The 56,638-nt window shown below is 59.8% G+C and carries 57 protein-coding genes and 1 other RNA gene (2 of these 58 only partly in view); 17 read left to right on the forward strand and 41 right to left on the reverse strand.

Going from position 1 to position 56,638, the window contains the following annotated elements:
* Both N1078_RS06985 and N1078_RS06990 read left to right on the forward strand, forming a co-directional pair.
* Window positions 1-325 carry the 3' end of an AmpG family muropeptide MFS transporter gene (locus N1078_RS06985; protein WP_274087484.1) on the forward strand. Its footprint begins 1,220 nt before the window's first position, so the window shows 325 of its 1,545 coding nt (coding positions 1,221-1,545); the start codon falls outside the window, past its left edge; it ends in the stop codon at window positions 323-325.
* A 78-nt stretch (window positions 326-403) separates the two neighbouring features.
* Window positions 404-1,129 (forward strand): lipopolysaccharide kinase InaA family protein, encoded by a 726-nt coding sequence (locus N1078_RS06990; RefSeq protein WP_274087485.1) that lies wholly within the window; start codon window positions 404-406, stop codon window positions 1,127-1,129.
* A 23-nt stretch (window positions 1,130-1,152) separates the two neighbouring features.
* Here N1078_RS06990 and N1078_RS06995 read toward each other — a convergent pair whose 3' ends face one another.
* Window positions 1,153-1,983, reverse strand: coding sequence for a mechanosensitive ion channel family protein (locus N1078_RS06995; protein WP_274087486.1), 831 nt, complete (start codon window positions 1,981-1,983; stop codon window positions 1,153-1,155).
* 112 nt (window positions 1,984-2,095) lie between these two features.
* Window positions 2,096-2,575, reverse strand: a complete 480-nt coding sequence (locus N1078_RS07000; protein WP_274087487.1) for a YajQ family cyclic di-GMP-binding protein — start codon at window positions 2,573-2,575, stop codon at window positions 2,096-2,098.
* Window positions 2,576-2,726: 151 nt separating this feature from the next.
* Here N1078_RS07000 and N1078_RS07005 point away from each other — a divergent pair, with 151 nt between their 5' ends.
* The 4 genes from N1078_RS07005 to N1078_RS07020 are packed head-to-tail and all read left to right on the forward strand — an operon-like array spanning window position 2,727 to window position 7,256.
* A complete protein-coding gene (locus N1078_RS07005) occupies window positions 2,727-3,692 on the forward strand; it encodes a GGDEF domain-containing response regulator (protein WP_274087488.1) in 966 nt (321 codons plus the stop codon).
* A gap of 12 nt (window positions 3,693-3,704) precedes the next feature.
* A complete protein-coding gene (locus N1078_RS07010; protein WP_274087489.1) occupies window positions 3,705-4,613 on the forward strand; it encodes a putative 2-dehydropantoate 2-reductase in 909 nt (302 codons plus the stop codon).
* Between the two features lie 46 nt (window positions 4,614-4,659).
* The gene (locus tag N1078_RS07015; RefSeq protein ID WP_274087490.1) at window positions 4,660-6,678 is read left to right on the forward strand and encodes a sensor histidine kinase; all 2,019 of its coding nucleotides are present in this window, start codon (window positions 4,660-4,662) and stop codon (window positions 6,676-6,678) included.
* Window positions 6,679-6,680: 2 nt separating this feature from the next.
* Window positions 6,681-7,256, forward strand: a complete 576-nt coding sequence (locus N1078_RS07020) for a cob(I)yrinic acid a,c-diamide adenosyltransferase (protein WP_274087491.1) — start codon at window positions 6,681-6,683, stop codon at window positions 7,254-7,256.
* A 45-nt stretch (window positions 7,257-7,301) separates the two neighbouring features.
* Here the strand turns inward: N1078_RS07020 and N1078_RS07025 are convergent, their stop codons facing one another.
* The 7 genes from N1078_RS07025 to N1078_RS07055 all read right to left on the reverse strand — a co-directional run bounded on the left by N1078_RS07025 (window position 7,302) and on the right by N1078_RS07055 (window position 16,255).
* Window positions 7,302-8,195 carry an RluA family pseudouridine synthase gene (locus N1078_RS07025; protein WP_274087492.1) on the reverse strand — a complete coding sequence of 298 codons (894 nt, stop codon included), beginning with the start codon at window positions 8,193-8,195 and terminating at the stop codon, window positions 7,302-7,304.
* Between the two features lie 56 nt (window positions 8,196-8,251).
* Window positions 8,252-9,358: an HPP family protein gene (locus tag N1078_RS07030; RefSeq protein WP_274087572.1), complete on the reverse strand. Its 1,107-nt coding sequence runs from the start codon at window positions 9,356-9,358 to the stop codon at window positions 8,252-8,254.
* A gap of 69 nt (window positions 9,359-9,427) precedes the next feature.
* Window positions 9,428-10,369, reverse strand: coding sequence for a Nudix family hydrolase (locus tag N1078_RS07035; protein ID WP_274087493.1), 942 nt, complete (start codon window positions 10,367-10,369; stop codon window positions 9,428-9,430).
* Window positions 10,366-10,998, reverse strand: a complete 633-nt coding sequence (locus N1078_RS07040) for a glutathione S-transferase family protein (RefSeq protein WP_274087494.1) — start codon at window positions 10,996-10,998, stop codon at window positions 10,366-10,368. The genes N1078_RS07035 and N1078_RS07040 overlap by 4 nt, the downstream gene beginning before the upstream one ends.
* Window positions 10,999-11,124: 126 nt before the next feature.
* Complete coding sequence (gene argJ, locus N1078_RS07045; RefSeq protein WP_274087495.1) at window positions 11,125-12,342, reverse strand: bifunctional glutamate N-acetyltransferase/amino-acid acetyltransferase ArgJ; 1,218 nt, start codon at window positions 12,340-12,342, stop codon at window positions 11,125-11,127.
* A 136-nt stretch (window positions 12,343-12,478) separates the two neighbouring features.
* Complete coding sequence (gene secA, locus N1078_RS07050; protein ID WP_274087496.1) at window positions 12,479-15,211, reverse strand: preprotein translocase subunit SecA; 2,733 nt, start codon at window positions 15,209-15,211, stop codon at window positions 12,479-12,481.
* A 117-nt stretch (window positions 15,212-15,328) separates the two neighbouring features.
* Window positions 15,329-16,255: a M23 family metallopeptidase gene (locus N1078_RS07055; protein WP_274087497.1), complete on the reverse strand. Its 927-nt coding sequence runs from the start codon at window positions 16,253-16,255 to the stop codon at window positions 15,329-15,331.
* Between the two features lie 81 nt (window positions 16,256-16,336).
* On the opposite strand from N1078_RS07055, the gene N1078_RS07060 reads away from it, so the two are divergent.
* Window positions 16,337-16,801 (forward strand): DUF721 domain-containing protein, encoded by a 465-nt coding sequence (locus N1078_RS07060; protein WP_274087498.1) that lies wholly within the window; start codon window positions 16,337-16,339, stop codon window positions 16,799-16,801.
* Between the two features lie 137 nt (window positions 16,802-16,938).
* On the opposite strand, the gene lpxC is transcribed toward N1078_RS07060, so the two are convergent.
* From lpxC to rsmI, 18 genes are all read right to left on the reverse strand, one after another.
* The gene (gene lpxC / locus N1078_RS07065; RefSeq protein WP_274087499.1) at window positions 16,939-17,850 is read right to left on the reverse strand and encodes a UDP-3-O-acyl-N-acetylglucosamine deacetylase; all 912 of its coding nucleotides are present in this window, start codon (window positions 17,848-17,850) and stop codon (window positions 16,939-16,941) included.
* Window positions 17,851-17,962: 112 nt separating this feature from the next.
* Window positions 17,963-19,150: a cell division protein FtsZ gene (gene ftsZ, locus N1078_RS07070; protein ID WP_274087500.1), complete on the reverse strand. Its 1,188-nt coding sequence runs from the start codon at window positions 19,148-19,150 to the stop codon at window positions 17,963-17,965.
* Window positions 19,151-19,193: 43 nt separating this feature from the next.
* Window positions 19,194-20,441: a cell division protein FtsA gene (gene ftsA, locus N1078_RS07075; protein ID WP_274087501.1), complete on the reverse strand. Its 1,248-nt coding sequence runs from the start codon at window positions 20,439-20,441 to the stop codon at window positions 19,194-19,196.
* A 20-nt stretch (window positions 20,442-20,461) separates the two neighbouring features.
* Window positions 20,462-21,337 (reverse strand): cell division protein FtsQ/DivIB, encoded by an 876-nt coding sequence (locus N1078_RS07080; RefSeq protein WP_274087502.1) that lies wholly within the window; start codon window positions 21,335-21,337, stop codon window positions 20,462-20,464.
* Window positions 21,338-21,340: 3 nt separating this feature from the next.
* Window positions 21,341-22,291 (reverse strand): D-alanine--D-alanine ligase, encoded by a 951-nt coding sequence (locus tag N1078_RS07085; RefSeq protein WP_274087503.1) that lies wholly within the window; start codon window positions 22,289-22,291, stop codon window positions 21,341-21,343.
* Entirely contained in the window at window positions 22,288-23,697 is a 1,410-nt protein-coding gene (gene murC / locus N1078_RS07090; RefSeq protein ID WP_274087573.1) for a UDP-N-acetylmuramate--L-alanine ligase, read from the reverse strand. The genes N1078_RS07085 and murC overlap by 4 nt, the downstream gene beginning before the upstream one ends.
* 34 nt (window positions 23,698-23,731) lie before the next feature.
* Window positions 23,732-24,802 carry an undecaprenyldiphospho-muramoylpentapeptide beta-N-acetylglucosaminyltransferase gene (gene murG / locus N1078_RS07095; RefSeq protein WP_274087504.1) on the reverse strand — a complete coding sequence of 357 codons (1,071 nt, stop codon included), beginning with the start codon at window positions 24,800-24,802 and terminating at the stop codon, window positions 23,732-23,734.
* Window positions 24,792-26,018, reverse strand: coding sequence for a putative lipid II flippase FtsW (gene ftsW / locus N1078_RS07100; RefSeq protein WP_274087505.1), 1,227 nt, complete (start codon window positions 26,016-26,018; stop codon window positions 24,792-24,794). Before ftsW ends, murG begins: the two co-directional genes overlap by 11 nt.
* Window positions 26,018-27,364: a UDP-N-acetylmuramoyl-L-alanine--D-glutamate ligase gene (gene murD / locus N1078_RS07105; RefSeq protein ID WP_274087506.1), complete on the reverse strand. Its 1,347-nt coding sequence runs from the start codon at window positions 27,362-27,364 to the stop codon at window positions 26,018-26,020. The genes ftsW and murD overlap by 1 nt, the downstream gene beginning before the upstream one ends.
* Window positions 27,365-27,371: 7 nt before the next feature.
* Window positions 27,372-28,454, reverse strand: a complete 1,083-nt coding sequence (mraY, locus tag N1078_RS07110; protein WP_274087507.1) for a phospho-N-acetylmuramoyl-pentapeptide-transferase — start codon at window positions 28,452-28,454, stop codon at window positions 27,372-27,374.
* A complete protein-coding gene (locus tag N1078_RS07115) occupies window positions 28,454-29,824 on the reverse strand; it encodes a UDP-N-acetylmuramoyl-tripeptide--D-alanyl-D-alanine ligase (RefSeq protein ID WP_274087508.1) in 1,371 nt (456 codons plus the stop codon). Before N1078_RS07115 ends, mraY begins: the two co-directional genes overlap by 1 nt.
* A complete protein-coding gene (locus tag N1078_RS07120; protein ID WP_274087509.1) occupies window positions 29,817-31,295 on the reverse strand; it encodes a UDP-N-acetylmuramoyl-L-alanyl-D-glutamate--2,6-diaminopimelate ligase in 1,479 nt (492 codons plus the stop codon). The genes N1078_RS07115 and N1078_RS07120 overlap by 8 nt, the downstream gene beginning before the upstream one ends.
* Complete coding sequence (locus N1078_RS07125) at window positions 31,295-33,019, reverse strand: peptidoglycan D,D-transpeptidase FtsI family protein (protein WP_274087510.1); 1,725 nt, start codon at window positions 33,017-33,019, stop codon at window positions 31,295-31,297. Before N1078_RS07125 ends, N1078_RS07120 begins: the two co-directional genes overlap by 1 nt.
* Entirely contained in the window at window positions 33,016-33,309 is a 294-nt protein-coding gene (gene ftsL / locus N1078_RS07130; protein WP_274087511.1) for a cell division protein FtsL, read from the reverse strand. Before ftsL ends, N1078_RS07125 begins: the two co-directional genes overlap by 4 nt.
* Complete coding sequence (rsmH, locus tag N1078_RS07135) at window positions 33,306-34,247, reverse strand: 16S rRNA (cytosine(1402)-N(4))-methyltransferase RsmH (RefSeq protein ID WP_274087512.1); 942 nt, start codon at window positions 34,245-34,247, stop codon at window positions 33,306-33,308. Before rsmH ends, ftsL begins: the two co-directional genes overlap by 4 nt.
* 2 nt (window positions 34,248-34,249) lie before the next feature.
* A complete protein-coding gene (gene mraZ, locus N1078_RS07140; protein WP_274087513.1) occupies window positions 34,250-34,705 on the reverse strand; it encodes a division/cell wall cluster transcriptional repressor MraZ in 456 nt (151 codons plus the stop codon).
* 308 nt (window positions 34,706-35,013) lie between these two features.
* Window positions 35,014-35,372: RNase P RNA component class A (rnpB, locus tag N1078_RS07145), an RNA gene on the reverse strand.
* Window positions 35,373-35,413: 41 nt separating this feature from the next.
* Complete coding sequence (gene rsmI, locus N1078_RS07150; protein WP_274087574.1) at window positions 35,414-36,256, reverse strand: 16S rRNA (cytidine(1402)-2'-O)-methyltransferase; 843 nt, start codon at window positions 36,254-36,256, stop codon at window positions 35,414-35,416.
* 155 nt (window positions 36,257-36,411) lie between these two features.
* Here rsmI and N1078_RS07155 point away from each other — a divergent pair, with 155 nt between their 5' ends.
* From N1078_RS07155 to N1078_RS07170, 4 genes are read left to right on the forward strand one after another with little or no spacing between them, the layout of a single operon-like run.
* Window positions 36,412-38,223 (forward strand): penicillin-binding protein activator, encoded by a 1,812-nt coding sequence (locus tag N1078_RS07155; RefSeq protein ID WP_274087514.1) that lies wholly within the window; start codon window positions 36,412-36,414, stop codon window positions 38,221-38,223.
* Entirely contained in the window at window positions 38,220-38,594 is a 375-nt protein-coding gene (locus tag N1078_RS07160; RefSeq protein WP_274087515.1) for a YraN family protein, read from the forward strand. Before N1078_RS07155 ends, N1078_RS07160 begins: the two co-directional genes overlap by 4 nt.
* 30 nt (window positions 38,595-38,624) lie before the next feature.
* Complete coding sequence (locus N1078_RS07165) at window positions 38,625-39,218, forward strand: phosphoheptose isomerase (RefSeq protein WP_274087516.1); 594 nt, start codon at window positions 38,625-38,627, stop codon at window positions 39,216-39,218.
* A complete protein-coding gene (locus N1078_RS07170) occupies window positions 39,215-39,748 on the forward strand; it encodes a BON domain-containing protein (RefSeq protein ID WP_274087517.1) in 534 nt (177 codons plus the stop codon). Before N1078_RS07165 ends, N1078_RS07170 begins: the two co-directional genes overlap by 4 nt.
* A gap of 67 nt (window positions 39,749-39,815) precedes the next feature.
* Here N1078_RS07170 and N1078_RS07175 read toward each other — a convergent pair whose 3' ends face one another.
* The 7 genes from N1078_RS07175 to rplM all read right to left on the reverse strand — a co-directional run bounded on the left by N1078_RS07175 (window position 39,816) and on the right by rplM (window position 44,630).
* The gene (locus N1078_RS07175) at window positions 39,816-40,229 is read right to left on the reverse strand and encodes a ClpXP protease specificity-enhancing factor (RefSeq protein ID WP_274087518.1); all 414 of its coding nucleotides are present in this window, start codon (window positions 40,227-40,229) and stop codon (window positions 39,816-39,818) included.
* Between the two features lie 15 nt (window positions 40,230-40,244).
* Window positions 40,245-40,862, reverse strand: coding sequence for a glutathione S-transferase N-terminal domain-containing protein (locus tag N1078_RS07180; RefSeq protein WP_274087519.1), 618 nt, complete (start codon window positions 40,860-40,862; stop codon window positions 40,245-40,247).
* A gap of 89 nt (window positions 40,863-40,951) precedes the next feature.
* The gene (locus N1078_RS07185; protein ID WP_274087520.1) at window positions 40,952-41,734 is read right to left on the reverse strand and encodes a cytochrome c1; all 783 of its coding nucleotides are present in this window, start codon (window positions 41,732-41,734) and stop codon (window positions 40,952-40,954) included.
* Window positions 41,734-42,945, reverse strand: a complete 1,212-nt coding sequence (locus tag N1078_RS07190; RefSeq protein WP_274087521.1) for a cytochrome b — start codon at window positions 42,943-42,945, stop codon at window positions 41,734-41,736. The genes N1078_RS07185 and N1078_RS07190 overlap by 1 nt, the downstream gene beginning before the upstream one ends.
* Window positions 42,942-43,538, reverse strand: a complete 597-nt coding sequence (petA, locus tag N1078_RS07195; RefSeq protein WP_274087522.1) for a ubiquinol-cytochrome c reductase iron-sulfur subunit — start codon at window positions 43,536-43,538, stop codon at window positions 42,942-42,944. Before petA ends, N1078_RS07190 begins: the two co-directional genes overlap by 4 nt.
* Window positions 43,539-43,794: 256 nt before the next feature.
* Window positions 43,795-44,187: a 30S ribosomal protein S9 gene (gene rpsI, locus N1078_RS07200; protein WP_274087523.1), complete on the reverse strand. Its 393-nt coding sequence runs from the start codon at window positions 44,185-44,187 to the stop codon at window positions 43,795-43,797.
* A 14-nt stretch (window positions 44,188-44,201) separates the two neighbouring features.
* A complete protein-coding gene (gene rplM / locus N1078_RS07205; RefSeq protein WP_090249152.1) occupies window positions 44,202-44,630 on the reverse strand; it encodes a 50S ribosomal protein L13 in 429 nt (142 codons plus the stop codon).
* A 249-nt stretch (window positions 44,631-44,879) separates the two neighbouring features.
* Between rplM and N1078_RS07210 the strand changes: the two genes are divergently transcribed.
* Window positions 44,880-45,917, forward strand: coding sequence for an NADP(H)-dependent aldo-keto reductase (locus N1078_RS07210; RefSeq protein WP_274087524.1), 1,038 nt, complete (start codon window positions 44,880-44,882; stop codon window positions 45,915-45,917).
* Between the two features lie 59 nt (window positions 45,918-45,976).
* On the opposite strand, the gene N1078_RS07215 is transcribed toward N1078_RS07210, so the two are convergent.
* Window positions 45,977-47,113, reverse strand: coding sequence for an acyl-CoA dehydrogenase family protein (locus N1078_RS07215; RefSeq protein WP_274087525.1), 1,137 nt, complete (start codon window positions 47,111-47,113; stop codon window positions 45,977-45,979).
* Window positions 47,114-47,353: 240 nt separating this feature from the next.
* On the opposite strand from N1078_RS07215, the gene N1078_RS07220 reads away from it, so the two are divergent.
* Window positions 47,354-48,259 carry a GlxA family transcriptional regulator gene (locus tag N1078_RS07220; protein WP_274087575.1) on the forward strand — a complete coding sequence of 302 codons (906 nt, stop codon included), beginning with the start codon at window positions 47,354-47,356 and terminating at the stop codon, window positions 48,257-48,259.
* Window positions 48,260-48,339: 80 nt separating this feature from the next.
* Here N1078_RS07220 and N1078_RS07225 read toward each other — a convergent pair whose 3' ends face one another.
* The 3 genes from N1078_RS07225 to N1078_RS07235 form a co-directional block, all read right to left on the reverse strand.
* Complete coding sequence (locus tag N1078_RS07225; protein WP_274087526.1) at window positions 48,340-48,516, reverse strand: DUF6435 family protein; 177 nt, start codon at window positions 48,514-48,516, stop codon at window positions 48,340-48,342.
* 105 nt (window positions 48,517-48,621) lie between these two features.
* A complete protein-coding gene (locus tag N1078_RS07230) occupies window positions 48,622-49,248 on the reverse strand; it encodes a 3'-5' exonuclease (protein ID WP_274087527.1) in 627 nt (208 codons plus the stop codon).
* A gap of 3 nt (window positions 49,249-49,251) precedes the next feature.
* Window positions 49,252-49,731, reverse strand: coding sequence for an NYN domain-containing protein (locus tag N1078_RS07235; RefSeq protein WP_274087528.1), 480 nt, complete (start codon window positions 49,729-49,731; stop codon window positions 49,252-49,254).
* Between the two features lie 132 nt (window positions 49,732-49,863).
* Here N1078_RS07235 and N1078_RS07240 point away from each other — a divergent pair, with 132 nt between their 5' ends.
* Window positions 49,864-50,526: a hypothetical protein gene (locus N1078_RS07240; protein ID WP_274087529.1), complete on the forward strand. Its 663-nt coding sequence runs from the start codon at window positions 49,864-49,866 to the stop codon at window positions 50,524-50,526.
* A gap of 32 nt (window positions 50,527-50,558) precedes the next feature.
* Here the strand turns inward: N1078_RS07240 and N1078_RS07245 are convergent, their stop codons facing one another.
* Window positions 50,559-51,404 (reverse strand): SDR family oxidoreductase, encoded by an 846-nt coding sequence (locus N1078_RS07245; protein ID WP_274087530.1) that lies wholly within the window; start codon window positions 51,402-51,404, stop codon window positions 50,559-50,561.
* A gap of 35 nt (window positions 51,405-51,439) precedes the next feature.
* Window positions 51,440-51,679, reverse strand: coding sequence for a CDGSH iron-sulfur domain-containing protein (locus tag N1078_RS07250; protein WP_274087531.1), 240 nt, complete (start codon window positions 51,677-51,679; stop codon window positions 51,440-51,442).
* A 241-nt stretch (window positions 51,680-51,920) separates the two neighbouring features.
* On the opposite strand from N1078_RS07250, the gene N1078_RS07255 reads away from it, so the two are divergent.
* Entirely contained in the window at window positions 51,921-52,664 is a 744-nt protein-coding gene (locus tag N1078_RS07255; protein ID WP_274087532.1) for a substrate-binding periplasmic protein, read from the forward strand.
* 2 nt (window positions 52,665-52,666) lie between these two features.
* Here N1078_RS07255 and hrpB read toward each other — a convergent pair whose 3' ends face one another.
* Window positions 52,667-55,207 carry an ATP-dependent helicase HrpB gene (hrpB, locus tag N1078_RS07260; protein WP_274087533.1) on the reverse strand — a complete coding sequence of 847 codons (2,541 nt, stop codon included), beginning with the start codon at window positions 55,205-55,207 and terminating at the stop codon, window positions 52,667-52,669.
* A 167-nt stretch (window positions 55,208-55,374) separates the two neighbouring features.
* Between hrpB and N1078_RS07265 the strand changes: the two genes are divergently transcribed.
* Window positions 55,375-55,794: a polyribonucleotide nucleotidyltransferase gene (locus N1078_RS07265; RefSeq protein ID WP_274087534.1), complete on the forward strand. Its 420-nt coding sequence runs from the start codon at window positions 55,375-55,377 to the stop codon at window positions 55,792-55,794.
* Between the two features lie 102 nt (window positions 55,795-55,896).
* Window positions 55,897-56,638, forward strand: partial view of a cation diffusion facilitator family transporter gene (locus N1078_RS07270; protein ID WP_411912081.1) — the 5' portion only. The gene runs 158 nt beyond the window's last position; 742 of the gene's 900 nt are visible here — the first part of the coding sequence; its start codon is at window positions 55,897-55,899; its stop codon lies off the right edge, out of view.

A 56,638-nucleotide genomic window follows, 5' to 3' on the forward strand; every position in this document is an offset into this window, starting at 1 on the left:
TTTGCAGATGTTGATCGTGACCATTTCAGCCGACAACTTTAGCGCTGGCCTGGCGACGGCGGCATTCGTCGCCTATCTGTCGAGCCTGACCAACCTGAAATTCTCCGCCACCCAATACGCCCTACTCAGCTCAATCATGCTGTTGTTACCACGACTGATCGGTGGTTATTCAGGCGTGATGGTGGAAACATTCGGCTACGCCCAGTTCTTCCTGGTGACGGCTGCACTGGGTATCCCGACCTTGATCCTGATTATTCTGCAATGGCGACGCGAACAGTCACAGCCACAAAAGGCCAGCGGAGCTATCCCAACCGAGCACCCATAACAATAATCCGAGAGTGGCCGTATCAGGCCAACCGGCATAGGTTTTGCTGGTTGCAGACACCCACATTAAGGGCAAATTATGTCAGCGATATTGAGCACCTCAAACACGTCATCCAAGTCAGCCGGCTTCGAAAGCTGGTGGCAGACCCAAGGTGAGTGGGTCGAGGAACCCAACGATCGCCGAGGCGGTTACAGTGGTGTGCAGCGTATTTACAAAGACGCCACGCTACTCTACGCAAAACGCCAAACGAGCCATATTCACCGCAGCCTGCTCCACCCTTTTGGCCGGCCAACCGTACTGCGTGAGCAAGAAGCACTGCTCGGCGCCCGCAAGGCTGGCGTCACCGTCCCCGAAATTGTTTACTGCGCAGCCCAGCGCAGCAGTGATGGTTGGCGAGCACTGCTGATCACCAAGGCGCTGGAAGGTTTTCAGCCGATTGATCAATGGTATGCCAGCAACGGGCGCGAGCAATGTGGCGAAACACTGCATCAGCAACTGCTGGTAGAAGTCGCCCACACGCTTGCCCGCCTGCACACTGCGCGCTGGCAGCATGGCTGCATCTATATCAAGCATATTTTTGTGCGCATTAACGGCGAGGGCTCTGCAGCTGCGCCCGAGGTCGCACTGCTTGATCTAGAGAAATGCCGGCGCCGTTTGACCAGCAAGCAGGCAGCCATGCATGACATGCTGCAGCTGAGGCGCCATTCGCCCTGGGATCAAACCGACTGGAAATACCTAGTAAGCCATTATCAACACGCGATGGGCCGCGACTTCAACGAGCTGTACAACGCCACTCGCCGCTAACGCGGCGAGCGCTCAAGCAAGGCTCAACTGTTCTGTTGCACCAAATGCACCACGCGCTGCGGGAATGGAATGCCAATACCTGCCTCGTCCATGCGCTCCTTGGTCTGCTCGGTAAAGGCGAAGGTGACCGGCCAAAAGTCGGGCGTTGCCACCCACACTCGTAAAGACAGGTTGACTGCACTGTCACCCAGCCCGGTCACAAACACCACGGGAGCGGGTTCGCTGTGCACGCGCGGGTCTTTAGCGATTTCCAGCAGCACGTCACGCGCCGTTTTGATATCGCTGGAGTAATCGATACCCACATTAATGTCGACGCGACGCTTAGGCTCGCGCGAATAGTTGGTGATATGACCATTCGACAAGCTGCCGTTGGGCACGATCACCACTTTGTTATCGGCAGTTTTCAGTGTGGTATGGAAAATCTGAATGCTGTCGACACTGCCCGATACGCCCTGCGCCTCGATCCAATCGCCGGCCCGGAACGGACGAAACAGCATGATCAAGACGCCGCCCGCGAAGTTTGCCAGGCTGCCTTGCAAAGCCAGGCCAATGGCCAGACCGGCGGCACCGATGACGGCTATAAAGGAGGTGGTTTCTACCCCAACCATCGAGGCCACGCTGACCAGCAGCAGCACTTTCAGCACGATGCCGACCAGGCTGCAGATAAAACTGCCGAGCGCCCGGTCAACCTGACGCATGTCGAGTACACGGCCAATACTGCTGACGAGCTTACTGACCAACCACCAACCGATCAGCAAAGTGATCAAAGCCAGGGTCAGCTTGCCACTGTATTCCAGCACGACGGGCAACCAGGCTTCCGACATTTTCACGACTTGTTCGACGTTAAATTCCATTTGTTAATCCTTTTTAAAGCCTAAAAACAAACCGCCACGGCAAGCCGTGGCGGTTTTACTGCACTTACACCGTTGCGACGCCTGCTCGGCGCCAAGGTTCAATACTCACGCGTTAATCGCGAAAGTTGTTGAACTGCAAGGGCATACCAAAGTCCTTGGCACGCAGGGCGGCAATCGCTTCCTGCAGGTCATCACGCTTCTTGCCGGTAATACGCACCTGCTCGCCCTGGATAGCAGCTTGAACCTTGAGCTTGCTGTCCTTGATGTGCGCGACGATTTTCTTCGCCAAGTCCTTCTCGATGCCTTCACGCAGGATCACTTCCTGCTTGACGCTCTTGCCCGATGGGTAGGCGTCCTTAAATTCCAGGCACTGCACGTCAATCTTGCGTTTGACCAGGCAGAGCTTGAGAATCTCAACCATCTGCTCCAACTGGAAATCCGCATCGGCTGTCAGGTTGACAGTCAGCTCTTTCAGCTCAAAGCTACCTTTACCGCGCAGGTCATAACGACGGTCCAGCTCTTTAATGGCACTGTCGATGGCGTTGGTCACTTCATGTTTGTCCAACTCGGACACCACGTCGAACGAGGGCATGGGCTTACTCCTGATAGACGGCGCGCCCTGCATCACGAATGGGGCACACCTGGCTTGACGGTAAAAAAACCCGGCCATTATATAATGCTAGCTGCACACACTGCCCGGCGAAGTACCGGGCCCACGTGATTTCCCTTTAGCGAGCCTGTCCATGTCGAACCCCCACCTGAGTATTTTGGTCGTCGATGACGCCAAGTTCTCCAGCGCCATGATCGGGCGCGCCCTGAGCCAGGCGGGTTATCAGGACCTACGCTTCGCCAGCAGCGCCGCCGAAGCCATCAAACTGCTCGAACAGCGCCCCGCCAGCGTTTTATTGGCCGATTGGCTAATGCCGGAGATGAATGGCCTGGAATTGACCGTGCAGGTGCGTCAGTTCGACGAAATGGCTCACCACTACACCTACGTCATCCTGCTCACCGGCAAGGAAGGCGAAAACGTACTGAGCGAAGCCTTCGACAGCGGTGTTGATGATTTCATTAGCAAAGCGGCTATGAACGAGCAACTGCTGCCACGGGTCTTCGCCGCCGACCGTCTGTGCAATAGCCTGCAGCGCCTACTGCAAGAAAATCGCCTGCTCACCGAAAACATCGCCAGCCTAGAGCAACGCAACCTGATCGACCCGCTCACAGGCCTGGGTAACAACCGCTATTTGCATCAGAAGATGCTCGACAGCCTGCGCCAGATTGAGTCTCGTGGCGGCGCGCTGTGTTACCTGCTGATTGGATTACAGGACGTTCACAGACTGCACCAGCAGCATGGCGAGGCCTTTTATAACGAGCTGCTGAGCGGTGTTTCCCGACGCCTGCAGCAGTTAGTGCGGCCACTGGATGTGTTGGTGCGTCTGGATGAAAACCACTTTGGCCTCATCACCCTGCTAAGCGACCTGCACGAGTGTTCGCCCAGCAGCTTTAAACGCCTGCACGATGGCATCAACCTCAAGGCCTTCAAAACCAGCGAAGGCTTTATCAGCCTCAAAGCCGGGATAAGCCTGGTAGGCCTCGACGCCAAAGGCCTGCCCTGTACCGCGGAGCAAATCACTCAACACGCCGAGAAATTGCTGAGCGAGTCTTACAGCAGCGGCCGCGTAACGGCAGTGCGCCTGCCGTTGCCGCAGTAACCCGCGTTAAACATGTGGCATATCCTTGGGGCCGGCAGCCTGGGCACCCTGTGGGCAACCCGCCTGGCGCGGGCTGGCCTGCCGGTGCAGCTGATCCTGCGTGATACACAACGCCTTCGCAGCTATCAACACGCCGGCGGCCTGACCCTCATTGAACAGGGCCAGGCCCAGCACTTCGCCATCACAGCCCAAACAGCCGCCGATCCGCAACCGATCCAGCGCCTGCTGCTGGCCTGCAAAGCCTACGACGCAGCCACCGCGGTGAGCCAACTGGCGCCACGCTTAGTCGACGGTGCAGAAATTCTATTGCTGCAAAATGGCCTGGGCAGCCAGGACGAGGTCGCGCGCGCGGCCCCACATGCGCGCTGCATTATGGCGTCCAGCACCGAAGGCGCGTTTCGCCAGGCGGACTTCCAAGTGGTGTTTGCCGGCCACGGCCATACCTGGCTCGGCGACCCACTTGATGTGCAGCCGGCAGCCTGGCTGGCTGATTTACAACGCGCCGGTATTGCCCATGACTGGAGCCTGGATATCCTCAGTCGCTTGTGGCGCAAACTGGCGCTGAACTGCGCCATCAACCCCCTCACTGTGCTGCATGACTGCCGCAATGGCGGGTTGCGCGAACACCCGGCGCAGGTCGCCTGCCTGTGCAGTGAGCTGAGTGAGTTGCTGCAGCGCTGCGGCCACAGTGCGGCCGCCGAGAACCTGCATGACGACGTGCAGCGAGTGATCCTGGCCACCGCCGCCAACTATTCTTCCATGCACCAAGATGTCAGCCAGGGCCGACGCACAGAAATCGCCTACCTACTGGGTTATGCCTGCGACGCTGCGCAGCGCCACCAACTGCAGCTGCCGCATTTACATGCCCTGCACGACCAACTACTCACGCACCTCAACGCGCGCGGATTGCCCAGTTACTGAGCCGCGCGTTAACCTGCCGACACGTTCACCACCGACACACCTCGCCATGCCCCTGCGTCAGCGCCTTGAAAATCTCCCGGTCGGCCGCAAACTGCTGGTCGCTCTGCTGGCATTGCTGGCCACCGTACTGCTGGTCGCCAACCTGGCCTTTATCAGCGCCGCTTACTGGATTTCCCAGGAAAGCATGGCCCCCCAAGCGCTGCACACCCTCGGTCGGCTGATTGCCAGCCCACAGTTGAGCAAGCATGCACTGAGCTCTCCCGCCGCGGCCAAAGCCTTGCTCAAGCGCCTGGATGACTACGCACCGCTGCGCGCGGCGATGATTTATGACGCCGACGGCCTGAGCCTGGCGCAGCTGCAGCGCGGCAGCAAACTGCAGCTGCCGCAGCACATTGAAGAGGTCGAGTCCTGGCGGCACAGTGAGTTTCGCATCAGTCAGTTAATCGAATTGCCCCAAGACACCGGCCATTCCGGCCATTTGCTGTTGGTCGCCTCCAGCGAACTGCCGGGGGTGTTCTACACCGGCACACTGACCGCCAGCCTGGTGATTCTCGCCCTGAGCGTCTTGCTCTGGCTGATTGTCTCGCGCCAGGTACGCCGCCTGATCACCCGCCCGATCCGCCGCCTGGAAGAGCTCTCACGCCAAGTCACTCGCGAGGAGAACTACGCCTTGCGCGCACGCCGCGGCAACGCTGACGAAATCGGCGGCCTGGCTGATGCCTTCAACACCATGCTGGTGCGCATCGAAGCCCGTGAGCAACAGCTCAAGCGCGCCCGCGATGACGTCCAACAAGCCTTCGACCAGGCCCAGCACCTCGCGGAAGAAACTCGCCACTCCAACCGTAAACTGGAGCTGGAAGTACAGGTGCGCAGCAAGATCGAGAAAAAGCTCACTGGTTTTCAGAACTACCTCAACAGCATCATCGACTCCATGCCCTCGGCCCTGATCGCCCTCGACGAGCAGCTCTATGTGACGCAGTGGAACCAGGAAGCCAGCAGCCTGTCCGGCACCCGCCTGGACGAAGCACTGAATCAGCCGATTTTCCTCGCCTTCCCGCCGCTCAAACCCTTCCTGCCGCAGCTAAAACGCACTGTCGAACAGCATCAAGTGGAAAAAATCGAACGGGTCACCTGGGGCAGCAATGAACAACCTCTGCACTTCGCCCTGACCTTCTACCCGCTGACCGGCAGCAGCGGTCGTGGCGTGGTGATCCGCATCGACGACATCACCCAGCGCCTCAACCTCGAAGAAATGATGGTGCAGTCAGAGAAGATGCTCTCCGTGGGTGGCCTCGCCGCCGGCATGGCGCACGAGATCAACAACCCCCTGGGGGCCATCCTGCATAACGTGCAGAACATCCGCCGGCGCCTGTCACCGGAGCTAGAAAAAAACCGCGAACAGGCCGAACAAGCTGGCATCTGCCTGGAAGCCATCGACCGTTACCTGCAGGCCCGAGAGATCCCGCGCCTGCTCGATGGCATTCAGCAGGCCGGCAGCCGCGCCGCCAAGATTGTCAGCCACATGCTCAATTTCAGCCGCCGCAGTGATCGTCAACTCGCTCCGTGCCACTTGCCAGCGCTGATCGACCAAGCCGTGGAAATCGCCAGCAACGACTTTGACCTGACTGATAGTTTTGACTTCAAGAGCCTGAACATTCAGCGCGAGTTCGCGGCCGATCTACCCGCCGTCCCCGCCACCGCCAACGAACTGGAGCAGGTGCTGCTCAACTTGCTGAAAAACGCCGCCCAGGCGATTCATCAGCGCAGTGACAGCCAAGTACCAGGACAGATCATTCTGCGAGTACGCCTGGCCGGGGCGTGGGCCGAGATCCAGGTCGAAGATAACGGCGTCGGTATGCCCGAATCGGTGCGCAAACGCATCTTCGAGCCGTTCTTCACCACCAAGGAAGTCGGCCAGGGCACCGGCCTCGGCCTATCGGTTTCTTACTTCATCATCACTAATAACCACAAAGGGCAGATGGAGGTGCAGTCCAAACCCGACCAGGGCACCTGCTTCACCCTGCGCCTGCCGCTGCCAACCGCCACTCCTGATACAGGCATTTGAATATGGGCTACCGACTCTCGAAAATTTACACCCGCACCGGCGATACCGGCGAAACCGGCCTGGCCGACGGCCGCCGCGTGACCAAGGACCACCCGCGCGTGGATGCCATGGGCGAGGTGGATACGCTAAACAGCCAGATTGGCTTGCTGCTCGCCGACCTGGCCGAGCAACAAGCTAAATGCCCGGGTCTGGGCGAGATTATCGAGGTGCTCGCGCCCTGCCAGCACCGCCTGTTTGATCTCGGTGGCGAACTGGCAATGCCCGACTACCAGGCGCTCCAGGCGCCGGAAATCGAGCGCCTGGAAGCGGCCATCGACCGCTGGAACGAAGAAGTCGGGCCGCTGGAGAATTTCATCCTGCCCGGTGGCTCACGGCTGATTGCCCAAGCGCATGTTTGCCGCAGCCTGGCCCGTAGCGCCGAGCGCCGCTGCCAACACCTGAATGCCGTAGAGCCAATTCGCGGCGTCGGCCTGGCCTACGTCAACCGCCTCTCTGACCTGTTGTTTGTCGCCGCCCGCGTGATCGCCAAGCGTCAGCAGATTGATGAAGTACTGTGGCAGGCCGCCAAGAAGGAATAACCCGAGCCCGGATGCCGCGCGGGGAAACACCCTTGAATTACAACCTCAGAGCAGGCTGAGCTGGCTTTCGAAACTGCGCCGCTGACCCGTCAGCGGATCATCGAACGCCAGCCCGCGCGCCAGCAGCTTTAATGGTCTGCTGTAGTCATCAGGGCTATCAGGGGCGTCGGTGACCTCGGGGTAGAACGGGTCATTAACAATCGGCGCGCCCAGCGCGGCCAGGTGCACACGCAACTGATGCTTCTTGCCCGTCACCGGGTAGAGGCGGTACAGCCAGTGTTCGCCCAGACGCTGGGCGACCTCGATACGGGTTTCGGTGTTGGCTTCCCCCGCCACTTCCTGCATGCGGAAAAACGGCTCAGCCGCGTCCAGCCGCGTGGCGCGTAGCAACGGGAAGGTCAGCTGCGGCAGGGCGGCCGCCAAGGCCTCGTAGCACTTGTCCATCTGCCGCAGGCGAAACAACGCCTGGTACTGGCCGCGGCTCTGGCGGTTGGTGGAAAACAGCACCAGACCCGCGGTATGCCGATCTATGCGATGCAAGGGCACCAGATCGGCATTGCCCAAACGCTTGGCCAGACGCGCCTGCAACGTCTGCTCGACATACTCGCCGGCCGGCATCACCGGCAGAAAATGCGGCTTATCGGCGACCAGCACATGCTCATCGACATACAGCACGCTTTCCTCGAACGGAATCGGCGTCTCGGCGGGCACTTCGCGGAAGTAATGCACCTTGAACCCTTCGCGATAGACCGTCAGCAGGCTGATTGGCTGCCCCTGGGCGTCCAACACCCGTCCACGGGCGATACGTTCCTGCCACACCGCCGGCTTAATCGCCGGGAAGTGTGCGCACAGGCACTCGAACACCGTCGCCCAGTTGCCCCGCGGCAGGTGCAACGTACTGGGGCGCATATTCGAGGGGGAACGAGCATCTATCGACATGGACACACTCAACAGCCAGACAGCGGAAAGCCCACAGGATAACCCAGATGCAGCGGTCAGCTGCCTGCGGCGGCCGCTCCAGAGCCTTGCAAGGCCATACGGAAGATGGCCGCCAGCAGGTCGGACTGGCTGACAATCCCCACAACCCGCCGCGCGTCGTCGATCACCGGTACCTGATGCATATCCGCGTCGGTGAGCATCTGCAGCAGGTCGGTGACCGGCCAATCCGCACGACAGCTTGGCACCTCACGGCGCATGCAGGTGCTGACATCCTCGGCATCAGCAGGCGCCTGCAACACCTCATGCAGCCCAAGCATGCCGAGCAGCTGGCCCTCGGCGTTAACCACCGGCAGCGCAGTCAGGCGGTGCTCATACAAGCGGGCGCGGGCGGCGTCCAGGCCTGTCAGAGGACTCAGTGTCTGCACATCACGAGACATGATGTCGGCGCAGCGCACCTCACCAAAACGCCGCTGATAGGCCCGCGCTTCGGTTTGCAGAAAAATCTCTTCGAGGTCTTCGCGGGAAATATCGAGCAGTTCGCCACGGGCTTCGAGTACGGCGCTCAGGTCGTCTGGGGTAAAGCCCAGACGCTCACGCGGGAGCGGATCGCGGGTCTTGTGCAGGTTGCCATGTTCAAGGGGGCGGTGCGGGTATTGCCGGCGTAAGGCGTTGTTGAACAGCAACGCAATCAGCAGCAGGCCCAAGGAGTTTAGGCCGACCGGATAGAGGGCGAAGTGGTAACCCAACTCGGCCACTTGCGGGCCTGCCAGCACTGCCGTCAGCGCCACCGCGCCACCCGGCGGGTGCAGGCAACGCAACGCAAACATCGCCGCAATCGCCAGGCCACCCGCTAATGCTGCCACCCAGGCATCGTGTCCAAGCACAGTGGCGCAGGTGACCCCGATCAGGGCAGAGATCAGGTTGCCGCCGATAATCGACCACGGCTGTGCCAACGGGCTGGCCGGCACCGCAAACAGCAGCACCGCCGACGCGCCCATTGGCGCTATCAGCCATGGGCTGGCATTACCCAGCACCTCATAAGACAGCCAACCACTGAACAGCAGCCCGAGCACTGCACCCATACAACTCAGCACACGCTCGCTGAAACTGACCATCATCGGCGCAGGCCAGAAGCCCTTCATCCACGCCTTGAAACTTTGCACCGTCAACTGCCCACCTGTAGCGCACCATTTGAGGGCGCGACTATAACGCCCTTTACCCAACGGTTGCAGTTACTCCGGCCAGAACGCACGAATACCCGCCACGCCCTGCGCTCCAACCTGCCAAGCCCGCGCAACGTCGCCCGGAGTCACCCCGCCCAGCAGGTAAGCCGGCTGATTAAACCCTTGCAATAACCCGGCAACCTGCTCCCAACCCAACGGCTGAGCATCGGGATGGGTGTGCGTCGCCTGTACGGGCGACAGGGTGATGAAGTCCACGCCCATCTGCGCCGCCAAGGCGAGTTCGTCTGCCGAGTGACAGGATGCCGCCAACCAGCGCTCGCGCGGAAACGGCCGCCCCGCCGCGCTCAACTCACGCAGTTGCCGCGCCGTCAGATGCCAGCCGGCTGCCGGGAAGTCGCCCAGCCACTCCAGCGGACCCTTGAGCATCAGTTGTGCCTTGCCTACGCACAACCCTAAAGCGTCGACGGCGATATCACGGTACTGCGCATCGAACATCGCCGGCGCGCGCAACTGCAGCAGGCGAATACCGCTTTTCAACGCCGTTTGAATACCCCGTAGCAGCTCAGGCCCGCTCAAGCCCTCTGGGGTAATCAGGTAGCGCTCGGGCAAGCGTGCGGCCGCAACAATCGGCCGGTTGGCCGCCGGGAACTCATAGTCACCGAGCTGCCGGGGGCTGACCCAGGCCAGTGGCTGGCCTTCGGCACCATGCGGTTCACCGGTAAACGCCGAGACCTCCCAGACATCCAGCAACACCTGTTTGTCCGGGTAATCATGACGCACCTGGATTAACGGCCGGGCTGCACTGGGACGAATGCCCAGCTCCTCCTCCAGTTCACGGGCCAGGGCCGTTTGTACCGTTTCACCCGCCTCCACCTTGCCGCCTGGAAACTCCCAGAGACCGCCTTGGTGTTGATCCTCAGCACGCTTGGCGAGCAGGATTTGCCCGTCTTCGCCGCGAATGACTGCAGCAGCTACATGAATACGCTTCACTCCAGATATTCCTCCTGGGCAGCTTGATACCAGCGCTGAAACGCCGGCCATTGATAGATTGTCTCGACATAGGCAGCAGCCTCAGCCGGCAGCACCACCTGATAACTGCGCAAACGCGCCGCCACCGGGGCAAAGAAGGCATCCGCCAAGCTCGGCTGGCCAAACAGGAAGCCGCCAGCCTGAGCAAAGCGCTGCCGGCACTCGACCCACAAAGCGCAAACGCGCTGAATATCTGCCATGGCATCGGCCGGTATTTCGGCTAAGGCCTGGTTACGCTTGAGGTCCATCGGCAGGTGACTGCGCAGCGCAACAAAACCGCTGTGCATCTCGGCGCAGGCACTGCGGGCCAGCGCTCGCGCCGCTCGCTCCTGCGGCCAGAGTTGGGCCGCCGGGAAACACTCGGCCAGGTATTCGCTAATCGCCAGGGAGTCCCAGATGATGCCTTCGTCAGTGATCAGCAACGGCACCTTGCCAGTCGGCGAGTGCTGCAGAATCTGTGCGCGAGTCTCGGGGCGGTTCAGGGCGATCAGCTGTTCGCTATAGGGCGCACCGCTGAGCTCCAAGGCTAGCGCCGCACGCAGCGACCAGGACGAATAGGTTTTGTCACCGATAACCAGAGTAAGAGACATGGGCTGCGCTCAGGGCGGGAAGGTCAAACGACCTTAAAAGGCGCCCCCTGCAATAGCAAATTCCCGTTGTTCATAGCGCTATGAACAACGGGAATGCGGGCAGCCAAACAGCAGGTGCGTGGCCGATCAGGTGCGGTATTCCGCGTTGATCTTCACGTACTCGTGGGACAGGTCAGTGGTCCAAATGGTCTCGCTGCAGCTGCCACGGCCCAATTCAATGCGGATGGTGATTTCTTCTTTCGCCATCACCGCCGAGCCCTGCTCTTCGGTGTAGCTGGCCGCGCGACAGCCGCGGCTGGCGATGCACACGTCACCTAGGAACACGTCGATCAAGCTAACATCCAACTGCGCCACACCGGCACGGCCGACGGCAGCAAGGATCCGCCCCCAGTTTGGATCGGAAGCAAACAGCGCAGTCTTGATCAGCGGCGAATGCGCCACGGCGTACCCAACGTCCAGGCACTCCTGATGGGTTGCACCGCCGTTCACCTGCACAGTGACGAACTTGGTTGCACCTTCACCGTCACGCACGATGGCCTGTGCCACGTCCATGCACACACTGAACACCGCCTCTTTGAGCTTGGCGAACAGGTCGCCGCTGGCCTGGGTGATCTCTGGCAGGGCCGCCTGACCGGTAGCGATGAGCATGCAGCAGTCGTTGGTCGAGGTGTCGCCGTCGATGGTGATGCGGTTGAACGATTTGTTCGCCGCGTCGCGCAGCAAATCCTGCAGTACGCCCTGGGCAACCTTGGCGTCGGTAGCGATGTAACCCAGCATGGTCGCCATATTCGGCTTGATCATCCCGGCGCCCTTGGAAATACCGGTCACGGTAACGGTAACGCCATCGTGCACGAACTGGCGGCTGGCACCCTTAGGCAAGGTGTCGGTGGTCATGATGCCCGTGGCGGCCTCAGCCCAATGATCCGGCGCCAGATCGTCCAGCGCCGCACGCAGCGCACCTTCAATCTTTGCCACGGGTAACGGCTCACCGATAACCCCGGTGGAAAAAGGCAGCACGGCCCCCTCTTGCACCCCGGTCAGGGCCGCCAGAGCAGAGCAGGTGTGCGCCGCATCGCGCAGCCCCTGCCCACCGGTGCCAGCGTTAGCATTGCCAGTGTTGGTCAGCAGGTAACGCACGCTGCCCAATACCCGCTGCTTGGCCAGGACCACCGGCGCAGCGCAGAACGCATTAAGGGTGAATACCCCGGCTACGCTGGAGCCCTCGGCACAGCGCATGACTACCACATCCTTGCGCCCAGGACGCTTGATGCCCGCAGAAGCGATGCCCAATTCGAAACCTGGAACCGGGTGCAGGGTAGACAATGGGCCAAGACCAACAGCCATAGGGAACACTCCTTGAGGGGGTAGGACATGAGAGATGGTAAAACGCCGCGAGCGGTCGAACCGTTCGCGGCGTTATTCAAGCGGGGCCAAGCATAGCCAACGTCACTGTCGGCGCAACCCGCTCTACACAGTCGGTTTAGTTAACCTGACCGTGGCAGTGCTTGTACTTCTTACCGGAACCACACGGGCACGGTTCGTTACGGCCAATCTTCGGTTCAGTGCGCACAGGCGCCACAGCCACCGCTACATCACCCTCCTCTTCAGAGGTTTGCGGCGGTATAGCCGAGGCGTCCGCGTGCTGAAACTGCATGCGCTCAGCCAATGCCTCGGCCTCGCGACGCAGACGCGCCTCTTCTTCGGCCGGATCTTCGCGGCGCACCTGCACATGCGACAGCACGCGGATGGTGTCGCGCTTGATCGAATCCAGCAATTCCTGGAACAAGGTGAAAGACTCACGCTTATATTCCTGCTTGGGGTTCTTTTGTGCATAACCGCGCAGGTGAATACCGTGGCGCAGGTGATCCATGGTCGACAGGTGGTCTTTCCACAGGTCGTCGAGCACGCGCAGCAGAATCTGCTTCTCGAAGGTGCGCAGCGCCTCGGCACTGGCCTCGATTTCCTTCTCGTTGTAGGCCTTGATCAGCTCGTCAAGAATGCGCTCGCGCAGGGTCTCTTCATACAACTTGTGATCATCGTCGAGCCACTGCTGGATCGGCAGACGCAAGTTGAAGCTGGTGTACAGCGCCTCTTCCAGACCGGCGATATCCCACTGCTCAGGCAGCGACTGTGGCGCAATATGTTCGTTGACTAGGTTCTCGACGACTTCGCGGCGGAAATCGGCAATGGTTTCGCCAATGTTGTCTGCGGCGAGCAGGGTGTTGCGCATGTGATAGATCACCTTGCGCTGCTCGTTCGCCACGTCGTCGTATTCCAGCAGCTGCTTACGCATGTCGAAGTTACGGCCTTCAACCTTGCGCTGCGCCTTCTCGATGGCATTACTGACCATGCGGTGCTCAATGGCCTCTCCAGGCTGCATGCCCAGAGCCTTCATAAAGTTCTTCACCCGATCCGAGGCGAAGATGCGCATCAGGTTATCTTCCAGCGACAGATAGAAACGGCTGGAACCTGGGTCACCCTGGCGGCCGGCACGACCACGCAGCTGATTGTCGATACGCCGCGATTCATGACGCTCAGACGCGATTACATGCAAACCACCGGCTTCAATCACTTGCTGGTGACGCTTCTGCCAATCGGCCTTGATTTGGGCGATCTGCTCAGGTGTTGGGTTTTCCAGGTTGGCGACTTCAACTTCCCAGTTGCCACCCAACAGAATGTCGGTACCACGACCGGCCATGTTGGTGGCAATAGTCAGCGCGCCCGGACGACCGGCCTGAGCAATGATTTCCGCTTCCTTCTCGTGGAACTTGGCATTCAGCACTTTGTGCTCGATGCCTTCCTGATTGAGTAGCGCCGACATGTGTTCGGACGTTTCGATGGTCGCCGTACCGACCAGAACGGGCCGGCCCAACGCCATGCTTTCTTTGATGTCGGTAACGATGGCGGCGTACTTCTCTTCCGCAGTCAGGTAGACCAGGTCGTTGAAGTCTTTACGCGCCAGGGCACGGTTAGTCGGGATTACGATCACCGCCAAGCCGTAAATCTGATGGAACTCGAACGCTTCGGTATCAGCCGTACCGGTCATGCCGGACAGCTTGTTGTACAGGCGGAAGTAGTTCTGGAAGGTGGTCGAGGCCAGCGTCTGGCTCTCGGCCTGGATCGGCAGACCTTCTTTGGCTTCGATCGCCTGGTGCAGGCCCTCAGACAAACGACGCCCCGGCATGGTACGGCCGGTGTGTTCGTCGATCAGCAGCACCTGGTTGTTCTGCACGATGTATTCAACGTTGCGGTTGAACAGCTTGTGCGCCCGCAGACCCGAGTACACATGGGTCAGCAGGCCCAGGTTATGCGCCGAATACAGGCTCTCGCCTTCAGCCAGCAAACCGACTTCGGTGAGCATTTCTTCAACAAACTGGTGGCCGGCTTCATTCAGCTCAACCTGACGAGCCTTCTCATCAAGCTTGTAATGGCCTTCCTGAGTAACGACGCCCTCTTCTTCCTCAACATGCAGCTTGAGGCGCGGGATCAGCTTGTTGACCTCGGTATAAAGGCGCGAACTGTCTTCGGCCTGACCAGAGATGATCAACGGGGTGCGCGCTTCATCGATCAGAATGGAGTCAACTTCGTCGATTACAGCGAAATTCAGCTCACGCTGGAATTTATCTTCCAAGCTGAAAGCCATGTTGTCGCGCAGGTAATCGAAGCCAAATTCGTTATTGGTGCCGTAGGTGATATCGGCCGCGTAGGCTTCACGCTTCTCTTCCGGCGGCATAAACGGGGTGACAATCCCCACCGTCATACCGAGGAATTCATACAGCGGACGCATCCAGTTGGCGTCGCGGCGTGCCAGGTAGTCGTTGACCGTGACCACATGCACGCCCTTGCCGGACAGCGCATTCAGGTACACCGCCAGGGTCGCCACCAGGGTTTTACCCTCACCGGTGCGCATCTCGGCGATCTTGCCTTCATGCAAGGTCATGCCACCAATCAACTGCACGTCGAAGTGGCGCATGCCCATCACCCGCTTACCGGCTTCGCGGGCTACCGCAAATGCTTCGGCGAGCAGTTGATCGAGGGTTTCGCCTTTAGCCAGACGGGCTTTGAACTCATCCGTCTTGGCTCGCAGTTGCTCATCGGAAAGGGCAAGCATCTGCTCCTCGAAGGCATTGACGGCGCTTACCGCCTTGAGCATGCGTTTGACTTCACGCTCGTTCTTGCTTCCAAAGAGTTTCTTTAACAAAGGCGCAAACATATCGACAGGATCTTCCAGGCGTATGGATTGAGGGCTACTGAACAGCGACCCATGCAGCATTTTTGGCTGCGTGCGAGGTGGGCATTCTACTCGGAAACGCTAATGAGGAAAGCGGCGTTATTCGACGCTACCCACTCGGGCGATGTAGCTGGCCGGATTAACAACCCGACCATTCTTGGTGACTTCGAAGTGTACATGGTAACCACTGGCGCGCCCGCTGCGACCAACCCTGGCAATCGTTTGATCGCGCTGCACCAGATCACCAATCTGTACCAAGTTACTCTGATTGTGCGCATACAGCGTGGTGTAGCCGTCTGCATGGCTGACCTCCACGACATTACCATAGCCCGACTTGACCCCAGAGAAGCTCACCACACCCGCAGCGACAGCGACCACATCACTGCCCGGCTTGGCGGCAAAATCGACACCTTTATGCTGAGTATTACGCCCGGTGAGCGGGTGTACACGGCGGCCAAACGGCGAAGACATGTAGCCATTGCGCACCGGCATACCCGACAGGTATTCGGCTTCGCTCAGCTGGCGCTCGCCGATCAACTGCTCAAGCACCTCCAATAACTGCTCACGGCTGTCCAGGCGCACGCTCAAGCGGTCGAGCTCATCCATAAACAGCGGCGGCGCATAAGCCGCATCGCCCAAGCTATCTTCAGCACCGCCCTGACCAACATTGAGCGAAAAGTCAAACTCACTGGCATCAAGATCCGCCAACTCGGTCAGCCGCGCACCCAGTGCGTCCAAACGCGTTAGGCGCGCCTGCAGCTCGGCCACATGCGCAGCGAACGCATCCAGCTGGCGCTGTGCATCCAGACGCACGGCGCCCACTTCGGCACGCTGCTGATCGAGCACCTGATTGATTTGCGTATCGTCCTGCACCCTAACAGTGGCAGGTGCCCACCAGGCCCCAACTGCCACACCACTGGCCAGCGCGGCACCGAGCGCCAGCAACACTACCAACAGTAGCCCGCGCAAATTTAGGCTGAGTGAACGTGCGGCACCATGGTGCCGGCTGAGTAATATGATCTGCACTGCATTCCCCTAACGGTGAAGGCACAGCCGGCAGCAGTGATTCTGCTACCATGCTGGCTTCACTTTCTCAGGCGTCCTGCCATGACATTTCGTCCTTTGCCGGCCCGGGCTCCCGCCGCACTCTTGCGCGAAGCGAAGCCTCTGAAAGCGCTGTTCAATCAAGCGCAACGCATTGATCGCCTGCAACACTTACTCGAGAGCCAACTGCAGCCTGCTGCCCGCGAACACTGCCATGTAGCGTCATGGCGCGAGGGCTGCCTGCTGCTGATAATCACCGACGGCCATTGGGCCACACGCCTGCGCTATCAACAAAAACGCTTGTTGAAACAGCTGCAGGCACTCGAAGAGTTCGCGACCTTAACGAAGATTCTGTTCAAGGTGCAACCTCCGACTGCTGAAAGGCGTGCGCCAATTCGCACAATGAATTTGTCCAGCAGCGCCGCAGAAAACATCCAATCTACCGCCGAAGGCATCAGCGACCCCAAACTCCGCGCAGCCCTAGAACGCCTGGCAAAACACACCCAAAGCGACAAAACGACAGACTAAAAAAACTGGCCAACATGCTTTGCTCGCATGCTTATCCTGGCGCTACGACTGCTCAACGATTGGCCTCCAGCACCGACAACCGATAAAAAAAGGCCACCCGAGGGTGGCCTTAGAAAGTAAAGAAGGAAGGTCGTACGTTACACCGCCGCAACCGGGCGCATGTAAGAGATTGGCGCGGTGTTGGGGTCATCAAAGGTGACAACTTCCCACGCATCGGTTTGCTCAATCAGGGTGCGCAGCAGAAGGTTATTCAGCGCATGGCCCGACTTGAAACCTTTGAACTCGCCAATCAGGCTGTTACCCAGCAGGTAAAGATCGCCGATCGCATCGAGAATCTTGTGCTTAACGAATTCGTCCTCATACCGCAGGCCGTCTTCGTTCAACACGCGAAACTCATCCACTACGATGGCGTTATCCACGCTGCCGCCGAGCGCCAGGTTCTGTGAACGCAGGAACTCGATATCACGCATAAAGCCGAACGTGCGAGCGCGACTCACTTCCTTCACGAATGACGTGCTGGAGAAGTCGACGCTGGCTGACTGGGTGCGATTGCGGAACACAGGGTGATCGAAATCGATCTCAAAGGTCACCTTGAACCCTTCGAAAGGCACAAAAGTGGCGCGCTTGTCGCCATCTTCAACCGTGACTTCACGAAGGATACGAATGAACTTCTTGTGGGCGTCCTGCTCTTGCAGACCAGCCGATTGAATCAGGAATACAAAAGGACCCGCACTGCCATCCATGATCGGCACTTCGGATGCGGAGAGCTCGACGTAGGCGTTATCGATGCCCAGGCCAGCCATGGCCGAAAGCAGGTGCTCTACCGTATCCACCTTGACATCACCATTGACCAGCGTGGTCGACATGGTGGTTTCACCGACATTCCCTGCACGCGCGGGAATTTCCACGACAGGGTCCAGGTCGGTACGACGGAACACGATACCGGTGTCCACTGGTGCCGGCTTTAGGGTCAGGTATACCTTTTCCCCGGAATGCAGGCCTACGCCAGTGGCGCGGATGATGTTCTTCAGGGTGCGTTGTCTGATCATGGATTGGACCGCTATAGCACTAGTTGCGAATAGTTTTCAACAATGGCCGGCGATGATAGCAGAACCGGCCTTTGCTGAACACCAATCGTCCCAATACTCCTGATACATTTCATCAATCGGCCTGACGACGCAGGAAGGCCGGAATATCCAGGTAATCCAGATCATCCTGCGGATTCATCTTGGCCGCAGTGGCTGCGCCGCCGTGGCTTTGACGCTGAACAGTAGGACGCTCGTAATCTTTGTAATTGACGCTTTGCTCACCACGCGCCGGTGCGGCTGCGTTGCTATGGGCGTTGGCAGAAACCTGCACAGTATTGTCGATAACCTTGACCGGCTTCTCGATACGCGCACCCAGACCGGTGGCCACTACGGTGACGTGCAACTCGTCGCGCATGTCCGGATCGATCACGGTGCCGACCTTGACGGTGGCGTGCTCGGAAGCGAACTGCTCGATGATGTTACCCACGTCGGAGTACTCACCCAGGGACAGGTCAGGACCGGCAGTGATGTTCACCAGAATACCGCGCGCGCCTTGCAGGTTGACGTCTTCGAGCAATGGATTGCGAATGGCCGCTTCGGTCGCTTCACGCGCACGGTTCGGACCGCTGGCGCAGCCAGTGCCCATCATCGCCATGCCCATTTCGCTCATCACGGTTTTCACGTCGGCGAAGTCGACGTTGATCATGCCCGGACGCTTGATGATGTCGGAGATACCGCGCACGGCACCCGCCAGTACATCGTCAGCCTTGGCGAACGCGGACAACAGGCTGGCGTCCTTACCGAGGATGGTCAGCAGTTTTTCGTTAGGGATGGTGATCAGCGAGTCGACACTTTCCGACAGAGCGCGGATGCCTTCTTCGGCGATCAGCATGCGCTTCTTGCCTTCGAACGGGAACGGACGGGTCACCACTGCAACGGTGAGGATGCCCATTTCCTTGGCCACCTGAGCAATTACTGGGGCTGCACCGGTGCCGGTACCGCCGCCCATGCCGGTGGTGATAAAGACCATATCGGTGCCTTGCAGCACTTCAGCGATACGCTCGCGATCTTCCATAGCGGCCTGACGGCCAACTTCTGGGTTAGCACCCGCACCGAGGCCTTTAGTTACTGCAGTGCCTAGCTGCAGAACAGTGCGTGCGCCGATGTTTTTCAGTGCCTGTGCATCCGTGTTGGCGCAGATGAACTCAACGCCTTCAATGTTGTTTTTCGCCATATGGTTGACAGCATTACCGCCGCCGCCGCCCACGCCGATGACCTTGATAACCGCACTTGCTGGAGCGCTGTCTACGAGTTCAAACATTTTCCCTCTCCTTTACTTTCTAGTTATAACGCCTACTGCAAAATCAGAAATTGCCCTGGACCCAGCGTTTCAGCCGTTCCAGAACAGGTTGTTTGGGTTCATCGCTGTAGCTGCCAAGCGCAGACATCGAAACGCCGTCGGCCTGCTTTTGCAGCCCGTACAGCAGCAGGCCTACGCCTGTTGAATAGATGGGGTTACGCACGACGTCGGCCAATCCTTTGACACCCTGGGGGATACCCAGGCGTACCGGCATATGGAAAATTTCTTCGGCCAGCTCGACGGCTCCTTCCATCTTCGCTGTACCGCCTGTGAGAACGATCCCGGCCGGGATCAAGTCCTCATAACCACTGCGACGCAGCTCAGCCTGAATCAGGGTGAACAGCTCGTCGTAACGTGGCTCAACCACTTCAGCCAGGGACTGACGCGACAAATCTCGCGGCGGACGATCACCGACGCTCGGCACCTTGATGGTCTCGCCTGCACCGGCCAGTTTGGCCAACGCGCAAGCATACCGAATCTTGATCTCTTCGGCATACTGAGTTGGCGTGCGCAGGGCCATGGCGATGTCATTGGTGACCTGATCACCGGCAATCGGGATCACTGCGGTATGGCGGATCGCGCCTTCGGTGAAGATGCAGATGTCGGTGGTGCCACCGCCGATATCGACCAAACACACACCCAGCTCTTTCTCGTCATCCGTTAACACGGCATAAGCCGAGGCCAACTGCTCAAGAATGATGTCGTCAACTTCAAGGCCGCAGCGACGCACACACTTCTCGATGTTCTGCGCGGCATTCACCGCGCAAGTGACCACGTGCACCTTGGCTTCCAGGCGCACACCGGACATGCCCAGTGGCTCACGTACGCCTTCCTGGTTATCGATCACATAATCCTGCGGCAGGGTATGCAACACCCGCTGATCGGCTGGAATGGCCACAGCCTGTGCGGCATCGAGTACCCGCTCAAGGTCAGCCGAACTGACTTCGCGATCACGAATCGCGACGATGCCGTGACTGTTAAGGCTGCGGATATGGTTACCGGCGAGGCCGACAAAGGCCGAGTGGATACGGCAACCGGCCATCAGTTGAGCTTCTTCGACGGCGCGCTGGATCGACTGCACGGTCGATTCGATATTCACCACCACGCCCTTTTTCAGACCACGTGATGGGTGGGTGCCGATGCCGACGATTTCCAACTGGCCGTCCGCATTCACTTCGCCGACCAATGCCACCACTTTGGAGGTACCGATATCGAGACCGACGATCATCTTGCCGCTCTGCACGTTTGCCATGGCTCTTACTTTCTCCTGATTCACTGCACGACAGCGGTTGGTGCCGCCGTGGGCGCGACCGGCTCACGCCATGCCACGGCCAGGCCGTTGGCATAACGCAAATCGATGCGCGCGATATTCGCTTGTTGCTCTTTCAGGGCCTTGTCATAAATGGCCGTGAAACGCCGCATTTTTTCCACCAGATGGTCACGCCCCAGCAGCAGTTCGATGCCCTGCCCGGTGGAGAGGAACCAGCTGCCACGCTCACGCAACTCCAGGCGCGCCACGGAAAAACCCACGGGACGCAACATCTGGCTGATCACTTGGTATTGCTGCATCACCTGCTGTTGCGCACGCTTGGGGCCATACAGCTGCGGCAGGTGGGGATAATTGGCCAGTTCCAACGGCGCAAACGCTTCACCCTGGTTGTTCAACAGCGCCTCATCACCCCAGCGGGCAATCGGCAATTGCTCTTCCAGACGCACCACTAGCTGATCCGGCCATACACGGCGTACCTGAGCGCTGGCGATCCAGGGCATCGACTCCAGCTCATGACGCAGGCTGAGCAGATCGACACTGAAAAAGCTGGCATTGGCGTAAGGCGCAATGCGCTGCTGTACGGCCTGCTGATTGACGTAGCTGAGGTCGCCTTCGACGTTGATTCTGGCGATCGGCTGGTCGGCATAGGGCATGGCGCGCAACGACAGTTCATAGGTGCCGTAACCGAGACCCAGCAATAACAGCGGCCAGGTCAGGCGCTTCAACAAAGTGCCAAAGCCAACAAGCCGGGTTTTCTGCACGTTAACGCGCAGGCTGATCGGCTCCTTGGCCACCAAACGGCTGGCACCGCGCGGCACAGGCTTGCCGCGCAGAGGCGCGCGGGAAGTCCCTGGCTGGTGGCGCACGTTAGCCGTCATGATTTAACCCCGCGCCTCTAGGCTGTCAGCAAGAATCGCCAACACCAACTGTTGAAAATCCAGACCGGCTGCCTGCGCCGCCATCGGCACCAGGCTGTGGTCGGTCATACCGGGAACCGTGTTGACTTCAAGCAACCAGAACCGACCATCGCCATCCTGCATCACGTCAGCCCGGGCCCAGCCCTGAATGCCCACCGCTTCGCAGGCGCGTGCAGTGAGCTCGACAAGCTCAGCCTCTTTGCCGGCGTCCAGGCCGCAGGGGATGCGGTACTGGGTGTCATTGGCCAGGTACTTGGCGTCGTAGTCGTAAAAACTGTGGGGCGTGCCCAGGGCGATCGGCGGCAGCACCTGACCACGCAGCACCGCGACAGTGAACTCCGGGCCGGCAATCCACTGTTCAACCAGCACTTGGGAGTCATAACCACTGGCATCCTGCCAGGCCGTAATCAACGCCTGCAGGTCACCCACCTTGGCCATGCCAATGCTCGAACCTTCATGCGCCGGTTTGACGATCAGCGGGAAGCCCAAGTCAGCCGCAGCCGCCTCGCAATCCGCGACCGAGGCCAGCACCGCATGACGTGGCGTGGAGAGGCCCAGGCTCTGCCAAACCTGCTTGGTACGCAGTTTGTCCATGGCCAGGGCCGAGGCCAGGATGCCGCTGCCGGTGTAGGGGATACCGGCACACTCAAGCAACCCTTGCATCGCCCCATCTTCACCGCCGCGACCGTGCAGAACGATAAAGGCACGGTCAATTTTTTCACTGACCAAGCGCTGCAGAAAATCTGTCCCAACATCGATACCAAAGGCATCCACGCCGGCGGCCTGCAGCGCTTGCAATACGGCATTGCCGGACTTCAGCGACACTTCACGCTCGGCACTCTTGCCGCCAAACAGCACAGCCACGCGGCCGAAGGCGCTGACCGGATACTGAGACTTCAAGCTATCGGCATTCATTTCGACTTACCTTGCGCCGCGGCGAACAGCGGGCTTTGCAGCAGTTGCGGGGCCAAGCCGCCGATATCACCGGCACCCTGGCAAAGAAGAATATCGCCGGCACGCAACAGCGGCTTGACGATCGGGGCGAGGTCGACGCCGCGCTCGATGTAAATCGGGTCGAGTTGGCCGCGCTGACGAATGCTGTGGCACAGCTGACGGCTGTCCGCCCCCGGGATGGGCTCTTCGCCCGCCGGATAGACTTCCATCAGCAACAACACGTTGGCATCGCCCAAAACCTGTACGAAGTCGTCATACAGGTCGCGGGTGCGGCTGAAGCGGTGCGGCTGGTAAACCATGACTAGACGGCGCTCTGGCCAACCGCCACGCACAGCCTTGATCACGGCAGCGACTTCACGCGGGTGATGACCGTAGTCATCGACCAGCATCACGTTGCCACCCTCAACCGGCAGCTCGCCATACACCTGAAAACGTCGACCGACACCCTGGAAGCCGGACAAGCCCTGGACGATGGCCTCATCACTGATGCCCTCATCAGTGGCAATGGCAATGGTCGCCAGGGCGTTCAATACATTGTGGTTGCCCGGCATATTGACCGACACATCCAGCGGCTCACGGCCTGTGCGCAGCACGGTGAAGAAGGTCTGCATTCCCTGCTGGCGCACATTGATCGCCCGTACGTCAGCACCGTCATCGAAGCCATAGGTCACGGTAGGACGCGCCACCTGCGGCAGAATTTCGCGCACGATCGGGTCATCCACGCACATCACTGCCAGGCCATAAAACGGCAGGTTGTGCAGGAACTCGAGGAAGGTTTTCTTCAACTTGTTGAAGTCACCTCCGTACGTGCTCATGTGGTCCATATCAATATTGGTAACGACTGAGACCATGGGCTGCAGATGCAGGAAGCTGGCATCGCTTTCATCGGCTTCCGCGATCAGGTAGCGGCTGCTACCGAGCTGAGCATTGGTACCGGCTGCATTCAGCCGACCACCAATCACAAAGGTCGGATCCAGGCCACCCGCAGCAAATACCGAGGCCAGCAAGCTGGTGGTGGTGGTTTTGCCGTGGGTGCCGGCAACGGCGATGCCATGGCGATAGCGCATCAGCTCGGCGAGCATCTCGGCGCGCGGTACCACCGGAATACGCCGCTCAAGGGCGATAGCGACTTCCGGGTTGCTGGTATTGATCGCACTGGACACCACCAGCACATCGGCCTGCTCGGCGTTTTCCGCGCGATGGCCAATAAAAATCTGCGCACCGAAGCTTTCCAGGCGCTCGGTGACCGCCGAAATTTTCAGGTCGGAGCCAGACACTTCATAGCCGAGGTTAAGCAGCACTTCGGCTATGCCACACATGCCCGCACCACCGATGCCGACAAAATGGATACGGCGAATACGGCGCATACGACGGATTTCCGAACGAGCAGCAGCGGGAGACTTAGCCACGGGCCACCTCCAGACAGATATCGACAACGGTGCAGGTGGCGTCGGGCTTGGCCAGACGGCGGGCCGTTTGGCCCATTTCAACGAGTTGTTCGGGGCGCATCAAAACCTCGGTCAGCTGCGCGGCCAGCGTGGCGGCGTCAGTGGAACGTTGCGGCAGCAGTACGGCAGCGCCGGCACTGGCCAGATAGTCGGCATTGCGTGTCTGGTGATCGTCGATCGCATGGGGCAGCGGCACGAGGAACGCCGGCAAACCCGCGGCGGCCAGCTCGCTGACAGTCAGTGCGCCGGCGCGGCACACCACCAGATCAGCCCAGGCATACGCCCGCGCCATGTCTTTGATAAACGGCACGACCTGCGCTTCGACGCCGGCCGCGCTATAGCGTTCACTGGTAATTGCATCGTGTTGCTTACCAGCCTGATGGAACACCTCAGGGCGCAGCTCGGCCGCCACTTGCGATAACGCTTCGGGGAGTAATTTATTCAGCGGCTCGGCACCCAGGCTGCCGCCCAGCACCAACAAACGCGGCTGACGGTTGCGCAGCGAATCACGCGGCGTTGCCAGGAACAGCTCTTCACGTACCGGGTTGCCGGTGGTGCGGCGCTTGTCACTGTTAGCGAAGGTATTGGGGAAGGCTTCGCACACGCGGCTGGCGAATGGCACCAGGCTGCGGTTGGCCGTGCCCGCCACAGCGTTCTGCTCATGGATGATCAGCGGCGCACCGCTCATCTTCGCAGCCAAGCCGCCCGGACCGGTGACATAGCCGCCCATGCCCAGCACGCAGACCGGCTGCAGCTCACGCATCACCTTGCGGGCTTGGAATAACGCCTTGATCAACTGGAATGGAGCCTTCAGCAGTGACAGCTTGCCTTTACCGCGCAGCCCGCTGACATCAATCAGGTGCAGCGGCAAACCCGCCGCCGGCACCAGTTCATTCTCGATACCACGCGGCGTACCCAGCCAATGCACGCTGTAGCCACGCGCCTTGAACTCACGGGCACAGGCCAGCGCGGGGAATACATGACCACCGGTGCCACCAGCCATGATCAGAACATTACCGCGCATGTTGAGCCTCCTCGACGGCTTGGCCTTCGAAGAAATCGGATTCTTTGAAGTCGATATCCTCGCTACCCAGTTGGGTGCGACGCTCCCATTCAATGCGCAGCAACAACGCCAGGCTGATGCAGCAGATCACCAACGAGCTGCCGCCGTAGCTGAGAAATGGCAGGGTCAGGCCTTTGGTCGGCAGCAAGCCCACGTTTACCCCGATGTTGATCAGCACCTGGCCGATCCACAAGAAAGCCAGGCCATAGGCCACATAGGCCGAGAAGAACTGCTTGGCCTTCTCCGCCCACAGGCCGATATACAGCGCGCGCACGCTAACAAACACGAACAGGCCGACGGTGAGCAAAGCGCCGACCATGCCCAGCTCTTCGGCCAACACGGCAAACACGAAGTCGGTATGCGCTTCCGGCAGGTAGAACTGCTTTTGCACACTGTTGCCCAGGCCAACGCCGAACCACTCGCCACGGCCAAAGGCGATCAACGCCTGGCTCAGCTGATAACCGGCGCCGTACTGGTCCGCCCAAGGGTCAACAAAGTTGGTCAGGCGCTCCAGGCGATAGGCCTGACTGGTCATCACCCACACGCCAAGTCCTAGCACGCCAGTGGCCAGCGGAATAAAACGCAGCAGGTTGACGCCACCGAGAAACAGCATGGCGATCGAGGCACCGACCAACACCACGGTGGCGCCGAAGTCGGGCTCGGCCAACAACAGCATGGCAATCGGCCCCAGCACCAGCATCGGCTTGATAAAGCCGGTGAGCTTCTCGCGCACCTCGGTCTGGCGACGCACCAGGTAGGCGGCGATAAACATCACGCTAAACAGCTTGGCCAACTCGGACGGCTGCAGGTTGAAGATACCCAGGCCGATCCAGCGTTTGGCCCCGTTGACCTCACGGCCAATGCCCGGCAGCAACACCAAGATCAACAGCACCACCGCCACCAGCAACAGCGTGCCGCTGTAACGCTGCCACAGCGCCATAGGCACCAGCAGGGTCGCCAGTGCAGCACCCAGACCGATGGCCAGATAAATTAGGTGGCGAATCATGTGATAGAGCGGATTGCCTGACTGCAACGCCGCCACTTCCGAGGACGCTGAGGTGATCATCACCAAACCCAGGCCGAGCAGCGCCAGGCAACCGGCGAGCAGCGGGAAATCCAGGTCGATACCCCTACGGGTATGCAGCGGCGATGGCGCGGCGAGCAGACGGGCGAGCATCACTGCAACCCCTCCACAGCCTGGGCGAACAGACGTCCGCGCTCTTCGAAATTCTTGAACATGTCGAGGCTGGCGCAAGCCGGCGACAGCAGCACGGCATCGCCCTGCTCAGCCAGCTCGGCGGCACGCTGTACGGCCTCATCCAGGGTCTTGACCCGGATCAGCGGCGCGGCATCACCCAGCGCATCGGCCAGCAATTCAGCGTCGCGACCCAGCAGTACCACGGCGCGGCAGAACTTGCCGACCGGAGCCTTCAACGCTGAAAAGTCCGCGCCCTTGCCATCACCACCGGCGATCAGCACCAGCTTGCCGTCGATATCCGCGCCCAAGCCGTCGATGGCCGCCAGTGCGGCGCCGACATTGGTCGCCTTGGAATCGTCGTAGTAGCTCACGGCATTACGCTCGCCAACCCACTGGCAGCGATGCGGCAGGCCAGCAAACTGCTTGAGGGTTGCCAACATCGGCTCGAACGGCAGGCCGATGGCATGACCCAGCGCCAAAGCAGCCAGGGCGTTGGACTGGTTGTGCGCGCCGCGAATCTTCAACTCACGCACCGGCAACAAGGCGGCGAACTGGTAGCCCAGGCACTTCTCGCCGTTTTCATCAAGCAAGCCAAAGCGCTTGAAGTCCGGCTTGCCGAGGCCGAAGTACCAGCACGGCAATTGATCGGCCACCAAGGGACGCGACAACGCGTCATCACGGTTGACCACCACCTGTCGCGCGCCGCGGAAGATGCGGTGCTTGGCCAGGTGATAGGCCGGCAGATCGGCGTAGCGATCCATGTGGTCTTCACTGATGTTCAGGCAGGTCGCCACTTCAGCGTTGAGCTGGTCGGTGGTTTCCAGCTGGAAGCTCGACAGCTCCATGACATACAGCTCAATGCTGTCATCCAGCAAATCCAGCGCTGGGGTACCCAGGTTGCCACCCACTGCGACCTTCTTACCGGCCGCAGCGGCCATCTCACCAACCAGGGTGGTCACGGTGCTTTTGGCGTTGGAGCCGGTGATCGCAATGATCGGTGCCTTGGCGTAGCGAGCAAACAGGTCGATATCACCCGACAGCTTGACCCCACGTGCCGCAGCCGCCTGCAGCGCCGGGGTTGCGATGGCCAGACCCGGGCTGACCAGCAGTTCACTGGCGCGGCAGAGAAACTCCACGTCCAGTTCGCCACAACGCACTTCGACCTGCGGGAACTGCTCGCGCATGGTGGCGAGCTCCGGCGGATTGGCACGGGTGTCGACCACGGCAAACGGCAAGCCCTGGCGCGCGAGGAAACGCACCAGGGACATGCCGCTCTTGCCGAGGCCGACAACGATGCGGAAGTGGTCAGACGCGATCAGGCTCATGGGTTCCTCAACGCAGTTTCAGGGTGGCAAGGCCGATCAGCACCAGAATCACGGTGATGATCCAGAAGCGCACGATCACGCGTGGCTCGGGCCAGCCTTTCAGTTCAAAGTGGTGGTGAATCGGCGCCATGCGGAACACGCGCTTGCCGGTCAGCTTGAAGCTAGCGACCTGGATGATCACCGACAGGGTTTCCACCACGAAGATGCCGCCCATGATGAACAGCACCACTTCCTGACGGACGATCACAGCGATGGTGCCCAGGGCCGCACCGAGTGCCAGCGCGCCAACGTCGCCCATAAACACTTGCGCCGGGTAGGTGTTAAACCAGAGGAAACCCAGGCCCGCCCCGACCAGGGCGGCGCAGAACACAATCAGTTCACCCGCGCCCGGTACATAAGGAATAAACAGGTATTCGGCGAACTTCACGTTGCCCGACAGGTAGCAGAAGATCCCTAACGCGCCGCCAACCAGTACGGTGGGCAGAATCGCCAGACCATCAAGGCCGTCTGTCAGGTTCACTGCGTTGCTCGAACCGACAATCACGAAGTAGCTCAGCACCACGAAGCCCAGGCCCAGCTCAAGGCTGAAGTCCTTGAGCATCGGCAGAATCAGGGTGGTTTCCACCGGGCTTTGCGCCGTCATATACAGAAACAGTGCGGCGCCCAGGCCAAACACCGACTGCCAGAAATACTTCCAGCGGCTCGGCAGGCCCTTGGAGTTCTTCTCAATCACTTTGCGGTAGTCATCAACCCAACCAACGGCGCCAAACAGCAGGGTCACGGCCAGGACGGTCCAGACATAACGGTTGGACAGATCAGCCCAAAGCAAGGTGCTAACGGCAATAGCAGAAAGAATCAGCGCACCACCCATGGTTGGCGTGCCCTTTTTCGACAGGTGCGACTGCGGGCCATCGTTGCGTACCGACTGGCCGATCTGGCGAATCTGCAGAGTGCGGATCATCCACGGGCCAAGCCACAGGGACAATGCCAGCGCCGTCAGCACGCCAAGGATGCCGCGCAGCGTCAGGTACTGAAACACTGCAAAAGCCTTGTGGAACTGTTGCAGGTATTCCGCCAGCAGCAGCAGCATTAGTGAATCTCCCCGGATATGCCACACAGGGCCGCGACAACTTTCTCCATCGCTGCGCTGCGTGAACCTTTAATTAAAAGAGTGGTGTCGCCCTGCTCGCTTTGCAGCGCAGCAATCAGGCTGGCTTGGTCGGCAAAATGCCGACCCTTGCTGCCGAATTCGTCAATGGCATGAGCCATCAGGGGGCCCACGGCAAACAGTGCGTCGACCTTGCCTTGGGCATAGTTGCCGACCTGGCGATGGCCTTGCTCAGCCCACTCACCCAATTCGCCGATGTCACCCAGCACCAGCACCCGCCGCCCCGGAAAACCGGCGAGGATATCGATGGCGGCGCACACGGAGGTCGGGTTGGCGTTGTAGCTATCATCGATCACTCGCAGGCCATTCGGCGCAATCTGCGCGACGGTTCGGCCTTGGACCGGCTGCAATTTTTCCAACCCGGCTTTGATCGCAGCAGGCGCAATCTCCAACGCCAACGCGGCGGCAGCTGCGGCCAGGGCGTTAGCCACATTGTGCTCGCCTAGCAGGTTGAGCTGAATACGCACCTGACCGCTGGCGCAATGCAGGGTAAAGGTCGAGCAACCACGGACATCGCGCGCCAGCTCAGCGGCATAAACGTCCGCTGCCGGATTACCCAAGGCAAACGAGCGAACGCTGCGATCCTTGGCGCGCTGCTGCCAAATGGCGAAAGCCCTGTCGTCGAGGTTGAGCACGGCCACACCGCTGTCGCTCAGGCCTTCGAGAATTTCACCCTTGGCTTCAACAATTTTCTCTGGCCCGCCGAACTCACCGACGTGAGCGGTGCCGGCATTATTGATGATGGCCACCTGCGGCTGGGTAAGGCCCACGGTGTAGGCAATTTCGCCGACATGGTTGGCGCCCAGTTCGATCACGGCGGCAACATGCTCAGGCGCCAGCTCCAGCAGAGTCAGTGGCGCGCCGAGGTCGTTATTCAGGTTGCCACGGGTCGCCAGCACCGGACCTTGCAGGCCTTCGCGCAGAATACTGGCAAGCATTTCTTTGACCGTGGTCTTGCCGCTGGAACCGGTAATCGCCACCACAGGGGCATTAAACGCCTGGCGATTGAGCGCACCCAATTGGCCGAGGGCTAGACGGGTATCGGCCACCAGCATCTGTGGTAGCGGTGCATTTGCCACCTCACGCTCAACCAAAGCGGCCACTGCGCCTTTGCCGGCAACTTCTGCCAGGTAGTCATGGCCATCAAAACGCGGGCCAGCCAGGGCGACAAACAGCTGACCCGGCTGAATCGCTCGGCTGTCGCTACTAACGGCGCTGAATGCCACGTCCGCACCGATAACCTGCGCGCTCAACGGCCGAGCCACTTCGCTCAATAGCAGCGGCTTAAGCATGCGCCACCTCCCATGCGGCCAACGCATTAGCAGCTTCGACTAGGTCGGAGAACGGCTGACGCACGCCGTTGATTTCCTGATAGTCCTCATGGCCCTTGCCGGCCAATACCAGCACATCATCGGCACTGGCAGCGGCAATTAGCTGGGCAATCGCCTGGCCACGGCCATGAACAAACTGCACCGACTCGGGGCTGACGAAGCCGGCGCGGATATCGCTGAAAATCTGTGCCGGGGTTTCGGTGCGCGGGTTGTCATCGGTGACCAACACCGCATCGGCCAGGCGCTCAACCACAGCGGCCATCAGCGGGCGCTTGCCGCTGTCACGATCGCCACCGCAACCAAACAGGCACAGCAGGCGACCCTTGACGTGCGGGCGCAGAGCTTCGAGAACCTTTTCCAGGGCATCCGGGGTGTGCGCGTAATCAACGACCACCAACGGCTGCTTGGCGCGCCCCGCAGTGGCGCCACCTAAACGCTGCATACGACCAATAGGGCCCTGCAGCTGCGGCAACACCTTGAGAATTTCGTCCAGCGCATAATCCAGGCCGAGCAGCGCACCGACCACCGCCAGCAGGTTACTCAGGTTGAAGCGACCGAGCAGCGAGCTGCGCAGGCTGCCTTCGCCGCGCGGGGTGACCAGCGTGGCGCGTACGCCCTGCTCGTCAAACTGCGCATCGCGGCAATACAGGTACGCGCTTGCGTCTTCCAGGCTGTAGCTGATCAGGCGCGACTCATGCACAGCACCCGCCAACTCACGGCCAAAGGCATCATCCAGGTTAAGCACCCGGCAGCGCAGACCCGGCCAGGCGAACAACGCAGCTTTTGCCTCGGCGTAAGCCTGCATCGAACCGTGATAATCCAGATGGTCGCGGGATAGGTTGGTCAGCACCGCCACATCAAACGCCAGCGCAGTCACGCGCCCTTGATGCAGGCCGTGGGACGAGACTTCCATCGCCACCGCACGGGCACCGGCATTTTTCATATCGGCCAGGGTGGCCTGCACGCCGATGGGGTCCGGCGTGGTGTGGAGCCCTTGTTCGAGCGCACCGTAGAAGCCATTGCCGAGGGTGCCGACAATACCGCAGCGCTGACCCAGCAGGTCCAGCGCCTGAGCCAACAACTGGCTGACACTGGTTTTGCCGTTAGTGCCGGTAATACCTACCAGGTTCAGACCACGGCTTGGCTCACCGTAGAAACGCCCGGCAATCGCCGAAAGCTGGCCCGCCAAGCCTTTGATCGCGACCAATTCACTGCTGCTGGCCGTCATGTCAGCCGCGCCTTCAGCTTCAAAGGCCACGGCGGCAGCGCCACGCGCAATGGCATCGGCGATATGCACACGACCGTCCTGCTGGGTGCCGGGCACAGCCAAGAACAAATCACCAGGACGAACCTTACGGCTGTCCAGGGTCAATTCGCGGATCAGGGTGGAGCTGGTGGCTTCGGGCAGCAATTTGCTGAGGGGCATAGGCATCAGATACGCCCTCCTTTAGTAATTTCGGCGGCAGCGGTTTGCGGCTCTACCAGGTTGTCTGGGGCGACGTTCATCAGGCGCAGGGCACCGGCCATGACCTTGCCAAATACCGGCGCGGAGACCAGGCCACCGTAGTAACCGCCCTGGCTCGGCTCATCGATCACAATGGCCACGGCAATACGCGGGTCGCTGACCGGGCCAAAACCGGCAAAGAGTGAGCGATACGCATTGTCCCGGTAGCCACGGCTACCCACTGAAACCTTGCGCGCCGTACCGCTCTTACCAGCCACGTGGTAGCCCGGCACTTTGGCACGGTAAACCCCACCAGGGGCTTCAATGACTTGCTGCAACATGCCCTGCATGGTCACTGCAATATTTTCGGGGATCACTTGGACGGCATCGGGTTTACGGTCAACACGCGCCAGGGACAGGTGCGTGCTGCGGCCGTTGTTGGCCAGCACCGAATAGGCATGGGCCAACTGTACAGCCGTTACCGACAAGCCATAGCCATAAGACAGCGTGGCCGTTTCAGCTTTGCGCCACTCACGGTAGTTCGGCAGGTTACCAACACGCTCACCTGGGAAGCCGAGCCCAGTGTCCTGGCCCAAGCCGACTTGCTGCATCACTTCGAAGATCGACTGGCCACCGATATCAAACGCGATCTTGCTCATGCCGACGTTACTCGACTTGATCAGAATCTCGGTGAGAGTAAGCGGACCACTGCTGCGCGAGACGTCACGAATGGTGTACTTGCCGATCTGCAGAGTGCCTGGGTAAACATCGACGGTATCCGAGGCCTTCCAGCGACCACTGGCCAGAGCAGCACTCATGGAGAACGGCTTCATGGTTGAGCCGGGCTCGAACACATCAATCATCGCCCGATTACGCATCGCTGCGGGCTGCAGATTACGGCGATTGTTCGGGTTATAGGTGGGCTGGTTGACCATTGCCAACACTTCACCGGTGCGCACATCCACCATGACCAAGCTGCCGGCCTTGGCACCGAACTCAAGCAGCGCATTGCGTAATTCACGATGGGCGAGGTATTGCAGGCGCAGGTCAATCGACAATGCCAAGGTCTTACCGGCCTTGGCATTCTGCGCAACCTGTACATCTTTAATCAGCCGACCGCGCCGGTCCTTGAGCACCTGACGCTTGCCGGGCACGCCGGCCAGCCAATCCTCGAAGGCCAGCTCCATGCCTTCACGACCGCGGTCATCAATATCGGTAAAGCCCACGACATGGGCAGCCACTTCACCCGCAGGATAGAAGCGGCGGAATTCTTCAATGCCATATACACCTGGCACTTTCATATCGAGAATGCGTTGGCCCTGCTCAGGCGTCAGCCCGCGCACTAGGTACATAAACTCACGTTCGGCATTGGCTTGCAGGCGCACACCGAATGCCTTGGGATCTTGCCCCAGCGCGGCCGCCAGCTCATTCCACTTGGCCTTGCCGCCTTGCAGCTCCTTACCATTGGCCCACAGGGTGGTCACTGGCGTGCTAACGGCCAGCGGCTCGCCGTTACGGTCAGTGATCAGCCCGCGGTGTGCGGGAATCGGGATATGGCGCACGCTACGCGCGTCGCCATGAGCCTGCAGAAAGCGCTGATCGAATACCTGCAGGTCGACAATACGCCAGGCAATAGCGCCCACCATCAGCGCCAGCAACAGCAGCACTAAGCGAAAGCGCCATGGATAGAGCGCGCCTTCGAGGCCGATCATGGCGCCACCATGCGGACTTCAGCGGCATCGGGGATACGCATACCTAGACGCTCGGTGGCCAACGCCTCAATGCGGTTATGTGCGGTCCAGGTACTTTGCTCGAGGATCAACCGGCCCCACTCGGCCTGAGCCTTGTCGCGCACGCTGAGTTCGGCATACAGATCATTGAGCAGCTGGCGATTCCAGTGGGCGCTGTAAGACACCCCAATCGCAGACACCAACACAGCCAGAAACAGCAGCAGCATGAATAAGCTGCCACCTGGCAAAGGCTTGGCGAAAAGCGCGCTCATCGCACCTTCTCGGCAATGCGCATCACCGCACTGCGCGAGCGTGGATTGGCCGCAAGCTCTGCCTCGGAGGCGAATACCGGCTTACCGATGAGCTTCAAACGCGGCTCGAAGGCTTTCGGGATAATCGGCAGGTCACGCGGCAACGTGTCCATCTCGCCCTTGGCGTGCTTGCGCATGAACAGCTTGACGATGCGGTCTTCCAGCGAGTGGAAGCTGATTACGACCAGACGACCGCCCACTTCCAGGCTTTCCAAGGCCGCATCAAGGCCGCTCTCCAGATCGCCCAGCTCGTTGTTGATATAGATGCGCAGCCCCTGAAAGGCACGCGTTGCCGGGTTCTTGCCTTTTTCCCAGGCCGGATTGGCTACGGTCAGCACCTGAGCCAAGTCGGCGGTACGCTCAAACGGCTGCTCGGCGCGGCGCAGCACTACAGCGCGAGCCATACGTTTGGCAAAGCGCTCTTCGCCGTATTCCTTGAAGACCCGGGCAATTTCTTCCTCGGCGGCGCTGGCAATAAATTCAGCGGCACTGACACCGGCATCCGGATTCATGCGCATGTCCAGCGGGCCGTCATGCATAAAGCTGAAGCCGCGCTCGGCATCGTCCAACTGCGGCGAAGACACGCCCAGGTCGAGCAGAATACCACTGACCTTGCCGGCTAGATCGCGCTGCGCGAGCTCATCAGCCAACTCGGCAAAGCTGCGCTGCACAACGACAAAGCGGCCGTCTTCGGCCGCTAGCGCATTCCCCGTGGCAATCGCCAGGGGATCTTTATCAAACCCTAGCAGGCGACCGTCTGAACCAAGCTTTTCCAGGATCAACCGGCTATGCCCGCCGCGACCAAAGGTACCGTCTAAGTAGCAGCCACTCGCGCGCACAGCCAGCCCTTCGACAGCCTCGTCGAGCAGCACAGTTATATGGCGGTAGTTACTGGTCATGGTCACAGGATCAAATCACGTAAGTCGTCGGACAAAGCACCCGGTTGCTTGATCGCGGCCAAATCGGCATCGGCCACGGCATTCCAGGCATCTTCATCCCACAGTTGGAATTTATTGAGTTGGCCAACCAGCATCACGCGCTTATCCAGCTTGGCGTACTCGCGTAAACGCGGCGGCACCAGAAAGCGCCCACTGGCGTCCAGCTCAAGGTCAACAGCATTGCCGATCAGCAAACGCTGCAAGCGGCGGTTTTCTTCACGGAATGAGGCGAGCTCACGGAGCTTGGCTTCAATCAGCTCCCACTCAGACAACGGATAGACACACAGGCAGGGGTCGATGGCATCAATCGTGACAATAAGCTGGCCAGCACAACGCGACACAAGCTCATCCCGATACCGACTTGGCATCGCGAGCCGCCCTTTGGCGTCGAGACTGATGGCGTTTGCTCCGCGAAACACGATCGCGCTTCCCCTTTTTATTGGCTATCCGTGCCTAAGAAACCCACTTTATGCCACTTCTTGCCACTCGCGCACACTATAGGAACGCACGCCCCCCACCGTCAAGGCACCCATAGCGGGAAAACTCCTTATAGAACGGCGATTTAGCGAGCATAGCGAGGGGGTAAACGGAGAAATAACCTGAAGGCGCGAACGCAAAAACAAGCCAATACAGGGCACTGAACTTCAAAGTTAAAGTAGTTTGTTAAGAGTAAGATTTTTTCGGTATTAGAAAGGAGGCAAAACATTGAAGCGCAGAAGAGGGGAAGGTGGAGAGTCGATCTGTAAGCCGGGTTCTGTCGAGGACAGCCATTCCTCTACGACGTACATCACTGCACGCCTTTAGCAACCTACCCGGTTCCAGCGCGGGCCACGCCAATGGAACCCTATTTGGTCTTGCTCCGAGTGGGGTTTGCCTAGCCACGAACTGTTACCAGTCGTGCGGTGCGCTCTTACCGCACCTTTTCACCCTTACCGGCACCGAAGTGCTTAGGCGGTTATTTTCTGTGGCACTTTCCGTAGGCTCACGCCTCCCAGGCGTTACCTGGCACTCCGCCCTATGGAGCCCGGACTTTCCTCCCCCGCATTACGCAGAACGCAACACGGCAGCGACTGTCCGATCGACTCTCCGCCGGCAAGATTAACGGCACACGCCTTACAGAACAAGGATTAAAGGTCTTTTTGCTGCTCAAGCGCCGCCTGATAAAGCACGTTTTTACGCACCCCAGTGATCTCCGCCGCCAATGCCGCCGCGCGCTTGAGCGGCATTTCCGCCAACAGCAGGTTCAGCACACGCAGCGCCTCGCTGCTCACCGCCTCCTCGCCTTCCGGTGCCTGCCAGCCCGCCACCAACACCACACACTCGCCGCGCTGCTGATTGCTATCAGCTGCCACCCAAGCGGCCAGTTCAGCGAGTGGCATACCTTTAAGCGTTTCGAAGGTCTTGGTCAGTTCGCGAGCCAGCAACGCTGGACGTTCATCACCGAACACCACCTGCATATCCTGCAGGCATTCGAGGATGCGATGCGGCGCCTCATAGAAAATCAGCGTGCGCGGCTCTTCTTTTACCTGCTCAAGCCGAGCTCTCCGCCCAGCCGCTTTGGCCGGCAGAAAACCCTCAAAAATAAACCGATCGGACGGCAAGCCCGCGGCAGACAACGCGGCAATCAGCGCACAAGCACCTGGCACAGGCACCACCGCAACTCCAGCTGCACGCGCCTGGCGCACCAGGTGATAGCCCGGATCAGAAATCAGCGGCGTACCCGCATCAGAGATCAGCGCGACATCCTCACCGGCTAACAGACGCGCGAGAAAACGCCCACCCTGGTCACGCTCGTTGTGCTCATGACAGGCCGCCAGCGGCGTACCGATACCGAAATGCTGCATCAGCCGCGCCGAATGACGGGTGTCCTCTGCGGCGACCAGAGCAACGCTGCGCAGGATATTCAGCGCCCGCGCACTGATGTCATCCAGGTTGCCTATCGGCGTGGCAACCACATAAAGACTGCCCAGGGGCGAATTCGCAGCAGCGGAAGGGGTCACAGCACTGGCCTCTCAAAATCAGCAAAGCGCGCATTGTAGCCCGTTTCCAACCTTCGACATCGCGTCACCCGGCGGGCTTGGGTACAATTCGACGCTCAATTTGATCAAGTATCAGGAACGCTTACATGATCGCCTGCCTGCGCCCCCTTTCCGCCCTCTGCCTTGCCGGTCTACTCGCCGCCTGCGCCAGCACACCCTCATCAACATTGGGAGAGCTGCCGCGCACACCGCAAGCCAGCATCGAACAACTGCTGCAGCAAGCGGCGCAGAGCCCAATTGAACAGGCCGCATCGCTGCGTTTGTCAGCAGCCGACCTGGCGTACACACAAAAGGACTTCGCCCGCGCCAGTAGCACTCTCCAGCAGGTATCGCTGGAAAGCCTAAGCCCAGCCCAGCAGATTTTTGCCAGCACCCTGCGCGCCGAACTGGACATGCACAACAACAAACCCAAAGCGGCCCTGCGCGCTCTGAGCCACCCGAGCATGGAACGTCTCGGTGAGCTGCCTGTTGAGCAACAAGTGCGCAGCCAGCTCGTCCGCGCCAGCGCCTTGCAAGCCACCGGGCAGACTCTCTCTGCCGCCCGCGAGCGCGCCTTTATTGCCCCCCTGCTCAGCGGCACAAGCGCGCTACAAAATAACGAAGCGATCTGGAGCCTGGTTTCCAGCTTGCCACTGACGGAGCTGCAAGCGAGTGGTGATACCGATCTAGACGACTGGTTGGCGCTCGCACGCACCATCAAAAACGCCGCAACGCTGGAGCAACAGCAGGCAGCCATCGACACTTGGATTGAACAAAACCCTCAGCACCCGGCCGCCCAGCAGCTCCCTCAACCGCTGGTCGAGCTAAAAAAACTCTCCAGCCAACCGCTAACCGAGATCGCCCTACTGTTGCCACAGGATGGTCAACTGGCCAGCGTCGCCCGCGCCCTGCGTGACGGCTTCCTGGCCGCTCACTATCAAGCACAGCAAGCCGGGCAGAACCCGCCCAACATCCAGCTGTTTGACAGTTCACGCATTGGCTCAATGGACGCTTTCTACGCCCAAGCCCAAGCCGCCGGCGTGCAACTGGTGATCGGCCCACTGGAAAAAAACCTGGTCAGCCAACTGAACAGCCGCGAACAACTGCCCATTACCACCCTCGCCCTGAACTACAGCGAAGGTGCCCAGGAAGGCCCAGCCCAGCTATTCCAATTCGGCCTAGCGGCCGAGGACGAAGCACGCGAAGTGGCACGTCGCGCCTGGGCTGAAGGCATGCGTCGCGCAGTCGCCCTAGTGCCTGCGGGCGAATGGGGCGACCGCGTACTTGCCGCCTTCCGCCAAGACTGGCAAGCCCAAGGCGGCACCCTGATCGCCGCCGAGCATGTCGACCAGCCGGTTGAGCTGGCGCGGCAGATCGCCGAGCTATTCCAACTGCGCGAAAGCGAAGCCCGCGGCAAGCGCCTGCAGAACACCCTGGGTACAGCTGTAGCAGCGACCCCTTCGCGCCGCCGCGACGTGGACTTTATCTTCCTCGCCGCAACCCCACAGCAAGCCCAACAGATCAAACCGACCCTGGCCTTCCAATACGCCGGCGATGTACCGGTGTACGCCACCTCGCACCTGTTTACCGGCACCCATAACCAGGCGCAGTACCTTGACCTCAACGGCATCATGTTCTGCGAGACGCCCTGGCTGCTCAACGTCAACGATCCTCTACGCCAACAAGCCAGCGCACAATGGCCGCAAGCCGGCACCAGCCTTGGACGCCTATACGCAATGGGCGCAGACGCCTACCTGCTCACCCCGCGCCTGAACCAGCTCAAAGCCCTGCCGGACACCCGCCTGCAAGGCCTGACCGGCACGCTTAGCCTAAGCCCAACACAACGTATTGAGCGGCAATTACCCTGGGCCGAATTCCGTGATGGCCAAGTGCAACCGCTGCCTGATCGCCTCAATTGACCGAACGCACTAGCGCGCAACAATGCGGAGATGCTGCCGAAGCCCTGGCACGACAACATCTTGAGCAGCACGGCCTGCGCCTACTGGCGCAGAACTGGCGCTGCCGGCTCGGCGAGCTCGATCTGGTCATGCTCGACGCCGATACAGTAGTATTCGTAGAAGTTCGCTATCGGCGCCATAGCGCCTGGGGCGGTGCGGCAGAGAGCGTGGATGCACGCAAACGTGAGAAACTCAGCCGCGCGGCCCAGCACTTCCTGCAAAAAGAATCACGGTGGGCCAAGTACCCATGCCGTTTTGATGTGATTGCCATAACCGCCGACAGCCAAGCCCCCGCGAAACTGGACTGGATTCAAAACGCCTTTGATACCTGAACAGACGCCCCACTGAAGGTTATATCTCCAATGGATATGCAAGCCCGTATTCGCCACCTGTTCCAAGCCAGCATTGAAACCAAGCAGCAGGCTATGGAAGTGCTCATCCCCGTTATCGAGCAAGGCAGCCAGGCCATGGTCCAGGCCCTGCTCAGCGAGGGCAAGATTCTCACCTGCGGCAATGGCGGCTCGGCCGGCGATGCTCAGCATTTTTCCTCCGAACTGCTTAATCGCTTTGAGCGCGAGCGCCCGAGCCTGCCAGCCATTGCCCTGACTACTGACAGCTCGACCATTACCTCGATTGCCAACGATTACAGCTACAACGAAATTTTCTCCAAGCAGATTCGCGCCCTGGGCCAACCCGGCGACGTGCTGCTGGCGATCTCTACCAGCGGTAATTCGGCCAATGTGATTCAGGCGATCCAGGCAGCCCACGACCGCGAAATGACCGTAGTGGCCCTCACAGGACGCGACGGCGGCGGCATGGCCTCACTGTTACTGCCAGAAGACGTTGAAATCCGCGTCCCATCAAAAGTCACCGCACGCGTGCAGGAAGTCCACCTGCTGGCCATTCACTGCCTGTGCGACCTAATCGACTGCCAACTGTTTGGGAGTGACGAATGAGCCGCTCACCTCTGCTCCTAGCCACACTTGCACTGACCCTCGCCCTAGCCGGCTGTGGCAACCGCAGTGTCGGCAACAAGATTGACGACCAGTTTATTGCTCCGGAAGTGAGCTCCCGCGTGGCCAGCGCGCACATCGATCTGACCAGCCCGACCTCACACATCGTCGTCACCAGCTATAACGGGGTGGTGCTACTGGCCGGGCAAACACCGCGCAACGAGCTTAAAGGCCTCGCCGAACAAGCCGCCCGCAGGGTCAACAATGTCAGCAAGGTGCACAACGAACTGCAGGTTATGCAGCCAACGTCACTGCTGGCACGCAGCAATGACTCGCTACTGACCAGCCGCATCAAGACGCAGATGCTTGCTGACAGCAATGTGCCGGGCTCACGCATCAAGGTCATCACCGAGAACGGCGTCGTGTTTATGCTCGGCCTGGTCTCGCAAGCCGAAGCCACCCACGCCACCAACCTGGTGCAAAGCGTGTCTGGCGTACAGAAAGTGGTAAAGCTGTTCCAGTACACCAACTGATAGCCGCAACAGCAAGTGCACCCGCTTCACCGCAATAAAAAAGGCGATCCTAGGATCGCCTTTTTGTTTACTTGACCACTTTAAGACTTGGCCGACCACTTGGACGCGGCGGCTCACCATCAGGCGGCCCCTGATCATCCGGATCATCGATTTCGCCACCGTCGAGCATCGACGACTCCGAATCAAAGACCATGCCCTGACCATTTTCCCGCGCATAGATCGCCAGCACGGCGGCTGCGGGGACATACAGGCGCTGCGGAACCCCGGCAAAGCGCCCTTCAAAGCTGACCGCCTCGTTATCCATATGCAGGTGACGCACAGCAGTGGGCGAAACGTTCAGAACGATCTGCCCATCACTGGCAAAACCGCTAGGCACTTGCACGCCCGGGTACTCGGCATTAACCAGTAAGTGCGGGGTGCAGTCGTTTTCCACGATCCACTCATAGAGAGCACGCACCAGATAAGGACGACTCGACTTCATCTCTACCTCCTCGGGCTAACGCATATCACGTTCAGCAGGCGACAGACTGGCCTGGAACGCTTCACGGGCAAACTGGCGATCCATGTAGTCCAACAGCGGCTTAGCCGGCTTTGGCAGCTCTATACCCAGCACAGGTAAACGCCACAGGATCGGCAGCAGGCAGCAATCCACCAGGCTCAACTCTTCACTGAGGAAATACGCCTTATCGGCAAACAGCGGCGATACGCCGGTCAGGCTTTCACGCAGCTCTTTACGCGCCAGGGCACGAGCCGGCTCTTTGCTGCGCGAATCAAGAATCAGGTCCACCTGCGCGCACCAGTCACGCTGAATGCGATGAATCAGCAGACGGCTATTGGCACGAGCCACCGGATACACCGGCAATAACGGCGGATGCGGGTAGCGCTCATCCAGGTATTCCATCACCACTGTTGACTCATACAGAGCCAAATCGCGATCCACCAGTGTAGGTAGGCTGGCGTAGGGATTAACCTCCAGCAGACCGGCCGGATAGCGGCCCTTTTCGACACTGATGATTTCGGCGCTGACACCCTTCTCGGCGAGCACAATGCGTACGCGGTGGGAATAGTGGTCGGCGGGGTCGGAGTAACAGGCCAACCGATTGGTCACGCCCATGGCGGTCCTCCTCGCTTATAAAGTTATGTAAAGCAGAAAGACCTGCGCGCCCAAAGGGGCGCGCAGGTCAACAGCGGAGATGCAACGGTTTAATGCACGTCCTTCCAGTACTCGCGCTTAAGCAGATAGGCGAACACGAAGAAGAAGGCAAGATACAGCAGAACGTAAGTACCGATACGCTGACTTTGCAATTTAACCGGGTTGGCCGAGTAAGCGAGGAAGGTCACCAGGTTCTGGATCTTCTCGTCAAACTCTTCAGTGCTCAGCGCACCGGTCTTTGGCTCGATGGTCAGCTGATCGCAAGCCTCATGAGTAATCGGCGTACCCGTCAGCGGATCGAATAGCTTCTTGCCATCCTCAACCACCTGAACCTGCTTACAACCGATGTACTGACGACCCTGCAACCCCACCAACACGTTCGGCATACCCACGTTCGGGAACACCTTGTTGTTGGCACCCAATGGACGCGCGGTGTCTTCATAGAAGGTCCGCAGGTAGGTGTACAACCAATCGTTACCACGCACACGAGCAACCAGAGTCAGGTCGGGCGGCGCAGCGCCGAACCAAGCCTTGGCATCGGAAGGCTGCATGCCGATCTTCATGTGATCGCCAATTTTCGAGTCATTGAAAACCAGATTATCCAGCATGACGTCATGCGGGATCCCCAGATCATTGGCGACACGCTCATAACGCTGGTATTTGGCCGAATGGCAACCCATGCAGTAGTTAGCGAAGGTACGCGCACCATCCTGCAAAGCTGCTTTATCGGTCAGATCAATATCAACCTTGTCCAGCGGATACTCAGCAACAGAGGCGGCAAAGCCAAAGGTTGGCAGAAGCGCAATAATTAGTGCTGCAAAATGCTTTTTCATCAGCCAGTCACCCTTTCCGGAACCGGTTTGGTCTTCTCGAGTTTGGTGTAGAACGGCATCAGGATGAAGTACGCGAAGTACAGGAAGGTACACACCTGCGACAGCAACGTACGACCTGGTGTCGGCGACAACACACCCAACACACCCAGAATCACGAAGGACACACAGAAGATCAGCAACCAGATCTTGCTCATCCACCCCTTGTAGCGCATCGACTTGACCGGACTACGGTCCAACCATGGCAGCACAAACAACACCGCGATAGCTGCGCCCATGGCGATTACACCCAGCAGCTTGTCAGGGACCGCACGCAGGATTGCGTAGAACGGTGTGAAGTACCAAACCGGAGCAATGTGCGCAGGCGTCTTGAACGGGTTAGCCGCTTCAAAGTTCGGCTTCTCGAGGAAATAACCACCCATTTCCGGGAAGAAGAAGATCACGAAGCAGAAGATAAACAAGAAGACTACAACACCGACGATATCTTTAACGGTGTAGTACGGGTGGAACGCGATGCCGTCGAGCGGAACGCCGTTCTCATCTTTTTTCTTCTTGATATCAACGCCATCCGGGTTGTTCGAGCCAACCTCGTGCAACGCCAAAATGTGCAGCACCACCAAACCAAGAATCACGATGGGCAGCGCCACCACGTGCAAGGCAAAGAAGCGGTTCAGGGTAATACCGGAGATCAGGTAGTCGCCACGAATCCACTGAGTCAGGTCCGCACCAATCACCGGAATGGCACCGAACAGCGAGATGATCACCTGGGCACCCCAGTAGGACATCTGGCCCCACGGCAGCAAGTAGCCCATGAAGGCTTCAGCCATCAGCATCAGGTAGATCAACATGCCGAAGATCCACACCAGCTCGCGCGGCTTCTGATACGAGCCGTAGAGCAGGCCGCGGAACATGTGCAGATAGACCACAACGAAGAATGCCGAAGCACCCGTAGAGTGCAGATAGCGAAGAATCCAGCCGTACTCCACATCACGCATGATGTATTCGACTGAAGCAAACGCCTCTTCAGCCGACGGGTTGTAGCTCATGGTCAGCCAGACACCGGTAACGATCTGATTGACCAATACCAGCAGAGCCAGGGAGCCGAAGAAGTAGAAGAAGTTGAAGTTCTTTGGTGCATAGTATTTGGCGAGATGGTCTTCCCACATTTTGGTCGCGGGAAAGCGCGCATCGACCCATTCCATGAATTTACTCATGACGCTTTCTCCTGATCCACACCGATGATGACCACATCATCCGTCTCGTACGTATACGGCGGAACCGGCAGGTTCAGGGGCGCAGGCTGGCCCTTGTAGACGCGACCGGCGAGGTCATAACGCGAACCGTGGCATGGGCAAAAATAACCACCGACCCAGTCCGCACCCAAATCTGCAGGCGCGACTTCCGGACGGAAGGACGGCGCACAACCCAGGTGAGTACACAGACCTACCAAGAGCAACAACTCCGGCTTGATCGAACGGGTTTTCGGGTCGACATAACCCGGCTGTTCGGACGCCTTGGAGTCGAAGTCAGCGAGCTGCCCTTCGATTTTCACCAAGTTACTGAGGATTTCCTCAGTACGGCGCACGATAAACACCGGCTGCCCCCGCCACTCCGCAACCATCTGCTGGCCAGGCTCAATTTTGCTGACGTTCACCTTAACGGGTGCTCCGGCAGCTTTAGCCTTGGCACTAGGGAACCAGGACCCCACGAACGGGACCGCGGCACCCACCGCTCCTGCAGCACCCACCACAGAGGTGGCCGCTACCAGGAAGCGACGCCGGCCTGCATTCACGCCGTCATTGCTCATTCAGTCGTCTCCCATCAGCTTTATGGCCTGTTGGTCAGGCCTATACTAGGTAAAAATCGAGTCGCGCAAAAAATTTGCCAAATGGTAAAGAAAAGCCCCTCTACTGACAAGGTAATTACCCATACAGAGCAGGCGCAACCCCTTACAAATCAGGCCATTCGCGGATGCGGCATGATGCCGCAGAGTAAATAATCACCCATAAAAAACGCCCAGCTCCGATAGGAAGCTGGGCGTTTTTTTGAACGCAGGTCGCGAATTAACGCTTGGAGTACTGCGGACGCTTACGCGCTTTACGCAGACCAACCTTCTTACGTTCAACTTCACGGGCATCGCGAGTTACGAAGCCAGCTTTACGCAGTGCAGGACGCAGAGCTTCGTCGTAGTCCATCAGAGCGCGAGTGATACCGTGGCGGATTGCGCCAGCTTGACCACTAACACCACCGCCAACAACGGTGATGAACACATCAAACTTCTCGGTCATCTCAACCAGCTCTAGCGGCTGACGAACTACCATGCGGGCAGTTTCGCGACCGAAGAAACCGTCAAGAGTGCGGTTGTTGATGGAGATTTTGCCAGTGCCCGCACGCAGGAAAACGCGAGCGGTTGCAGTCTTGCGACGGCCAGTGCCGTAATTTTGAGTCGCCGACATAATGAACTATTCCGTTAAAACTTCAGTTCTTGGGGCTGCTGAGCAGTGTGGGGGTGAGCAGCGCCCGCATACACTTTCAGCTTACGATACATGTCGCGACCCAGCGGGTTCTTAGGCAGCATGCCTTTAACCGCGGTCTCGATCACGCGCTCAGGGGCTTTAGCGATCAACTTCTCGAAGTTGATCGACTTAATGCCGCCCGGGAAACCGGAGTGGGAGTAGTACATTTTGTCAGTGGTCTTGGCACCGGTAACGCGAATCTGCTCAGCGTTGATGATGACGATGTAGTCACCGGTATCAACGTGCGGAGTGTATTCAGGCTTGTGCTTGCCACGCAGACGGCTTGCAACTTCGGTAGCCAGACGACCCAGGGTCTGACCTGCAGCGTCGACGACAAACCAGTCGCGCTTAACTGTTTCCGGTTTAGCAGTAAAAGTTTTCATTCTTTATAGCCTCAGGGGCCGCCCTGATAAATAAGACGGCGGATCTTACTGAATAGTGCGTACTTTGACAAGGTCAAAGGCAGCCGAAAACAGGCGCTATCGGGGGCTCGGGTCAGCGCGTCCGTAATACGGCAAGATTCTTCGGCAGGCGGCGCATCACTTCCACTGCAGAAAGAGGTGCGCAATTATGCAGATTTCGCGGAGAATTTCAACACGCTTACGCCAACACATCGTTTTAAGGAGCTTGCAATGGATTATCGCCAACTCGGCCGCACTGATATCAAGGTCAGCAGCCTGTGCCTCGGCACCATGACCTGGGGCGAACAGAACAGCGCCGACGAGGGCATCGCCCAGATCGAACGCGCCAAGGCTTACGGCATAAATTTTATCGACACCGCTGAGATGTACCCGGTCCCGCCGCGCGCCGAAACCTTCAGCAAGACCGAACAAATCATCGGTGATTACTTCAAACAACGCGGAGACCGCGCTGACTGGGTGCTGGCCAGCAAGATTGCCGGCCCTGGCAACGGCATCAACCATATCCGTGACGGCCAACTCAAACACAACCGCGCGCACATCGTCGCCGCGCTGGATGCCAGCCTCAAGCGCCTACAGACTGACTGGATTGACCTCTACCAACTGCACTGGCCAGAGCGCCCAACCAATTACTTCGGCCAACTCGGCTATCACCACCAGGACAGTGAGTTCACCCCACTGGAAGACACCCTCGAAGCCCTCGACGAGCAGGTCAAGGCCGGTAAAATCCGCCATATCGGCCTGTCCAATGAAACCCCCTGGGGCACCATGAAATTTCTCCAGCTGGCTGAACAACGCGGCTGGCCGCGCAGCGTATCGATCCAGAACCCTTACAACCTGCTCAACCGCAGTTTTGAAGTGGGCTTGGCAGAAATCGCCATCCGCGAGCAGTGCGGCCTGCTGGCCTACTCGCCTCTGGCCTTCGGCATGCTCAGCGGCAAGTACGAGGGCGGCGCCCGCCCAGCTGACGCGCGGATCAGCCTATTCAGCCGCTTTACCCGCTACACCAACCCGGAATCGGAAAGCGCCTGCGCACGCTATGTCGCCCTGGCGCGCGAGCACGGCCTGGATCCGGCGCAAATGGCGCTGGCGTTTGTCACGGCGCAGCCGTTCGTCACCAGCAATATCATCGGCGCGACCAGCTTGGAGCAATTGAATAGCAACCTGGCCAGCAGCGAGCTGACACTTTCGGCCGAGGTCCTGGTGGGGATCGAGGCGATTCACAAAGCCCAACCCAACCCAGCGCCCTGATCGGCACAGCAGCACGAACAAGCCCGGCAATTGCCGGGCTCTTTTTATTCAGCAAACGATTACAGCGAACGCGCGATGATCTCTTTCATAATCTCGTTGGTGCCCGCATAAATGCGCTGCACCCGCGCATCAGCCCAGGCGCGCGCTACCGGGTATTCCCACATATAGCCGTAGCCGCCGTGCAGCTGCACGCACTCATCCAGCACCTTGCACTGCAGGTCGGTGCCCCAGTATTTGAGCATCGCCGCAGTCGGCACATCTAACTTGCCTTGCAGGTGCAGCTCCAGGCAGCGATCGACAAATACGCGACCGATTTGAATTTCCGTGGCCATTTCTGCCAATTTGAAACGGGTGTTCTGGAAGTCGCCAATCGCCTTGCCGAACGCCTTGCGCTCGCGGGTGTACTCCAGCGTCCACTGCAACGCCGCCTCGGCCGACGATAACGCCCCCACACCGACAGTCAGGCGCTCTTGTGGCAGCTCCTGCATCAGATAAGCGAACCCCATACCGGCCTGGCCCAACAGGTTTTCCTTAGGCACGCGCACATCCTGAAAGAACAGCTCGGAGGTGTCCTGCGCCTTCATCCCGACTTTTTCCAGGCGCTTGCCCTTGGAGAAACCCGGCGTATTGGCTTCCACCAAAAACAGACTGGTGCCCTTGGCGCCGGCTTTTGGGTCCGTTTTGGCCACGACAATCACAAGGTCAGCGAGAAAGCCATTGGTGATAAAAGTCTTCGAGCCATTGATCACATAATCGTCGCCATCCAGCACCGCTGTGGTTTTAACGCCCTGCAGGTCAGAACCGGCACCTGGCTCAGTCATGGCGATAGCGGTCACCATTTCACCGGATACCAACTTGGGCAGGTAATGCTGTTTTTGCGCCTCGCTGCCGTAATGCAGGATGTAAGGAGCAACGATGTCGGAGTGCAGCGAGAAACCGATGCCGGTCAGGCCCAGGCGCCCTACCTCCTCGATCACCACCGTGCTGTAGAGAAAATCCGCCGCCATGCCGCCGTACTCTTCAGGAAGATGCGAGCAAAGCATCCCCGCCTCCCCGGCCTTGTTCCACAGCGCACGATCGATGTGGCCATCCTTCTCCCACTGCTGATGGAATGGCACAGCTTCCCGCTCAAGAAACTTGCGCACACTGTCGCGAAACTGTTCGTGTTCAGGGCTGAAAATCGTTCTAGGGATCATGGCTACACCTACTGAGTGAGTCGTTTTTAGCATGGCCTCGACTTTAGCCAAGCAAACGCTTGGTCACACTGGACACAAGCGCCAATAAATAAGACGATCCAGCCAGCTCATGACCACTTAGCCCCTATAAGAACAATATTTATGTTGATTTCGTCACCAGCGCCGCTGCACCGCGTCAGCATCCTGGCCACCGAAGGCGTATTTGCCTCGACGCTGATGCAAGCCAAGGATTTCTTCCACATGGCCAGCCTGCGCTACGGCAAACAGCAAGGCCTGGGCCTGACGCCGACCTTCGAGATCCACCTGGTCAGCCCCGACGGTCTGCCGGTGCGCAGCTTCAGCGATGTACTGATCCCAGTCGATGGCGCACTGGAAGATGCCGACGTGATCATTCTGCCGGCCTTCTGGGATGACTTCGACGCGCTGTGCCAGCGCCATCCGCAGGTGCTCAGCTGGCTCAAACAGCGCCATGCTGCCGGCAGCGTGATTTGCGGCGAAGCCACCGGCGTATTTTGGATGGCCCAGGCCGGCCTGCTCGACGGCAAGGAAGCGACCACTTACTGGCGGTTTTTTAACGAGTTCACCGAGCGCTTCCCCAGGGTGCTGCTCAACCAAGAGAAACACCTGTCCGATGCCGACAACCTGTACTGCGCCGGCGGTACCACCTCGGCCTGCGACTTGTACATCTACTTAATCGAGCGCTTCTGCGGCGCTAACGTAGCCCAGGGCGTGGCCCGCGACATCCTCTATGAAGTGCAACGCAACTACGCCCCCGGGCGCATTGGCTTTGGCGGGCAGAAGTTGCACCACGACATGACGATTCTGCAGATCCAGCAGTGGCTGGAAGGTCACTTCGCCGACAAATTCCGTTTCGAGGATGTCGCCCGCGAACACGGCATGAGCATTCGCAATTTTATGCGGCGTTTTCAGACGGCCACGGGCGATAAACCTCTGCATTACCTGCAGCGCCTGCGCATCGAAACGGCCAAAGGCCTACTCAGCGCCACCCGCAAAAGCATCAAGACCATCAGCTATGAGGTGGGCTACGACGATGCCAGCTTCTTCGCCCGGCTATTCCGCCAACACACAGAGCTATCACCCAACCAGTACCGCCGGCAGTTCCAACACAAGGACAGCCACGCATAAGGTCGCCGCTCAACGCTCAGACTGAACACCGCCAAAACGCAAAAGGCTGCCCAGGGCAGCCTTTTTCATTCCCCCAACAGTCAGGGTTTATCGCGTTCCAGCGGCTCAAGCTGAACCCACAACGCCTGCGCCTCTTCGCTCAGCGTGGCGTAACTGCGGATATCGCCGTTGCGTTGAGCCTGCATGGCTTCTTCCAACTTGGCGCTGTATTGCTTGCGCAACTTCTTTGCGGGATCGCTTTTAAACAAACCAAACATGCTTGATGCCTCTGCTGAGAAACGCCGAGATAAGCGTTTGCTCAGCTTAATTCAGTCCCGCACACAACTCGGCACCCAGATGTAACAAGGTACGAAGGCGTCACTTCAGCCACGCGCGTGATCGCGTATTTTCTGCAACGCCTGAGACATCTTGGCCGCCGGCACTCGCTGCAGATTACACAGCAGCTCATGGGAAATATCGGCTATGCCATGACGCTCACGCAGCAGCGCCGCCATAAAGCAGGTCAGGTTGGCGGCCATCTCCGCATCGGCCAGCGCCCGGTGCGCCTGGCCGGTATCCGGCAAGCCCGCCCAGCGGTTGAGATTGCCCAGTTTGTGGCTCGGTGCCATCGGTAACAGGCGACGCGACAACAACAGTGAACAGGCAAACGGCTGCACCCGCTGACGACGAATCAGCGCCAGCTCGGCATCCCAGAACTTCTGGTCGAAGCTGGCGTTGTGCGCCAGCAACGGGCGATCGCCGACAAACGCCGCCACCTCCTGCATCACCTGCGCGGCAGGCGGTGCCGTGCGCAACATGGCATTGCTAATACCGGTGAGCTGCTCGATAAAGGGCGGCACCCAGGCACCGCTGTTCATCAGGCTTTGATAACGAGCGACGATCTGCCCGCCCTCGACTATCACCACCCCGATCTCAGTTGCGCGGGCCTGCTGAGCAGGCGACATGCCAGTGGTTTCGAAGTCGAGTACCGCGATGGAATCTGCAAGCATTGATCAGTTTCTCAGCAACAAGCTGCCTTCAATCGGCACATAACGGCTCGCCGCGCGCACCAGCGATTGCGCAGTCAGGCCCGGCACGCCATAGGCGACAGCCTCGACACCATGACTGCTGCGAATTTTCTCCAGCAGCAGGTCGAAATCACCATCACCCGAGGCCAGCACCACCCCATCGACACGCGGCGCGGCGTCCATGATGTCGATGGTAATGCCCACATCCCAATCACCCTTGGCCGAGCCATCGCTGCGTTGGATATAGGGTTTGAGTTTGACGGTAAAACCGAGGTTGCGCAGGATCTGCTGAAACTGCTGCTGCTTCTGATCACCGCGATCGATGGCATAGGCGTAAGCCTCGACAATCTGCCCGTGCTGGCTGATATCAGCCCACAACGCGGCGTAATTGAAGTGGCAACCATAGGCCTGGCGCACGGTGTAATAGAGGTTCTGTACATCGGCGAATACGGCGATCTTCTTCACCGGCAATCCTCATAACAGGGCAATAAGCGCCGGGCAGTATGCCTGAAGATCAATGCAGGCAGCGCCGGCATCAATTGGAGGCCCTGGAGCAATCGGCTAAAGTGGCGGCTGCCTTCCTCAACGCGGCCCATCATGAACCTGTTCTTTGTATTGCGTGACGCCTGGTATTTCTTCACCCACAACCTGGCGGCGATTACCCGCCTGTGCCTGCCGTTGATCGTGCTCGAAGGCTTGCTGCTGCAACAGGTCAGCGGCTTAGTCGCAGCCGAGTCTGCAGCGCTCTGGCGCCTGCTCGCCGGCCTGTTGTTCTACCCGCTCTACAGCGCCGCGCTGATTTTGTTTCTCGATGCACGCAGCCAAGGCGTGCAACCACCTGCCCGCGACCTGCTCGCCGCAAGCCTGCGCCTGTGGCCAAGCTTTGCTGTACTGGCAGGGCTCAACACCCTGGCTATTTTGCTTGGCGCATCGTTATTTGTGCTGCCGGGGCTCTGGCTGATGGTCAAACTGGCGTTTGCCGAGTACCTGTTGGTCCTGCGTGGCCTGGGCCCAATGAAAGCGCTGCATACAAGCTTCGAGATGAGCAGCGGTTATTTCTGGCCCATGCTCGGCTGCATCCTGATTGTCATGCTGCCGCTGTGGCTGCTCGACGGCTGGAGTCAGTCCAACGCGCTCATCGCCAACAATGCCCTGGCCAGCCTATTACTGGACTGCACCAGCCGCTTTCTCCAGCTGTTTTCCAGCGTCGTGCTATTTCGCCTGTTTATGCTGCGCAGCAGCCAGCCCGATATCGAGTGATGTGGCAAAACCTGAACGCGGCGTGCCTGGCATCAGGAGCGCCCCGCGCGCTGAGGTTTCAGGCCAGACAAGCGCGGCAACAGCACGCGCTCAAACACCCGCGGGAAGAACCGCGCCAGCACCCGCGCGCGCCAGTCGACATTCGACAACACCAACAGACGCCGACGCTTCAGCGCGCCCTGATAAATCGCCTCGGCGACATCCTGCGCTGACGCCACCTTGCCCATCGCCAACGGCGGCTGCGCCGCCACCGAGCCATCGCCAACCAAGGCATTCTTGCGCAGATCGGTGGCCGTAAAACCCGGGCACACCAGCATCACATTGACCCCGGAGCCTTTCAGCTCATAACGCAGGGTTTCAAACAATCCATGCAGCGCATGCTTGCTGGCGTTGTAGGCGCTGCGATAGAGCAGCGGCGCAAAACCCGACAGCGAACTGAGCACGATGATCTGCCCGCCACGGGCGATCAGGCTAGGCAGCGCGGCCTTGGTGCAATGCAACGCACCAAAATAATTGACCGCCATAATCCGCTGGAACACCGCCAGCTCGGTGTCGGCAAAACTGCTGCGGTGAGTGACCCCGGCGTTATTGACCAACACATCAACACCGCCAAAACGCTCAACAGTCAGGGCCATCGCCCGCTCCACCGCCACGGCATCCGCAACATCACAGAGCACGCCCAACGCCTCGGCGTTGTGGTGATCCGCCAGGTGCTGCACTAGGCTGTCGAGCGCCTGCTGCTGCAGGTCAAAAATCACCAGACGCGCCCCGGCCTGGGCCAAGCGAATGGCCAAGGCCCGGCCGATGCCGGCACAGCCACCGGTAATCAGCACAACCTTGCGGTCGAATACTTTATTGGCGAACACCTTGCGGTACATAACCTGCCACCAACCCCGTTACGGCAAAGTCCTTACTACAACCTGTTATGGCTGCCATCGCAACAGGGCGGCGTTTGCGTGTGCTTGCAGCCACAGAAGTACAGGGTCGCGTCTTCGTCCGCATGGTATTTCAGCGGGGTAAAAGCACTGCCTTTATGCTGCCCATCACAAAAAGGCTGCGAAGCGCTGCGCCCGCATCGGCACCAGAAATAATCCTGGCCGGCGGTGACTGTAACCGCATAAGGGTTACGTTGGGCAATCGTTGGCGTTTCCATAAAACCTCCCAGGCAAAGGGGCATGCGCTGCCGACATTCACCAGCGGCATGCTCGTTCGCTCAGCATAGTTCACCCCTTAATACCCCCGTGCAGAGCGCTAATCACGTACGAGCGTTACCGGCCATGAACTAAGGTTTGCAGTATTGCGCTAGACAACAGCGCCAGCAGTTAGCCATACTCGCCATATGTGACAGTTTTATAACGAAAAGACGGCAGATAGCCGCAATACGTAATCACTTAATGCCACGATCTCTCTGCCTTGCGCTGTTCGCAGCGTTCTTCTGCGGGCTTAGCCACGCTGCCACCACCAACGACACCCGGCCGTTGGTGCAGGTCGGTTATTACGAATTTCCACCCTACTCCTACACCGACAGTCAGGGGCTTCCCAAGGGCACCATCCTGCAACTGAGTAAACGCCTGCTGGAGCATGCTGGGTACCGTGGCGAGTTCCGCTCCTACCCCAGCGCGCGTCTTTACAACGCCCTGCAGGATGGCAGCGTGCAGGTTTGGCCTGGGGCACCGGGTAAAGTGGAGCTGCGCGAACACACCCTAGAGGCCCGCACCCAGCTAAGCGAAATCATCCTCAACCTGTATTTTCGCCACGACACCCTGATGCCGCGCCTGCCTGAAGACCTCAAAGGCCGCGGAGTGATCATGATCAGTGGCTACACCTACTGGCAGCCGATCAACCAGATGCTCAACGACCCGCAGCTGGCCGTAGAGCAACACCGCACCGGCACCCACACCGCCGCACTGGAAATGCTTCAGCGGCGTCGTGGTGACTTCCTCCTCGACTATCAGACCCCAGTGGAGCAGGCGCGCAAACGCCTGGGTATGCCCGAGCTGCCGTATGTGGAGCTGCAGCGTATTCCACTGAAATTGATCGTCTCCAGCCACGCGCCAGGGGCCGAAGCGCTGCGTGATGCACTGGATCGCGCCTATGAAGAGTTGCAGGCTGCTGGCGAGAACCTACGCCTGCCTTAAACCTACTTACGCGGCTTAGCTCGCGCAGTGGGTTCTGCAATCAAGGGATCATCCGGCCAGTAATGCTTGGGGTACCTGCCTTTTAAATCCTTCTTCACTTCGGCATAGGTGCTGCGCCAGAAGTTGGCCAGATCCTGAGTCACCTGCACCGGCCGCCGCGCCGGCGATAGCAGGTGCAACTTGACCACCTGGCGGCCGCCGGCAATGCGCGGCGTATCGGCCAAGCCAAACAACTCCTGCAAGCGCACCGCCAGCACCGGTGGGTGCTCGTTGTAATCCAGGCTAATGCGCGAGCCGGAAGGCACCTGCACACTGCGCGGCGCCAGCTCATCCAGGCGCTGCGGCAACGGCCAGGGCAACAGATTAAGCAGCAGGCTGGGCAAGTCCAGATTGGCGAAATGGCTGAGCCGGGTGACGTTATCCAGATAGGGCTGCAGCCAGCCTTCCAGCGTCGCCAGCAAGGCGGCATCACTGACATCCGGCCACTCGCTGGCGTCTTTGCTGGCCATATCCAGCCCGCGCAGCAGGGTCACCCGCGCTTGCCATTGGCGCAGCTCTGGCGTCCAGGGCAGCAGCGCCAAGCCCTTACGTCGCACCAACCCCAGCAAGGCAAGGCTGCGTTGCTGGGTAGTGAGGCCTGTGAGCGGCTCACGCGACAGCACCAGTTCACCGACCTTGCGCTGGCGCTCGGCGCGCAGGGCGCCTTCGCGTTCATCCCAATCCAGCACGTCCAGGTTGCTGACCTGCTCGGCCAGCACGCCCTCGAACAGCTGCGATTCCAGCTCGGCGGCCAGGTAAATGCGCTCTTCACGCTGGCCCTGACGACTGCCCAGGTCAGCCACCACCAGCCAACTGTGCTTCATCAGCCCATCGACCTCGGCAAACAGCGCCGCCCGGCCATTGGCCAGGCGATATTCCGCGCCACCGGCACGGCGCTGCTGAGCGATCCGGTCCGGGTAGGCAAAAGCCAGCAACGCACCGAGCCAGCGTGGATGCTCAGGATCACTGACTGCCTGCGGGCTGGGCCTGTGCTTGAGATAACCCTGAATCTGCCGAGCCAATTGCCGGGCCCGCTGCACGCCGCCTCGGGCGGCGTTCCGCTGGGCGCCAGGCGTCTCCCCAGCCAGGAGGGCCAGCCGACTGTGCAGATCAGCCCCCGCGCCACGCAGAATGTCGCGCTCGCCGAGCAAGGCTGCCAGATCACAGGCCAATGGCCCCAGGCCCAGCGCCTGACCGCGCAGCAGTAGATGAGCGATGCGTGGATGAGTCGGCAGTTCGGCCATCGCCTGACCGTGAGCGGTCAGTTTGCCCAGAGCATCCACCGCACCCAGCCGCCCCAACAACTCCAACGCCTGGGCATAGGCGGCTGCAGGGGGCGGATCCAGCCAAACCAGCTCGGCCGGCTGCACGCCCCAGCGCACCAGCTGCAGCGCCAGCCCGGCGAGGTCGGCTTGGAGCATTTCCGCCGTGCCATAAGCGGCCAATTGTTCGTGCTGCGCCTGCGACCATAAGCGGTAACACACGCCCGGCTGCAAACGCCCCGCCCGGCCGCCACGCTGAGTGGCAGAAGCGCGAGAAATGCGCTGGGTATCCAGGCGCGTCATGCCACTGTTCGGATCAAATCGCGGCACCCGCGCCAGCCCAGCATCGATCACCACCCGCACGCCATCGATGGTCAGGCTGGTCTCGGCGATATTGGTCGCCAGCACCACCTTGCGCAGCCCGGCAGGCGCCGGTTCGATGGCCGCACGCTGGGCACTGAGGTCCAGTTCGCCATGCAGCGGACAGAGCAAAATATCGCGACGGCCGGACAGCGCTTCGGCCAGTTGCTCATTGACCCGGCGAATCTCCGCCTGCCCCGGCAGAAACACCAGCACGCTGCCCGGCTCATCGGCCAATGCCTGCAACACCGTCTGCAGCACTTTCGGTTCCAGCCACTCGCCCGCCTGCCAGGGCGCGCCCCAGCGGATATCCACCGGGAACATGCGCCCTTCGCTGCGCAGCACCGGGGCATCACCGAGTAAACCGGCCAGCCGCTCGCCCTCCAGGGTCGCCGACATCAGCAGCACCTTCAGCGGCAACTCGCCGGAGTCCGCGCCGCGGAACATCGCCCGGCCATTCAGGCACAACGCCAGCGCCAGGTCAGCGTCCAAATTGCGCTCATGGAATTCGTCAAAGATGACCAGGCCAACGCCTTCCAGCGCCGGGTCGTCCTGCAGGCGCCGCGCCAGGATGCCTTCGGTGACCACTTCAATACGGGTACGCGGGCCGACCTTGCTGTCCAGGCGAATGCGATAACCCACGGTGTCCCCCACCGCTTCACCCAGCTCACTGGCTAGCCGCTCAGCTGCAGCCCGCGCCGCTAGCCGCCGCGGCTCAAGCATGATGATGGTTTGCCCGGCCAGCCAGGGCTGCTGCAACAGCGCCAGCGGCACGCGGGTGGTCTTGCCGGCGCCGGGTGGCGCCTCCAGCACCGCCTCGTCACGCTGGGCCAGGGCCGCACACAACTCAGGCAGCAAAACATCGATAGGCAGGGAATTCATGCGGGCTCCATTCAAGGCGCACGATTATAACGGCGAACCTGTAAGGCATTGCTGCTGTCTGAGCTACAGCCATTGCCCCGGACTAAATGCAGCCGCGACACCTGATGCAGCGGTATTGCGCGGAGGGCATTGCTATAGTTGCGCCACTTTTCCCTAGGAGATGCTCAATGCGTACCAAGACCCGTGTGATCGGCAGCCTGCTCATCGCCGCGCTGTTCACCCAACTGACCGCCTGCGGCACCTTGTTCTACCCAGAGCGACGCGGCCAGATCGAAGGCCGCATCGACCCAGCGGTCGCCGCAATGAATGCTATTGGCATCCTCTTTTTTGTATTGCCCGGGCTGATCGCCTTCGCGATCGACTTTACCACCGGCGCGATTTACCTACCCGGCGGACAATCGGCTCAACTTGCACCTGAAGACTTGCAACAGGTAGTCGATGCCAACGGCAAGGTTGATCCGCTCAAGCTCAAGGCGCTGATCGAAGTGCAGACCGGCCATAGCCTGCCCCTGAATGACCCACGCCTGACTCAACACAGTGGCAACGTCGAGCAACTGGCCGCTTACGGCCTGCGTCCGGCCGCCTAAACCGCAGCCGCACAGCTGCGCTTAGCTTGTTTCGCGTAAATCTGGCAGAACGCCCAGCACCTTGGATAGCCCGTGAACATATCGCTGCCCCATGCCCGCCTGATGCGCCTGGCGACCTTCGCCGCATTGGCAACTGCACTCACCCTGGCGCTGGCCAAAGCCATTGCCTGGTGGCTCAGCGGCTCGGTGAGCCTGCTGGCAGGCCTGACCGACTCGTTGCTCGACGGCGCTGCCTCACTGCTCAACCTGATTGCTGTGCACTACGCCTTGCGGCCGGCTGATGAGGACCATCGTTACGGCCACGGCAAGGCCGAAGCGCTTGCCGGCTTGGGTCAGGCCCTGTTTATCGGGGCCAGCGCAGTGCTGGTAGGTAGCCACGCCATCGATCGCCTGCTGCACCCTGAGCCGATTGGCGCGCCCGCCCTGGGCATTGCGGTGATGCTGCTGTCACTGGCGATGACCGTTGCCCTGTTGCTGTTTCAACACCATGTTGTCCGCGAAACCGGCTCCACGGCGATTCGTGCTGACTCGCTGCACTACCGCTCGGACCTGCTCCTTAACAGCAGCATCCTGTTGGCACTGCTGCTGGCCAGTTACGGCTGGCCACAACTGGATGCGCTCTTCGGTATCGGCATTGCCCTGTATATCTTCTGGAGCGCCGTCAGCATCGCCCGCGAAGCCGCGACAGTATTGATGGACAAAGAACTCGACCCGCAGATCAGCGCGCAGATGCATGCACTGGCCTGTGCGGTGCCCGGTGTATTGGGCGTGCATGATTTACGCACGCGGCTGTCTGGTACACACTGGTTCGTCCAGCTGCATGCGGAGCTACCTGGCGAGCTAA

Source organism: Pseudomonas sp. MIL19 (assembly GCF_028680365.1).
In the GTDB taxonomy this organism is placed as follows: domain Bacteria; phylum Pseudomonadota; class Gammaproteobacteria; order Pseudomonadales; family Pseudomonadaceae; genus Aquipseudomonas; species Aquipseudomonas spirodelae.

Excerpts from the sequence above, each read along its gene's own strand:
- N1078_RS06990 (WP_274087485.1), top strand. The coding sequence starts at position 404 with ATGTCAGCGATATTGAGCACCTCAAACACGTCATCCAAGTCAGCCGGC.
- N1078_RS06995 (WP_274087486.1), bottom strand. The coding sequence starts at position 1,983 with ATGGAATTTAACGTCGAACAAGTCGTGAAAATGTCGGAAGCCTGGTTG.
- N1078_RS07000 (WP_274087487.1), bottom strand. The coding sequence starts at position 2,575 with ATGCCCTCGTTCGACGTGGTGTCCGAGTTGGACAAACATGAAGTGACC.
- N1078_RS07005 (WP_274087488.1), top strand. The coding sequence starts at position 2,727 with ATGTCGAACCCCCACCTGAGTATTTTGGTCGTCGATGACGCCAAGTTC.
- N1078_RS07010 (WP_274087489.1), top strand. The coding sequence starts at position 3,705 with ATGTGGCATATCCTTGGGGCCGGCAGCCTGGGCACCCTGTGGGCAACC.
- N1078_RS07015 (WP_274087490.1), top strand. The coding sequence starts at position 4,660 with ATGCCCCTGCGTCAGCGCCTTGAAAATCTCCCGGTCGGCCGCAAACTG.
- N1078_RS07020 (WP_274087491.1), top strand. The coding sequence starts at position 6,681 with ATGGGCTACCGACTCTCGAAAATTTACACCCGCACCGGCGATACCGGC.
- N1078_RS07025 (WP_274087492.1), bottom strand. The coding sequence starts at position 8,195 with ATGTCGATAGATGCTCGTTCCCCCTCGAATATGCGCCCCAGTACGTTG.
- N1078_RS07040 (WP_274087494.1), bottom strand. The coding sequence starts at position 10,998 with ATGTCTCTTACTCTGGTTATCGGTGACAAAACCTATTCGTCCTGGTCG.
- argJ (WP_274087495.1), bottom strand. The coding sequence starts at position 12,342 with ATGGCTGTTGGTCTTGGCCCATTGTCTACCCTGCACCCGGTTCCAGGT.
- secA (WP_274087496.1), bottom strand. The coding sequence starts at position 15,211 with ATGTTTGCGCCTTTGTTAAAGAAACTCTTTGGAAGCAAGAACGAGCGT.
- N1078_RS07060 (WP_274087498.1), top strand. The coding sequence starts at position 16,337 with ATGACATTTCGTCCTTTGCCGGCCCGGGCTCCCGCCGCACTCTTGCGC.
- lpxC (WP_274087499.1), bottom strand. The coding sequence starts at position 17,850 with ATGATCAGACAACGCACCCTGAAGAACATCATCCGCGCCACTGGCGTA.
- ftsZ (WP_274087500.1), bottom strand. The coding sequence starts at position 19,150 with ATGTTTGAACTCGTAGACAGCGCTCCAGCAAGTGCGGTTATCAAGGTC.
- ftsA (WP_274087501.1), bottom strand. The coding sequence starts at position 20,441 with ATGGCAAACGTGCAGAGCGGCAAGATGATCGTCGGTCTCGATATCGGT.
- N1078_RS07080 (WP_274087502.1), bottom strand. The coding sequence starts at position 21,337 with ATGACGGCTAACGTGCGCCACCAGCCAGGGACTTCCCGCGCGCCTCTG.
- N1078_RS07085 (WP_274087503.1), bottom strand. The coding sequence starts at position 22,291 with ATGAATGCCGATAGCTTGAAGTCTCAGTATCCGGTCAGCGCCTTCGGC.
- murC (WP_274087573.1), bottom strand. The coding sequence starts at position 23,697 with ATGCGCCGTATTCGCCGTATCCATTTTGTCGGCATCGGTGGTGCGGGC.
- murG (WP_274087504.1), bottom strand. The coding sequence starts at position 24,802 with ATGCGCGGTAATGTTCTGATCATGGCTGGTGGCACCGGTGGTCATGTA.
- ftsW (WP_274087505.1), bottom strand. The coding sequence starts at position 26,018 with ATGCTCGCCCGTCTGCTCGCCGCGCCATCGCCGCTGCATACCCGTAGG.
- murD (WP_274087506.1), bottom strand. The coding sequence starts at position 27,364 with ATGAGCCTGATCGCGTCTGACCACTTCCGCATCGTTGTCGGCCTCGGC.
- mraY (WP_274087507.1), bottom strand. The coding sequence starts at position 28,454 with ATGCTGCTGCTGCTGGCGGAATACCTGCAACAGTTCCACAAGGCTTTT.
- N1078_RS07115 (WP_274087508.1), bottom strand. The coding sequence starts at position 29,824 with ATGCTTAAGCCGCTGCTATTGAGCGAAGTGGCTCGGCCGTTGAGCGCG.
- N1078_RS07120 (WP_274087509.1), bottom strand. The coding sequence starts at position 31,295 with ATGCCTATGCCCCTCAGCAAATTGCTGCCCGAAGCCACCAGCTCCACC.
- N1078_RS07125 (WP_274087510.1), bottom strand. The coding sequence starts at position 33,019 with ATGATCGGCCTCGAAGGCGCGCTCTATCCATGGCGCTTTCGCTTAGTG.
- ftsL (WP_274087511.1), bottom strand. The coding sequence starts at position 33,309 with ATGAGCGCGCTTTTCGCCAAGCCTTTGCCAGGTGGCAGCTTATTCATG.
- rsmH (WP_274087512.1), bottom strand. The coding sequence starts at position 34,247 with ATGACCAGTAACTACCGCCATATAACTGTGCTGCTCGACGAGGCTGTC.
- N1078_RS07155 (WP_274087514.1), top strand. The coding sequence starts at position 36,412 with ATGATCGCCTGCCTGCGCCCCCTTTCCGCCCTCTGCCTTGCCGGTCTA.
- N1078_RS07165 (WP_274087516.1), top strand. The coding sequence starts at position 38,625 with ATGGATATGCAAGCCCGTATTCGCCACCTGTTCCAAGCCAGCATTGAA.
- N1078_RS07170 (WP_274087517.1), top strand. The coding sequence starts at position 39,215 with ATGAGCCGCTCACCTCTGCTCCTAGCCACACTTGCACTGACCCTCGCC.
- N1078_RS07175 (WP_274087518.1), bottom strand. The coding sequence starts at position 40,229 with ATGAAGTCGAGTCGTCCTTATCTGGTGCGTGCTCTCTATGAGTGGATC.
- N1078_RS07180 (WP_274087519.1), bottom strand. The coding sequence starts at position 40,862 with ATGGGCGTGACCAATCGGTTGGCCTGTTACTCCGACCCCGCCGACCAC.
- N1078_RS07185 (WP_274087520.1), bottom strand. The coding sequence starts at position 41,734 with ATGAAAAAGCATTTTGCAGCACTAATTATTGCGCTTCTGCCAACCTTT.
- N1078_RS07190 (WP_274087521.1), bottom strand. The coding sequence starts at position 42,945 with ATGAGTAAATTCATGGAATGGGTCGATGCGCGCTTTCCCGCGACCAAA.
- petA (WP_274087522.1), bottom strand. The coding sequence starts at position 43,538 with ATGAGCAATGACGGCGTGAATGCAGGCCGGCGTCGCTTCCTGGTAGCG.
- rpsI (WP_274087523.1), bottom strand. The coding sequence starts at position 44,187 with ATGTCGGCGACTCAAAATTACGGCACTGGCCGTCGCAAGACTGCAACC.
- rplM (WP_090249152.1), bottom strand. The coding sequence starts at position 44,630 with ATGAAAACTTTTACTGCTAAACCGGAAACAGTTAAGCGCGACTGGTTT.
- N1078_RS07210 (WP_274087524.1), top strand. The coding sequence starts at position 44,880 with ATGGATTATCGCCAACTCGGCCGCACTGATATCAAGGTCAGCAGCCTG.
- N1078_RS07215 (WP_274087525.1), bottom strand. The coding sequence starts at position 47,113 with ATGATCCCTAGAACGATTTTCAGCCCTGAACACGAACAGTTTCGCGAC.
- N1078_RS07220 (WP_274087575.1), top strand. The coding sequence starts at position 47,354 with ATGGCCAGCCTGCGCTACGGCAAACAGCAAGGCCTGGGCCTGACGCCG.
- N1078_RS07225 (WP_274087526.1), bottom strand. The coding sequence starts at position 48,516 with ATGTTTGGTTTGTTTAAAAGCGATCCCGCAAAGAAGTTGCGCAAGCAA.
- N1078_RS07230 (WP_274087527.1), bottom strand. The coding sequence starts at position 49,248 with ATGCTTGCAGATTCCATCGCGGTACTCGACTTCGAAACCACTGGCATG.
- N1078_RS07240 (WP_274087529.1), top strand. The coding sequence starts at position 49,864 with ATGAACCTGTTCTTTGTATTGCGTGACGCCTGGTATTTCTTCACCCAC.
- N1078_RS07245 (WP_274087530.1), bottom strand. The coding sequence starts at position 51,404 with ATGTACCGCAAGGTGTTCGCCAATAAAGTATTCGACCGCAAGGTTGTG.
- N1078_RS07250 (WP_274087531.1), bottom strand. The coding sequence starts at position 51,679 with ATGGAAACGCCAACGATTGCCCAACGTAACCCTTATGCGGTTACAGTC.
- N1078_RS07255 (WP_274087532.1), top strand. The coding sequence starts at position 51,921 with ATGCCACGATCTCTCTGCCTTGCGCTGTTCGCAGCGTTCTTCTGCGGG.
- hrpB (WP_274087533.1), bottom strand. The coding sequence starts at position 55,207 with ATGAATTCCCTGCCTATCGATGTTTTGCTGCCTGAGTTGTGTGCGGCC.
- N1078_RS07265 (WP_274087534.1), top strand. The coding sequence starts at position 55,375 with ATGCGTACCAAGACCCGTGTGATCGGCAGCCTGCTCATCGCCGCGCTG.